The organism is Nonomuraea sp. NPDC049709, from assembly GCF_040674815.1.
Classification (GTDB): domain Bacteria; phylum Actinomycetota; class Actinomycetes; order Streptosporangiales; family Streptosporangiaceae; genus Nonomuraea.
Genome location: NZ_JBFANM010000067.1, coordinates 1 through 57,105 on the forward strand (window position 1 = coordinate 1; position 57,105 = coordinate 57,105).

Genomic DNA, 57,105 nt, shown 5'->3' on the forward strand with positions numbered 1-57,105 from the left:
ACCCCCGCCACACCAGCAGCCGCCTGCGCATGCCCGATATTCGACTTCACCGACCCCAGCCACACCGGACGATCAGCCGGACGCCCGCGCCCGTAGACGGCGGTGATGGCCTCGGCTTCGATGGGGTCGCCGAGCCGGGTGCCGGTGCCGTGGGCCTCGACCGCGTCGATGTCGGCGGCGGTGAGCCCGGCGTCGGCCAGGGCTCGCTGGATGACCTCCTGCTGGGCCTGCCCGCTGGGCGCGGTGAGGCCGTTGCTGGCGCCGTCCTGATTGACCGCGCCACCCTTGATCACGGCGAGGACGGGGTGGCCGTGGCGGCGGGCGTCGGAGAGCCGTTCGAGCAGCAGCACGCCCGCGCCCTCGGCCCATCCGGTGCCGTCGGCGGAGGCGGAGAACGCCTTGCACCGGCCGTCGGCGGACAGCCCGTTCTGCCTGCTGAACTCCACGAACATCCCCGGGCTGGACATCACGGTGACGCCGCCGGCCAGCGCCATGGAGCACTCCCCGCGCCGCAGCGACTGCGCCGCGAGCACGATCGAGACCAGCGAGGACGAGCAGGCCGTGTCCGTGGTGATGGCCGGTCCGCGCAGGCCCAGCGTGTACGAGATGCGCCCGGAGACGACGCTGAGCGCGGTGCCGGTGAGCAGGTGGCCGCCCGCGACGCCGGTGGCCTGGTGCAACCGGGGACCGTAGTCGGGGGCCATCGCGCCCACGAACACGCCGGTGGCCGAGCCGCGCAGCTGGGCGGGGTCGATCCCGGCCCGCTCCAGGGCCTCCCAGCAGACCTCCAGCAGCAGCCGCTGCTGCGGGTCCATGGCCGCCGCCTCGCGCGGGCTGATGCCGAAGAACGCGGCGTCGAACAGGTCGGCGTCGTAGACGAACCCGCCGTGCCTGGTGTCGCTGGTCCCCGTGCGGCCGGAGCCGTCGGCGAGGATCGCGTCGAGGTCCCACCCCCGGTTGGCGGGGAACTCGCCGATCGCGTCCGTGCCGCCGGCGACCAGCCGCCACAGGCCCTCCGGCGAGGTGACCTCTCCCGGGTACCGGCAGCCCATGCCGACCACCACGATCGGGTCGTCGTCCGATGCCGTGTCCGGGGCGGCGGGCGCCGCCGCGGTGTCGCCGCCGGTCAGCAGCGTGTGCAGGTGGGCGCTGAGCCGGTCGGGCGTCGGGTGGTCGTACAGCAGCCCGGTCGGCAGCCGCAGCCCGGTCGCCGTGCGCAGCCGGTCGCGCAGCTCGACGCCGGACGCCGACTCCAGCCCCAGGTCCTTGAACGTCCTGCCGGGCGCGACCTCCGCCGCATCGTCGTAGCCGAGCAGCCGCGCGGTGGTGGACAGCACCAGCTCGCGAAGCTCCTCCCTGGAACGCGGCGCGGCCGGCACGTCGGGCTCCACCTCGGCCGGGGCTGCCACCTGCGAGGGGCTCCTCCGTCCGGCGGTGAGCGGCGGGGTGTGGCTGCGGCGCTGGAACGGGTAGGTGGGCAGGTCGACGATCCGGGCCCCGTCCGTCTCGCAGAGGCCGGCCCAGTCCACCGGGGCTCCCCACGCGTACGCCTGGGCGAGCGAGCGCACCACCCGCTCGCGCCCGCCCTCGCCGCGGCGCAGCGTGCCGACCGCGGCCACGTCGTGCCCGGCCGCCTCGGCGGTCTCCTCCACCCCGGTCACCAGCACGGGGTGCGGGCTGCACTCGACGAACAGCTCGCAGCGCGCGTCGAGCGCCACCCGCACGGCCTGCGCGAAGCGTACGGGCCGGCGCAGGCTGCGGTACCAGTAGCCGGCGTCGAGACCGGCGGTGTCCATCGGCTCGCCGGTGAGGGTGGAGACGAACGTGGTGGCGCTGCTCACCGGCCTGATCGGGGCGAGCGCGGCCAGGACCTCGTCGCGTACCTGCTCGACCTCGGGCGAGTGGGAGGCGTAGCTGACCGGGATGATCTTGGTGGGGTGGTCGCCCAGCCGTGCCGCCAGCTCCGCCAGCGCCTCGCGCGGGCCGGAGACCACGACGGAGCGCGGCCCGTTGAAGGCGGCGACGGAGATGGGCGCGGCCAGGTCCGCGATGGCCCGCTCCACCAGGTCGAGGGGGGCGGCGACGGACATCATGCCGCCGCTGCCGGCGATGCCCGCGATGGCGCGGCTGCGCAGGGCCACGACCCTGGCGGCGTCGGACAGGGTCAGGGCGCCGATGACGGTGGCCGCGGCGATCTCGCCCTGGGAGTGGCCGACGACCACGCCGGGCTCGACGCCGTGGGCGCGCCACAGCTCGGCGAGACCGACCATGACCGCCCAGAGCGCGGGCTGGACGACGTCCACACGGTCCAGGCCGGGGGCGCCGGGGCGTTCGTGGAGCACGTCCAGGAGGGAGAAGTCGGTGAAGGGCGCGAGCGCGTCGGCGCACGCGGCCAGGCGCCCGGCGAACACCGGCGAGGCGGCCGCCAGGTCGCGGGCCATTCCCGGCCACTGCGACCCCTGCCCGGGGAAGACGAAGGCCCGTCCGCTGCCGCCGGTCTCGTGACCGGCACCGCCGCCGGGGGCGGTCCCGGTCACCAGTGCGTCGTGCGGCCGGCCCGCGGCCAGCGCGTCGAGTGCCGCCAGGCGCGTGTCACGGTCGCCGGCGAGGATCACCGCGCGCCGGTCGAGGGCGGCCCGGGTGCGCACCAGGCTCAGCGCCACGTCGCCCGGTTCCACCGCCGGATCGCCGGCCGGCGCGGAGAGCCGCGCGGCCTGCGCCCGCAACGCCCCTTCCGCCCGCGCCGACACCACCCACGGCGCCACCTCTCCCGGGTCGGCGACACGCGCCCAGGGCGCTGCCTGCCTGGAGCCGGGAACGAGGGCGGAGGACGCGGCCTGCGCGTGCGACGCCCCCTCCGGCACCGTCCGGGGGGTCTCCTCCACCGAGCCGGTGGCGAGGCCGGAGGGGGACGCCGGCGTGGGAGGCGCGGGGAGGTCCGTGGGGGGCGCGGTGAGGATGAGGTGGCAGTTGGTGCCCCCCATGCCGAAGGAGCTGACGCCGGCCACCGGCGACCCGTCGCCGTCCGGCCAGTCCCGCGGGCTGCGGACGACGCGCAGGCGCAGCTCCTCCAGCGGGATCTCCGGCGGTGGCGACTCGAAGTGCAGGCTGGGGGGCAGCTCGCGGTGCTTGAGCGCCAGGACCACCTTCAGCAGCCCCGCGATGCCCGCGGCGCCCTCCAGGTGGCCGATGTTGGTCTTGACCGAGCCCACCAGCAGCGGCTCGGTGCCGGGGCGGGCGGCGCCGTACGTGGCGCCGAGCGCCGCGGCCTCCACCGGATCGCCCACCTTGGTGCCGGTCCCGTGCAGCTCCACGTACTGGACCTGCGCGGGCGTCACCCCGGCCGTGGCGCAGGCGAGCGTGATGACCTCCTGCTGGGCCTTCCCGCTGGGCACGGTCAGCCCGTCGCCGCCGCCGTCGTTGTTGATCGCCCCGCCCAGGATCACCGCGTGCACCGGGTCGCCGTCCGCCAGCGCGTCCGGGAGCCGCTTGAGCACCACCAGCGCGCCGCCCTCGCCCCGCACGTAGCCGTTGGCCCGGCGGTCGAAGACGTGGCAGCGGCCGTCGGGCGACAGCGCGCCGAAGTTGCCGATGGCGGTGGTGGTCTCGGCCAGCAGGTTCAGGTTCACCCCGCCGGCCAGGGCGAGCTCGCTCTCGCCCCGGCGCAGGCTCTCGGCGGCCATCCAGACGGCCACGAGCGAGGACGACTGGCCGGTGTCGAGGGTCAGGCTGGGGCCGCGCAGGCCGAGGACGTACGAGACGCGGTTGGCGATCATGGCCCGGTTCGCGCCGGTGTAGGCGTGCCGGCCGAGGTCGCCGACCCCGAGCCGGTCCTGCAGCGCGGCGTAGTCGTTGGAGATGGAGCCCAGGAAGACCCCGGCGGCGCGCCCGCGCAGCGCCGTGGGCACCGCGCGCGCGTTCTCCAGCGCCTCCCAGGCCAGCTCGAGCGCCAGGCGCTGGTGCGGGTCCATGACCGCGGCCTCGTTGGGCGAGATGCCGAAGAAGGCCGCGTCGAACCCGTCGACGTCCTCCAGGAACCCCCCGCGCCGGTACGCGGCGCCGGCCGGCCGCCGCCCCTCGGGCGCGTCGGTGACCGCGTCCACGCCCTCGCGCAGCAGCCGCCAGAACCGCCCGGGATCGGCGGCCCGCGGCAGCCGGCAGGCCATGCCGACAACGGCGACGGCCACGGGGACATCGTTCACGGTCCGCTGTGTCGACTCGCCAGTCATCAAAGCGCCACCTCAGCCTCGGGGATCGTCGAATATGACGCCGACGGTTTTTCCGGACGACTGCGCAGAATTACTCGACAGCCGTGCGATTTCGCGGCTATGACTTAGTTGCTGCGACCATAAGGTTCTTTTCCGCCCCGGCACACGCCCCGCCCGCCGTCATATAGTTGCCACCTTTTGTGGCCACCGCCGACCACCGGCCGTGCCCTTGACCCGAGGCGTTCCGGTCCGCGATGAATGACGGACGGAGAAAGCTGCGGAGGGGGTCACATGTCCGTCGAGGCGCCGCTCAGCAACGGCCAGCTCTTCAGCTGGCGCGAAATCGAGCGCTATCCGGACGACTGGCTGGCGGAGGCCAACCTGCCGGTCACCTGGGACGCGCGCGGCCTCTCCGCGGGCCGGGTGACGGAGCTGCTGCGGCGGCTCATGGACCGGCACGAGGTGTTGCGCACCACCTACCACGTACGCGACGGCCGGCCGGTCCAGCACGTCCACGACGCGATGGCACCGCCGGTCGAACACGACGACGCCCGCGTGGTCACCGACCCCAACGAGTTCGAGCTGACCAAGGCGGAGCTGGTGGCGAAGCCGTTCTCCATGATCGGCGACCCCAACTGGCGCGGGCGGCTGGTCAGCTCGGAGGGCACGCCGCTCTACCTGTCGCTGACGTTCTCGCACCTGATCGTCGACCTGTGGTCCATCCACCACCTCCAGGACCAGTTCAAGGCGCTGGCGGCCGATCCCCGGGCGACGGCGGCCGTGGGCCCGCCGCCGCGCGAGCTGGCGCGCCGGCAGCGGGAGGAGTCCTGGCGGCCCCGCCAGGAGGGCTCGGAGCGCTACTGGCGGGCGGTGCTGGACAAGGGCCTGATGGACGGGCTGCCCACGCTGCCGGCCAAGGTCAAGCGCAACCGGCTGGAGCTGACGCTGCGCTCGCGGAGCCTGGGCGGCCTGGCGGCGGAGGCGGGGAAGCGGCACGGGGTGACCGCCCCGGCCGTGGTGATGGCGTTCGTGGCCGCGGGGCTGGCCCGCCACCTGGACACCGACCGGGTAACGATGAGCCTGATGTCCTCCAACCGGTTCGACCCGGAGGACCAGCACAACGTGGGCACGATGAACCAGCTCATCCCGTTCGTCACGGCCGTGGACCTGCGTGCCACGCTGGCCGACCACCTCAAGCGCCTGCACTGGGCCAGCGCCAAGGCCTACCGGCACTCCTGCTACGACTTCGACCGGATCGCCGCCCTGGCGGCCGAGCTGGGCGAGCGGCCGGAGCACGGCTGCTGGGTCAACCACCTGTTCCGCGCCTGGTTCAACTACATCCAGGTGGACCGCCGCCCCAGCGACCCCCACGACCCCAGCCCGGCCGAGCTGGCCTGGACCCCGGTGGCCCAGCAGTACGGTCAGGCGTTCCGGGTGCGGGTGGAGGTGCGCGGCGGGTGCACCAGCGTGCTGATGCTGGCCGACCCGGAGGTGCTGCCGGCCGAGGCGATGACCGACATCATGCGGACGCTCGTGGCCGGCGTGCGGCTGGCGGTGACCGACCCGCAGCACGCGCTGAAGGACCTGTGGAACGTGGGCGCCGCGATGCCGCCGTCGCTGTTCCCGCCCGAGTTGCCCGAGCCGCCGCGCTAGCGGCCGCCGTCGCCGCTCGGCGCCCGACCTGCCCGAGCCGCCGCTCACCCTTGTGGAGAGGCCATGGAACGCACCCTTTACCAGTGGTTCGCCGACTCCGCCGCCCGCCACGGCGAGCGGGTCGCGTTGGAGGTGGGCGGGGCCCGTCACTCCTACGCCGAGCTCGACGCGCTCTCCCGGCGGCTGGCCGCCGAGATCGTCGGCGCGTGCGGCGAGCCGCCGGCCCGCGTCGGCCTGTACGCGGCGCGCAGCGTCCTCGCCTACGCCGGTTACCTGGCGATCCAGCGGCTCGGCGCGACCGCCGTCCCGCTGAACCCCGCCGCGCCCGCCGCGCGCAACCGGGCGGTGGCCGGGGCCGCCGGGCTCGACCTCGTCCTGGCCGACGCCGCCCTGCGCCCGCCCGTGCTGCCCGCCGCCACGCTGTCGCTGCGCCTGGACCGGCTGGACGCCCCGCCGCGCGGCCTGCCCGACACGCTCCGGGCCGGGGTGGACGACCTGGCGTACCTCCTGTTCACCTCGGGCTCCACCGGCGTGCCGAAGGGCGTGCCGCTGCGCCACAGCAGCGTGGACGCGTACCTGACCCACGTGGTCCCCCGCTACGAGCTCGCCCCCGGCTGCCGCGTGTCGCAGACCTTCGACCTGACCTTCGACCTGTCGGTGTTCGACATGTTCGCCGCCTGGGGCGGCGGGGCCACGCTGGTCGTGCCGGGCCCGTACGACCTGCTCAAGCCGGTCGCCTTCGTCTCCCGCGAGCGGCTGACCCACTGGTTCAGCGTGCCGTCGGTGGTGTCGATGGCCATGCGGCTGCGCCGGCTGGCGCCCGGGGCGATGCCGTCGCTGCGCTGGAGCCTGTTCTGCGGGGAGCCGCTGACCGTGCGGCAGGCGGACGCGTGGCGGGTGGCCGCGCCGGGCAGCGTCCTGGAGAACCTGTACGGCCCGACGGAGCTGACCATCAGCTGCACCGAGTACCGCCTGCCGGCCGACCGGTCGCGCTGGCCGGAGCCGGCCAACGGGACGGTGCCGATCGGCCTGCCGTACCCGGGGGTGGAGCGGCTCGTGCTGGACGGTGCGGGCCGGCCCGCCGCCGAGGGCGAGCTGTGCCTGCGCGGCGTGCAGCGCTTCCCCGGCTACCACGACCCCGAGGTGAACGCGGGGCGCTTCGTGGCTTTCGACGGCGTACGGGCGACCCCGGCGGAGCCGGCGGGGTCCACGGTGGCGCCGGAGCTGTGGTACCGGACCGGGGACCGGGTGGCCTGGCGTGACGGGCTGCTGGTGCACCTGGGCCGGTTGGACCAGCAGGTCAAGATCTCGGGGCATCGGGTGGAGCTGGGCGAGGTCGAGGCCGCCCTGCGGGACCAGCCGGGCGTGCACGAGGCGGTCGTGCTGGCGGTGCCGGACGCGGACGGCGAGCCGGCGCTGGAGGCCGCCTGCACCGGCGTGGACCTGGATCCGGTGGCTCTGGTCAAGGGGGTCGCGGCGGTGCTGCCCGGTTACATGGTGCCGCGCTCGGTCACCCTGCTGGACGAGCTCCCCCTGAACGCCAACGGCAAGGTGGACCGCCGCGCCACGGCGGCGGCGCTGAACGGCTGACCGGCCGCGCGGCGCGATCGGCCGCGGGCCGGTGACAGGTGATCAGCAGTGGGCAGCGGTGGTCAGCGGAGTGGCGGCCACCACGAGGCCAGCGTCTGCCAGAGCGAGCCGACCGTGGCGAACGTCGCCTCGTTCAGCAGCTCGTCGGGCAGCTCGACCCCGTACGCGTTCTCGACGTCGACCAGCAGCCGCACGACCCCCATCGAGTCGAGCCCGAGCGCGCCCAGCTCGTCGTGAGCCGCCAGAGCCCCGGCATCCGCGTACGGCAGATGCGTCCGCAAAAGGCTCTGGAAACCATCCGGTATTTCCAGCATGGCGATGCCCCCATCTCACGGATTCATCACTTTGTGAGAAGAGGCTGCCGAAAATCCCGGGGCCCGGTCAAGAGCGGCCTGGCTGGCAGCTTGTCCCGCGCCGAACCGGCCATTGCGCACCCATTGCCCCGCGGCCGGGAAAGACCAATTCTCATTGTATTCGGGTGTTGCGTAATCCGTAGAGGTGAATGCCTGATGAAATCAGCGAGCCTGTGCTGGGGGCAGCGTTACATGTGGCTGCGCGTCCATCAGCTGCCGCCGGAGCACCAGCACGAGACGCACGTGGTGCTGCGCTTCCGGGTGCCCGACGGGCTCACGACCGCCCGCTGCCGGGCGCTGCTCACCCATCTCACCCGCCGGCACGAGGTCCTGCGGACGACGTACCATCTCGGACCCGAGCCCGAGCAGCGGGTCGATCCGCCGCGCGCGCTGCCGGTGACCGAGGTCTCCACGGAGCGGGACGGCACCGCCACCCCCGCGGACGTGATCGACGAGCTCACCCGGCGGCCGTTCGACCTGGCCGGCGAGTGGCCGATCCGCGCCTGCCTGATCACCACGGGAGGCGCCCCGAAGCAGTGCGTGCTGGTGCTCAACCACCTGGCCGTGGACGTCTGGACGCTGGGGGAGATCAAACGGGAGCTGCGGACGCAGTCTGCCGCCTCCGCCGCCCGCCGCCAGGTCGCGCTGGCCCCGGTCCGGCACCAGCCGTCCGACCTGGCCCGCCACGAGGCGTCCGCGGACGCGGCCATCGTGGCGGCGCGCGCCATGGCGCACTGGCAGGAGGAGGTGGCGCGGCTGCCCCTCGATCCGTTCGCGGGCCGGCGCGGGCCGGCGGAGGGGCCCGTGGCCAGACACGCGACGCTGATCTCGCCCGCGCTGCTGGCGGCCGGGCAGCGCATCGCGGGCAGGCACGGGGTGTGGCCGTCGCTGGTGCACCTGGCCGCGTACACGGCCATGATGGCGCTCTACACCGGCCAGGAGTCGGTGGGGTTCCTGTCGTTCGTCAGCAACCGGCAGACGCATCCGTACCCGGACGTGATGACCTGCATGTTCTCCCCGATGCTGGTCAGGGTGGACTGCTCCGGCGACCCGGGGTTCGGGGAGCTGCTGCGGCGGGTGTCGGAGAGCTTCGGGCGGGCCGGGGAGCACGCGTACGTGCCCTACGACAAGGTCGTCGAGATGGTGTCGCGCGAGGGGTCCGCACGTGGCGGGGAGGTGCGGCTGGGGTCGGAGGTCAACTTCATCAAGCAGCGCACCAAGGAGTACGGCGGCCGGCGCAGCGCCTTCACCTGGAACCCGGAGCCGGAGTCGTGGGCGCACTGCGGCCTGGACACGTACCTGCGCGTCGACCAGTGGTGTGACGCCGTCTCCCTGTCGCTCCACGCCATGTCCTCGGTCATGGACGCCGCCTCCGTCGAGCGGTTCCTGCGCGGCCTGGAGGCCCTGGTGCTCGCGCACGACGACCCCGCGGCCGACCTGCGGATCAGTGAGGCGGCCGGGCAGGCCGCGTTCGCGCCGCCCCGGCCCGCCGTCCGGAGCCGGGACGCTGCCGCGACCGGAGAGCCGCCGCCCGCGGCCGTACAGGCGCTGGCCGAGGCCGTGCGGGACGCGCACGGCCTGGCCCACATCGACCCTTCCCACAGCTACACGCTCGCCGGAGGCCAGGCCCTGCGCATCCCGCAGGTGCTGGCCGACCTGGGCAGGCGCGGCTGGGAGGGCCTGTCCCTCCAGCAGCTCGCCGGTCCCGCACCGTTGGCCGCGCTGGCGGGGCGGTTGGCCGCCCGCCGGCGGACACCGTCCAGCCAGATCCCTAGCAACTCGGAGTGAACGCATCATGAACCAAGCTCTTACCGGCCAGGTGGTCAAAAGCCGCCGGTTGGTCGCCTCGGAGCAGGAGCTGCGCCAGGCGATCTCCCGCGAACTGCCCGGCGGCGACCTCGGCGACCTGGTCATCATGGGTGGCCATTTCATGCTGTTCGAGGACCCCGCGTCCGGGCGGCTGACGCCCGGCGTCATCGAGGAGCACCAGGACGAGACCATGCGCCGCCGGATCGCCGGCCGCGTGGGCATCTTCCCCGGCTACACCTGGCGGATGTCGGTGGACCTGCTCCAGGAGTACGCCGAGACCGGCGCGGACGTCCGGCTGCTGCTGCTCATCAACGACTGGCAGTACGTGCCGAACGCCGGCCGCCCGGCGAGCGAGCTGCGCGCGGAGTTCCTGGCGAACCTCGCCGCGCTGCCCGCCTCCTACGAGAAGGCGCTGTGCGAGGCCGGGCTGACGCAGGAGAGCGTCCTGCCGAGCCGGAAGCACCCGCTCGCCTTCCCTGAGACCTGGCTGAAGTACCGCTTCCAGAAGGCCGCCGACCGGTTCGTCAAGCAGGGACGGCTGGAGAAGCGCTTCCTCGACTCGGGCTCCCGGGACACCGAGGTGGCCTTCCTGGACGCCGACGGCAACTACCGGACGCTGATCAGCTGCGGCATCACGGGGTGCGCCGGCGAGATCACCGAGATGGTCTCCGAGGTGTACCGCGCCGGGCACCGCAACCTGCTGATCTTCGCGCCCGGCGAGTGCCTGATGCCGGTGGAGACCGGCGTGGACATCGCGCTCAGCCTGTACGACCTGCCCGGCATGCGGGTGGTCGTCGCCGACCCCGGCGGCAGCGGCGAGATGTCCCAGGAGGAGATCTACGGCAACCTCGTCACCGTCAGCACGTTCCGGCGGTGACCCCGATGAAGGTCATCTACCTGGACGGCTGCGCCACCACGCGGGTGGACGACGAGGTGCTCGACGCCATGCTGCCGTTCCTGCGGGAGGAGTACGGCAACCCCTCCTCCCCGCACGTCATGGGCAAGCGGGCCAGACGGGCGGTGGACGCGGCCACCGAGTCCGCGGCCCGGCTGATCGGGGCCGACCCCGGCGAGATCGTGTTCACCTCGGGCGCGACCGAGAGCAACAACATCGCGCTGCTCGGCATGTTCGCCCACCACGACACCGCCCCGGTCAACGGCGTCTTCTGCCCGACCGACCACAAGTCCTCGCTGGCCGTGGGGCAGGCGCTGGCCGCCCGCGGCGTCGAGACCAGGACCATGCGGGTGCTGCCGAGCGGCCGGGTGGACCTGGACCACCTCGCCGGGCAGATCGACCTGAACACCCGGGTGGCCACGGCCGCGTGGGTCAACAGCGAGATCGGCGTCGTGCAGCCGGTGGCGGCGATGGCCGCGCTCTGCCACGCGGCCGGCGCCCTGCTGCACGTGGACGCCGCCCAGGCCGCCGGGCGCATCCCGATCGAGGTGCGGGAGGCGGAGGCCGACACCCTGTCGATCTCGGCCCACAAGATCCACGGCCCGAAGGGCGTCGGCGCCCTGTACGTACGGCAGGAGATCCGCCACCGGCTGCGGCCGGTGATGTACGGCGGCGGCCAGCACGCGCTGCGCAGCGGCACGATCCCCACCCACCTCGTGGTCGGGCTGGGCAAGGCGTGCGAGCTGGCCGCGGACCGGCTGGACGCCGAGTGGCGGCGGGTCCGCCGGCTGCGCGCCACGGCGCTGGACATCCTCAGGGCCGGGATCCCGGGCGTGCGGGTCAACGGGGACCCGGACGCGGGCGTGCCACACGTGCTGAGCGTGGTGCTGCCCGGCGTGCGCGGCGAGAGCCTGGTCTCCAGCCTGCGGTCGGTGGCCCTGTCGACCGGGTCGGCGTGCAACTCCGGCTCCCAGGAGCCCTCCTACGTGCTGACCGCCATCGGCGTCGACGCCGAGGACGCCAACTGCTCGGTCCGGATGTGCCTGGACCCCCGGATGCCGTTCGAGGACCTGGTGCTCGGCGTCGAGCTGGTCGTCGAGCGCGCCCGGGCCCTGGCCGGCGTGGCGGTCGCCACACCCGGCCAGGGCTGAGGCACCGGGGGTCAGCCGGTCTGGAGGAACTTCCTGGCCGCCTGGACCCCCGCCTGGAACCGGCTGGTCGCGTCGAGGTCCCGCATCATCGTGGCGATGTGCCGGCGGCAGCTCCGCACCGACATGCCCAGCTTCCTGGCCACCACCTCGTCGGTGTAGCCCTTGGCCATCAGGGCCGCGATGGACTGCTGGAGGTCGTCGGCCACGTCCGCGTAGCCGAACTCGATGCCCACCAGCGGGGTGGCCGTCTCCCACAGGTGGTTGAACAGGTCCAGGAAGAACTGGGCGATCCCCTGGTTGTGCACGCGGGCGACGTTGGCCTCGATGACGTCGGACTCACCGGGCTCCGCGTCGTCCACGCCGAACAGCACGACCAGCGACCGGTCGAAGACGATGGCCGACCTCGGCACGTGGCTGACGGTGTAGATCGCCGCGCCCGCGTCGGTCAGCCGCTTCATCCGCATCCGGGTGCCCACGTCGGCCCGGTTGCGGTGCTGGCAGATGATGCGCACGGTGACTCCCCTGGCCACCAGGGTCAGGAAGGTCTCCGCCAGGTCCTCGACCACACCGCCCGCCTGTAACACCAGCACCTCGTCGCGGCAGGCGTCGCCGGCCGTCTTCAGGAAGCCGCGCACCTCCATGGTCCCCACCAGGTACTCCACCGTGCTCGGGGCCGAGCCCCTGGCGTCGTCCGGCCGGACCTCGAACAGCCCGATCCGCTCGCGGATCTGGTCGATCAACTCCCTGCGCCGGTAGATCTCCCGCTCCACGGTGGACACGAGAGAGGCGGCGGCCAGCTCGGGATCGACCGGTACGTACCGCTCGCCCCCTTCCTCGTCCGGGCGCAGCAGGCGGCTCTCGACCAGATGCCGCACCGCCTCCATCAGCTCCCCCGTCCCGATCCCCAGATCCGCGGCCGCCACCTCGAACGCCTCTATGGCGCCCTTGCGCGCCGCATAGCGGTACACGTCCGTCACGTGGGCCCCGCCGGCCGGCGGCCTGCCCGTGAACGACGTCATCAACGTCATGGTCCTGCCTCCCCTTATTTCTTCCCGAACTGCTCCGCCACCGAGAGCACGTACTGGCCGTAGCCGGAATTACCGAGTGCGGCGCCGAGCCGGTGGCATTCCCCGGCGTCGATGTAGCCCATGCGCAGGGCTATCTCCTCCAGGCAGGCGATCCGGACGCCCTGCCGTTGCTCCAGGAGCTGGACGTACTGCCCGGCCTGCAGGAGGGACTCCGGCGTCCCCGCGTCGATCCAGGCGAAGCCACGGCCGAGATTGACCAGCTTCGCCTTGCCACGCTCCAGATAGGCCCGGTTGACGTCGCTGATCTCCAGCTCGCCACGGGCGGAGGGGCTGAGGTTCTTGGCGATGTCGACGGCCTCGCCGTCGTAGAGGTAGAGGCCGACGACGGCCTGGTTGGACCGGGGCGCGGCCGGCTTCTCCTCGATGGACAGCAGCCTGCCGGCGGCGTCGGCCTCGGCGATGCCGTACCGGTGGGGGTCGCTGACCGGGTAGCCGAACAGCACGCAGCCGTCCACGTCGCGGCACTCCTGCCGGAGCAGCTCCTGGAAGGAGTAGCCGTGGAAGACGTTGTCGCCGAGGATGAGCGCGACCGGGCCGCCGCCGATGTGCTCGGCCCCGATCACCAGCGCCTCGGCGATGCCGTTGGGTTCGGGCTGCTCGGCGTACGCGATGCGCAGGCCGAGGTGGGAGCCGTCGCCTAGGAGCCGGTGCAGCTGGGGCAGGTCCTCCGGCGTGGTGATCAGCAGGATGTCCCTGATGCCCGCCAGCATCAGCACCGACAGCGGGAAGTACACCAGCGGCTTGTCGTTGACCGGCAGGAGTTGCTTGGAGACCGCCAGCGTGGTGGGCAGCAGCCGGGTGCCCCTCCCTCCGGCGAGCAGGATGCCCTTCATCGCGACCCGTCCTTTCTAGATGCCGGTCAGTGCACGGCGGCTGAACAGGGCCAGCGCGGCACCCAGCAGCAGCGCGGCCATCCCGGCCAGCACGGCGACCTGGGGCAGCACGGCGGTGAGGCCGGTGCCGGGCTGGGCGAGGGTCAGCAGCGCGTCCATCCCCCAGGCGTGCGGGAAGAGGTGGCCGATGGCGTTGATCACCTCGCCCGACGACTCGCGCGGCCACAGGCAGCCGCCGAGCATGCCGAGGACCACGCCGAGCGGGGGGCCGATCGCGGGGGCCTGGTCGGGCGAGCGCAGCAGGGTGCCGACCAGGAGCGCCGCGCCCGTGGCCACCAGCGAGAACGCGACCACGACGGCCGCCACGCCGAGCGGGTCGCCCCACGAGATGCCGAACGCCAGCGCGCTGACCACGACGATCAGCACGGCCTGGGCGAGCGCCACGATGAACCGGCTCAGCGCCTCGCCGAGCAGCACCGACCGGCGCCGGACGGGGGCGGTGAGCGCGCGCTGGATCATGCCGAGCCGGCGGCTCTCGACCAGGGCCGCGGCCACGGCCATGGAGTTGATGAAGGTGAACAGCAGCAGGTTGGCCGGGGCCGTGTAGGCGAAGCCGCGCGGGTCGGCGGAGGTGGCGGCGCGGTCCGGGGCGGCGCGGTCCGGGGCGGCGCGGTCCGGGGCGGCGCCGCTCACGGCGACCCGGCCCGACTCCGCCTGCGCCTGCCGGACGTACGCGGCGGCCCGGTCCGGGGTGGCGCCGGCCGCCATGGCCGCCCTGGTGGCCTCCTGGACGGCGGCCACCCTGCCCACCGCGACGTCGATGGCGCTGCGGGCGGCCAGGCCGCTGCCGTTGGTCTGGGTCACGACGAGTTCGAGGCGGGCGGGGTCCCGCGGGATCACCAGCCCGGCGGCCAGCGAGCCCGCGCGCACGCCGGAGCGCAGCTCCGCCGCCGAACCCGCCACGCTGATCTCCAGGTCGGGGCGGCCGCGCAGCTCGGCCAGCAGGGCGGTGGTGACGGGGTCGGAGCCGTGGGCGACCACGCCGACGGGCAGCCGGTCCGTACCGCCCCCGATGGCCATCCCGACGAAGACGATGGACACGAACGGCATGACCACCATGAAGAACAGGCCGACCCGGTCGCGGGCGTGCCGCCGCAGGTTGGCGGACACCAGCGCCAGGACGGGCCGGGGGCTCGCGGTCACAGCAGCATTCCCTTCTTCAGCCCGATCACGGCCAGGACGCCCGCGACCAGCGCGATCGCGCACAGGACGGCGACGGGCCCGGCCACGGCGGCCGGCCCCGAGCCGGAGCCGGCCAGCTCGGTGAGCGCCCGGGACGTCCACCCGTTCGGGGTGAGCAGGGCGGCGCCCTGCAGCACGCCGGGGAGGTTGTGCGTCGGCACGAGGCTGCCCCCGAGGAAGGCCATCACGAACGAGACCACCATGAGCACGCCGTCGGCCTGCGCGTCGGTCCTGACCCGGCTGGCCACCAGCATGGTGATCGCCGCGGCGGCCAGCACGTGCGCCAGCAGCACCACGAACACGGCCGCCGGATCGCCCCAGGTCGCGCCGGAGACGAGCACCGAGGCCGCCCAGGTGACGCAGACGCTGACCAGGGCCAGGGTGAATCCCACGGCGGCCTTGCCGGCGAACGGCACCCACACGGCCAGCGGCCCGGCGCGCATCCGGTCGAGCGTGCCGAGCTTGCGCTCGGTGAGCAGGCCGCGGAAGGAGGCTCCGACCACGAAGAAGGCGAACAGCGCCGCCATGCCGGAGCCGTAGTAGACCGACAGGTCCACCTTGCCGCCGGACAGCGGGTCGCCGGCCAGGGTCAGGGCGGGTCCGGCGGCGCCGTTGCGCTCCACCAGCTCCTTGACCTCGTCGCCGGGCACTCCGGCCAGCAGTGCGGCGCGTACCGCGAGCGTCCTGGCGTCCACCAGGGCGGAGATGCGGTCGACGATGGCGCCGGCCACCACGCCGGCCAGGGGCGACTTCGGAGAGGTCAGGACGGCCACGTCGCCGCCCTCCCCGGCGCCCACGCTCCGGCTGAACCCGGCGGGGAAGACGATGGCCGAGCCGATCTCGTCGGCGTCCAGGGCCTGCTGCGCCTGCTGCCGGCCGGGCAGGTCGCGCAGGGTCACGCTGCCCCGCAGCTCCTCCGAGGCCAGCACCTCGCGGCGTACGCTCGCGGGGAACTCGCCGCCGTCCAGGTCCACGAACCCCACCGTCGCCCGCAGCGGCGGGTCGTCTCCGCCGAGGACCAGGCTGAACAGCGTGGCCAGGGTCACCGGGACGATCAGCGCGATGACCAGGGCGGTGCCGTCGCGCAGCCGGGTGCGGAGTTCCAGCGCGCTCACCGCGACGAGTGCTCTCCACATGGTCAGTCCCTGAGGGTGCTGCCGGTGAGGTGGAGGAACGTGGCCTCCAGGTCCGGTTCGATCACCTGGGTGGCCGTCACGGTGGCGCAGCCGTCCACGGCGGTGATGAGCGAGGGGAGCAGGTACCTGCCGCCCTCGGTGATCAGCCGGATGGACGTGGCGCCGGTCCTGACCGCCTCGATGACGCCCTCGACCGTGCGGAGCTTGGCCAGGGCGGTCTCCACGTCGCCGTCCAGCGACAGCTCCACCTTGTCGGCGCTGCCGACCAGGGAGATCAGCTCCTGGCGGGTGCCCTCGGCGATGATCCGGCCGTGGTCGATGATCGCCACGCGGTCGCACACGCGCTCGACCTCCTCCATGTAGTGGGAGGTGTACAGCAGCGACATGCCGTCCTCCACCAGCTGCTCGACGCCGTCGAGGATGGCCTTGCGGCTCTGCGGGTCCACGCCCACGGTCGGCTCGTCCAGGATCAGCACCTCCGGCCGGTGCAGGAGCGCGGCGCCGATGTTGATGCGCCGCTTCATCCCGCCGGAGTACGTGGCGAGCTTGCTGTCGGCCCGGACGGCGAGCCCGACCAGGTCGAGCACCTCGTCGATCCGCCCGGCCAGCTCGCGGCGCGGCAGGCCGAACAGGCGGCCGAAGAAGCGCAGGTTCTCGCGACCGGTCAGCTCCGGGTAGAGGGCGATCTCCTGGGGGACGTAGCCGATCTTGGCCTTGGCGCGCATCGGTTCGGCGGCCAGGTCCACGCCGCCCACCCGAACGCCGCCGGCGTCGGGGCGCAGCAGGCCCACGAGCATGGAGATCGTGGTGGTCTTGCCCGCGCCGTTGGGGCCGAGCAGCCCGTACGCCTCGCCGGGGGCGATGGCGAAGCCGACGTCCTCGACCGCGGTGACGTCGCCGTACCGCTTGCTCAGGCCGTGGCAGGAGAGGGTGTCCGTCATCGCCGCCACCCCGGCGCGTCGGGCGGGTCGCCCTTGTCGGCGGTGTTCGCGGCGAAGGCCTGGCGGGCCAGGTCCGCCCCGAGCTGGTAGTCCAGCGGGGTGTTGCCGTGCACGCGGTTCCACAGCACGTGGCTGTCGAGGACGTCGTCGCCGCCCCAGCCGCGCGAGGAGCCCAGGACGAAGGCGGCGCCCATGACCGACTCGCCGCTGGGGTGGTTGTCGTGGATGTGGTTGTCCACGACGCTGACCCGGTGGGTGCCGATCAGCGCGAGGCCGACACCCGAGATCGGCGGCCCCGCCGCGCCCAGCCCGTCGGGCCCGGCGCCCGCGGCCAGGCCGTTGCCGTGCAGCTCGTTGCCCGCCACCAGGCAGTCGGTGACCCCGCCGGGCGGCTCGCCCTCGTAGACCTGGTTGATCATGAGTATGCCGATCGCGTTGCCGTGGCAGGTGTTGTTCAGCACCCGGGCGCCGGAGGAGTTGTCGACGAAGAGGCCGAACGCGTTGGCGCGGGTCTCGTTGCCGGCGATCTCGTGATCGGACAGGGGGCAGAAGCTCAAGGCGGCGCCGGCGTACTGGCTGCCCGAGGCGCGGCAGCCGGTCACCCGGCAGGCGGTGGATTCGCGCAGGTAGACGCCCCAGACGGCGTTGTCCTCCGCGTCCACCTGGTGGACGGTGACGCCGGTGACCGAGTGCGCGTACACGCCCGCGCCGGAGAAGCCGCGCACGGTCAGCCCCTCGACGCGCACGCCGGCGACGTCCTGGCCGTAGACGGTGACGCCGCTGACCACGTCCGCCGCGGCGTCGTGCAGGCGGGGCACGTCGGGGGGCGCGCCGTCGCCCGGGACCAGGACGGTCCGGCCGGGGCCCGCGCCGACCAGGGTCACGCCGGAGTGCCTGATCCACACGCTTTCCGCATGGATGCCCTCGGCCAGCTCGATCCGCGCTCCGGGGCCGGACTCGTCCAGCACCCGCTGGATCGACTCGCCCGGCCGGACCGTTCTGCTCATGACGGGACCCCCTCTTCCTCGACGTAGACGACCGCCAGCGACACGAACAACCCGTCGCCCCGCCCCCACCGGGCGACCCCCACCGGGACGCCGTCGGCCGGGCGGAGGCGTTCGAGGGCGGCTCGGGCGCTGGCGCCGCGGACGGCGTAGGACGCGCCCCCAGTCAGCGGCACGCCTGTGGTGACGGCCAGTTCGGCGGCCGCCTCCTCCAGCAGCCGGGCGGCCCAGCCGGGGGGCGGTGCCGTCACGGCCTCGAAGTCGTGCCAGGTGAAGCCGGGCGGCCGGACGCCGACCGCCTTGATCAGGCTCTCCTTGACGGAGAACGCCGCCACGCCCGGCCCCAGAGCCCGCTCGGCCGGGGTGGAGACGTGCCGGGTGAACACCTCGCCGCCACGGGCCGCCGCCCTGGCCAGCCGGTCGGACTCCACGATGTCCACGCCCATGAGGACCGCCGGCGCGTCCACGCGCGTGAGGGCGGCGGCGGCGCTCACGCGAGGGCCCCGGCGAAGCGGGAGACGAAGGACTCCAGGGCTCCGGTGTACCGCTCGGCGCACTCGACCATCGGGATGTGGCCGCTGTCCTCGACGACCAGCACCTCGTTCGCGGGGTACGCGGCCAGCACGTCCAGCCAGGGCGCGACCGGGGTCATGCGGTCGTGCCGTCCCCAGACGTACAGGGAGGGGCAGCGCACCCGGTCCAGCGCCGGCCTGACCTGGTACCGGCGGGTGGCCTTGATACTGCGGGCCATGCTGACCATGGACTCCGGGCGCTGCAGCAGGGCACCGGCCTCGGCCATGCGCTCGGGGGCGAAGTGGCTGCGCCCGCTGTGGAACAGGGCCGCCACCATCCGCTCGCCGAACTCCTCGCCGAACGGGCGCACGCTCCCCCGCCGGTCGAAGCTCAGGCCGACGTCGGGGTCGGGGGTCAGGCCGGGGGCGCCGCTCACGACGATCCCGCGCACCCGGTCGGCGTGGCGGCCCGCCAGATCGATGGCCACCAGCCCGCCGAGCGAGTTGGCGCACACGACGGCCTCCGCCACCCCGGCGTCGTCGCAGGCCCGCAGCAGCGCGTCGCCGAGCCGTTCGATCGACCCGGCCACCTGGCGGTCCAGCGCGCAGATCGCCTCGTTCGTGCGCAGCACCGGCCACCCGCCCGCGGCCAGCCGGTGGAAGGGGTGGTCCCAGATCCAGCCACCGGCGAACAGCGCGGACATGAACACCACGGCCGGCCTGCCGTCGCCGGGCACGTGCTCGGCGGTGAATTCCAACATCGAGTTCTCCAGGTCGCTCGGTGGGGGCGGGAGGGCGGAAGGTCACAGGGTCGAGGCCTCGTCAGGGGTCCAGCCGCAGTCGCAGGTCGCGCCCGTGCCCGCCGCGACGACCGCCGAGCAGCCAGGGCAGCGGGCGTAGTCACGTGCGTGGACGGGCCGCCAGACACTGGTGTGGACGCGGGTGCACAGGCCGCTCTTGAAGAAGCGGCGCATGGCCCGCTGGTGCGGCCGGGCGTGGATGGCGCGCACCGACTCGGGGCGGTCGAAGGCGCTGAGGGTGAACTTGCGGTTGCCGATGTCGAAGGTGCTCACGCCGAGGAAGCCGCGGGCGGCCCGCAGTGACTTGACGATCTCCACGCTGAGCAGGTCCACGTCGGCGGCCTCGGCGTCGTCGCGCACCTCCAGCCAGGTCAGCACGAGCGCGCCGGGCCGTTCGGTACGGACGGTGGCGGCCCTGGCGCTCACCCCGAACTCGCGCGTCCCGTCGGTCCCGGGCACGAACCTGGCCGCGTAGCCGAGGGACTCGGCCAGCGCCAGCCGGTCGAAGTCCCGCCGCACGCGCGCGCCGTCCTCGTGGGCGGTCACCAGGTCGGTGCCGCGCACGGTGACCGCGCCGCCGGTGGCGGGGATGCCCAGGTAGGAGTCGCGGTGGTCGGCCGTGAGCGTCCAGGAGACGACGGCCGCGTCCGCGTCGCCGGTCACGCGGTCCACCTCGAAGCGAAGGCTCCGGAACCGGGCCAGCACCGCGGTCGCGTGCTCGGCCAGCGCGGGCCCGGCCAGCACGCCGCCGGAGTCCGGATCGGCGTAGGAGGCGACCGCTTCGGCGACCGCTTCGGGGTCGCCGTCGCACCACGCCCGCAGGTGCGCCTCGGCGAGCTTCCTGGCGTCCATCGTCACGTCACCCTCCCCGTCTTCCGCGCCGGGACTTCCGGCGGGCCCGCCGCAGGGCCCGCCGCCGGAACTGCCGCCTCCGGAAGGCGCGCCGGGTCCTCCGGCAGCCGGGCGGAGCGGAGCGCTACGGCGAGGGCGCGTCCGGCGGTGTGGCTGAGCGAGATCCGGATGTGCTCGCCGGCGCCCGCCAGGCCCGCCAGCTCGCCCGTCAGCCGTACGGCCGGCGGGTGGCCGTCGAGGCAGGCCGCGTCCGCCCGGCAGGCCGGGGTGGGCCGGGGCAGCACCTCCACCTGGCTGAGGCGTGCGGCGGTGGGCCGCACGGCGAGCAGGCGCAGCACCGCGTGCTTGCCCGCCAGCCGCCCCGCCCAGTGCTGGAGGGTGCGCCCGCGCGCGGACCTGACCCGCTCGGCGGGCGTGAAGACCGCCTCCAGGGGCAGCCCGCCGACGAGGTCCTGCGGCCGGCCGAGCCCCGCATAGCCGACCACGGCGCTGCCCCAGCGGCGCACCGGAGCCGCGTCCCCGCCGGCCGCCGCGGCGGCGACCCGGTCCACGCGGTTCACGCCGCCACCCCCCTGGCCAGGCGGCGCAGGGTCGTGGGGTCGGCCATGCTCAGGCAGCGGGCCTCGGCGCGGCGGGACAGGCCGGTGAGGACCTTGCTGTCCCCCACCTCCACACCGGGCACGCTTCCCTCGATCGCGGCAACGGTACGGGTCCACAGCACCCGCCCGGTGAGCTGGGCGATCAGGGCCTCGCGCAGGAGGCCGAGGTCGGTGGTGGGCTCGCCCGTGACGTTGGGCACGACGGGTACGCGCGGCTCCCGCATCGGCGCGGCCCGCACCGCCTCCGCCCACCCCGGCACGGCCGCGGCCATCAGCGGCGAGTGGAAGGCGTTGCCGACCCGGAGCGGCACGATCTTGCTGGCGTCGGTGGCCAGCTCCGTCAGCCGGTCGAGCGCGGGCAGCGCCCCCGAGACCACCACGTGCCCGGGCGCGTTCTCCAGCCCCACCACGACCGGCTCGCCGGGCGCGGAGGCGGCCTCGGCCAGCTCCTCCACCCGCGCGACGGGCAGGCCCATCACGGCCCGCATCCCGCCGGTGACGCCGACCTCGGCCATCAGCCGCGAGCGCGTCTCGACCAGCCGGACCGTCTGCGCCAGGTCCAGCACCCCGGCGGCGTGCAGGGCGCTCAGCTCTCCCACGCTGTGCCCGGCCACCACGGCGGCCTCGTAGCCCTCCTCCTCCAGTACGGCCAGCGCCGCCAGGTTGCAGGCCGTCACCGCCACCTGGGCGTGCTCGGTGGCGACCAGCCGCTCCATCGGCCCACGCGCGCACAGCGGCGAGATCGGCCGCGCCAGCAGCACGTCGACCAGGTCCAGCCGCTCCCGTGCCACGGCCCGGCGGCGCAGCCACGCGCCCATCCCGACGCGGACGGTCCCCTGTCCTGGAAAGAGAAAGCCGAGCATCAACGTCCACTCCCTTCGCGGCGGCCGGCTACAACCGGCGCCGCGGTCGCCGTTCCTCGTGCGCGGGCCGCTCGGTGCCGAGGAAGCCGAGCAGCAGCTTGTTGACCTGGTCGGGGGCGTCGAGGGGGAGCCAGTGACCGGCGTCCTCGATCCGCTCGTACCGCCAGGGGCCCTTGACGAACTTGCCGGAGCCGGCCATGCCCTCCTCCAGCAGCGCCTTGTCCCCCGCGCCCCAGATGCCGAGCGTCGGCGCGAGCACGGGAGGGAAGGGCCGCGCCGGGCGCAGCTCGGCGGCGGGCGAGCGGTTGGCGCGGTACCAGTTGAGCCCGGCGGTCAGCGCGCCGGGCCTGGCCAGGTCGCGCAGGTAGCGGTCGTGGTCGCCGTCGCGCCCCATGATCTCTTTGAACAGCCGCCAGCCGTTGCGCCGCAGCAGCTCCTCGCTCACCCCGGGGAACTGGTAGAAGAGCATGTACCACGAGGCCGCCCGCTGCTCCAGCGAGGGCGTGGCGAACACGCCGGGGTGGCCGACCGACAGCACGGCCAGGTGGTCGATCCGGCGCGGCATCAGGAAGGCGTACATCCAGGCGATGGCCGCTCCCCAGTCGTGACCCACGAGATGCGGCCGCCTGACGCCGAGCTTGATGCTGAGGGCCACGATGTCGTTGACGATGGTCTGCATGCCGTACGCCTCGGCCTCCTGCGGCTTGCTGGAGTCGCCGAAGCCGCGCAGGTCGGGCGCGATGACGCGGAAACCGCCCTCGACCAGGGCGGGAATCTGGTTCCGCCACAGGTAGGAGGAGTCGGGGAAGCCGTGGAGCAGGATGACGGGGTCGCCCTCGCCCTCGTCCACGTAGGCCAGGTCGACGTCGTTGACGCGTACGGTCTTCTTCTCCATCATGCCGTCTCCCTGAACAGGCGCTCCGCGAAGAACTCGCTGAAGCCGAACTCCGGTACGTCCTCGGGGGCGACCATGTTGAGCAGCCCGGTCACCTGGGCGGCGAAGTTCTTCGCCATCAGCCTGCGCACCCGGCGCCGGCGCTCGACGGCCGCGGGGCCGAACTCCACGTGCAGCCTGCTGATGATCGAGGCACCGAAGGCCAGCCGCTCCAGGCGGAACTCCCGCTCCGCCACGTACGGGGTGAACGCCGCGGGCGACCAGTCGCCGGAGGACAGGAGGATGTCGCAGACGGTCCTGGAGTCGCGCATCGCGCAGGACAGGCCGGTGCCGAGCACGGTGTCGGCGTTGCCCGCCTCGTCACCGATCAGCACCACGCCCTCGGTCAGCGGCGGCCCCTCCGGGACGCTGGACACCGACGGCCACACCGACAGCGGCCCGCAGGGGACGGCCTCGGTCACCGCCTTGCCCCGGTCGGGCAGGCATTCGAGCTCGAACGCGGCCAGGAAACGCTCCACGCCGCCCGGCCCGCGATAGCGGTGCTTGTTCACGGTGGGGAAGTTCAGGTAGAGGCGGGCGCGGCCGTACCCCTGGGGGAAGACCATGAACATCACGTCGCCCTCGGTGCCCATGGCCTGCACGTCGGGCGGCCAGGAGTCCATGCCCTCGACCATCATGCCGCCGCCCCAGTGGTGCATGGAGTTGCGCATGGTGACGCCGATCTGGCGGCCGATCGTGTTGCCGCGGCCGGTCGCGCCGAGCACGATGCGGGGCCGCAGCTCGTGCACGCCCTCGGGGCTCCGGTACGTCACGACCGGCTCGCGGCCGGGGGTGACCTCGATCTTGGCCGCGTCCATCACCAGCCGGGCCCCGGTCGCCACGGCCTGCTCGGACATCAGCTCGCACACGCTGTGGTGCGGGAAGGAGAACGGGCCGCCGATGCCGGGGATGAACCGGGTCATGTCGACGGCCTCGACCTCGTCCTCGGAGACGGCCTCGTCCCAGGTCATCCATTCGCGGATCTCCCAGCCGCCGCCGGCGGAGAAGCAGTCGTAGACGCCCAGCCGCTGGGCCTCCCTGATCCCCCAGGGCGCCAGCCACTCGCCGCGGACCAGATCCCGGTAGGCGTCCTGTTTCTCCAGCAGCACCACCGAGAGCCCGCCGGCGGCGAGCCTGCAGGCCGCCGACGCGCCCGAGATGCCGCCGCCGACGATGACGACGTCGGGCTGTTCCGGTCGTTGGGTCACGTCCCCCACCTCTCCCAGTAGGTGCGTTCTTTGGCGCTGTAGCGGTCGGCGGGACGGAAGTCGGTGCCCACCGTGTACGCGACCGGGATCATGCACACCTGCGTGACCCCGGAGGGGATGCCGAGCAGCCGCCCCACCTCGCGCTCGTGGGGCACGTGCAGGCAGGTGATGGTGCTGCCGAGACCCCGGCTGCGCAGGGCGAGCTGGAAGGACCAGACGGCCGGGAAGATCGAGCCGTAGAAGATGCTGGCCCGCGTCTCGCCGTGCCGGACCAGGTGACCGGGGTCCTCCGACACCTTGTCGGACATCCGCTCGCGCCAGGCGTCGTTGATGGCCGCGATGTCCGGCGGGCGCCCGAGGACGCACGGGATCACCAGGACGGGGACCGCCGCGATCGTCTCGGTGAGCGCCTGCGCCGAGGCGTGGTTGCGGCGGGCCTGCGCGTCGTTGCGCCGCCGTCCCGCCCTGGTCCAGATGTCGTTGAGGTGGAACTGCCACGACGAGCGGATCATCTCGGCCAGCCGCGCCTTGACGGCGGGGTCGGTGATCACCAGCCAGCGCCAGTTCTGGTGGTTGTTGGCGGTCGGCGCCTGGACGGCGACCTCCAGGGCCTCCTGGACGATCTCCCGGGGGACGGGCCGCTCCAGGTCGAGGCGGCGGCGTACGGACCGGGTGGTGGTCAGCAGGCGGTCGGTCTCGGCGACGTCGAACGGGGTCCCGCTCATACCGCCTCCAGCAGCACGGCCCCGCGTACGGATCCGGACGCGGCGGTCAGCACCAGCGCCCGGCCGACGGGGCCGGACAGGTCCGGCTTGGTCACGTAGGAGGCGAGTTCGCCGGCGAGCGGGGTGGTGAGGCCGGTCAGCGCGGGGGCGATCCGCTCCCGTACGGCCAGCGCGCCCAGGGCGATGTTCATGGCCCCGGTCGCCGCCTGGCAGTCGCCGGTCAGCGCGGCGGAGCTGGTGAGCAGCGTCCCGGGGGCGGCCCCGAGCACGGCGGCGGCCTCGTCGCCGTCCTCCGGCAGCCCGGTGCCCGCGCCGATCACGAGCCCCGGTGTGCCCGCCCCGATCAGGGCGAGGCTGCGCCTGACCGGTCCGGCTCCCTCGCCGCTCGCGTGCGCCGTCCCGGCCACCCGCGCGTACGGCCGGCCGCCCCGCTCCGCGCAGTGCTCGGCCGACTCGACCACGAAGGCCACGGCCGCCGATCCCGGGACGGGCCCGGCCGATCCCGCGCCGTACGGCACGAAGGCCTCGGCGGCGGACTGCGGGGCGGCGGTTTCGTCCGCCGCCACGACCATGACCACCTCGGCCTTGCCCGCTCTGATCATCTCCAGCGCGCAGTCGAGGGCGATCGAGGCCGACGCCCCGCCGTTGCAGATCGTGGTGGTCGGGCCGCGCAGGCCCAGCGTCTGGCAGACCGCGCCGCCGGTGGCGTTGAGCACGACGTTGGAGAAGCTGAGCACGGCCGGTTTGTTCGGGTTGAGCGCGATGCTCTCGTCGAACCCGCTGGTGCTCTCGGCCGACCCGGCGCCGGTGGCGAACACCAGCCCGACGTCGTCCAGCGCCTTCCTGGGCAGCTTCAGCCCGGCGTCCTCCCAGGCCAGCCGGGAGGCCGCGATGGCCATGCGGGACAGGTGGTTCATGTGCCGCCACAGCGAGCGCGGCGCGTACGTCCGCCCCTCCAGGGACGGCGGCCGGCCGGGCTCTTGGCGGCCCTCGGCGACGGCCTCGGTCACCTCGGCGATCCCGGCGCCGACGCCGGTCACCGGACCCAGCCCGGTGATCACGGCGTCGCGCCGGGGCAGCTCCTCGTGCTCGCGCGGGCCTCGGGGCCGGGTCAGCACGAGCGAGACGTTGTTGCCGCCGAAGGCGTAGTTGTTGGAGACCACGGTGTCGATGGGCAGGGTCCGGGCCCGGTTCGGCACGAAGTCCAGGCCGGTGTTCGTCACGGCGTCCGTCACGGCGTCGTCGTCGAAGCCGATCGTGGGCGGAGCCGTGCCGTGCCGCAGGGCCAGCACGCTGGCCACCGCCTCCACCGCACCGGCCGCGCCCAGCGTGTGGCCGAGGAAGGACTTGATGCTGCTGGTGGGCACCTGGCCGGCGCGGTCGCCGAAGACCACGCGCATGACCTTGGCCTCCATGGCGTCGTTGGCCGGGGTGCCGGTGCCGTGGCCGCTGACGTAGTGCACGTCGCCGGGGGTGAGGCCGGCGTCGGCGAGGGCCCGCCGCATCGCGCCGGCCCCGCCGCGGCCGGTGGGGTCGGGGGCGGTGGCGTGGTAGGCGTCGGCGGAGAGCCCGTAGCCCGCCACCTCGGCCAGCGGGGTGGCGCCCCGGGCCAGGGCCAGGTCCAGCGGCTCCAGCAGCAGGAAGGCCGCGCCCTCGCCGAGGTTGAGCCCGTCGGAGTGGCTGTAGGGGCGGCAGGGGCCGGTGCTCAGCGCCTGCAGGCCCGCGAAGCCCGCGTACGTGCCGAACAGCAGCGGGTCCACGCCGCCCGCCAGGACCGCGTCCGCCTCGCCGGTGAGGATCTTGTCCTTGGCCAGGCCGACGGCGTTGCCGCCGGCGGCGCACGCGGTGGAGACCAGGATGCGCGGGCCGCGCAGGCCCAGCCGCCCCGCCACCACGTCGCCCGTGCGGTGCATGGGCTGGTAGCGGCCCGCCGCGTCGGGGGTCGCCTGGCACTTGCCGAGGATGATCCCGAACCGCTCCGGGTCGGGCCCGCCGTCCGTCAGCCCCGCCTGCTCGATCGCCTGGCGGGCGGCGACGAGCGCGAGCCTGGCCGTACGGTCGTGGCCGGTGTCGGAGCCGGGAAGCTGCTCGTCGATCCACTCGTCGGGCACCTGGCCCGCGTGCCTCGCCGTGAACACGGCGAAGGCCTCGTCCTCGATCGGGGTGAGTCCGCCCTGGCCGGTGGTGAGCCGCCTCCAGAACTCGGCGGGGTCGCGGCCGGCCGCGCAGATGATGCCCAGGCCGGTGACCACGACGGGCCGCAGCGCCATGCTTGTCTCCTTCTCCGCGCCGCCCGATCAGATGATCGGGATGCTCCAGCTCTTGGGCACGATGTAGGGGCTGGTCAGCGTGGTCACGGGCAGGCCGCCGACGGCCAGGTCCAGCCCGGCCGCCGCCAGTTCGCCGTCCACCCTGGCCAGGCCGAGAGTGGCGCCGAGTCCGACGCTGTGCACGGCGTACACGACCTCGCCGATGTCCTGGCCGCCCGCCTGCACGCGGGTGCCGGGGACGGGCACGCCGGTGCAGCCGGTGAAGCCGACCGTGCGCCGCCCGCCGCCGGACTCGAACGCCTCGACCACGGCGTCCCTGCCGACGAACTCGTCCTTGGTGATGTCCACCAGCCAGTTGGCGCCGATCTCGATCACCGACGCGCCGGGGGTGGCCTCGTGGCGGGGGATCGGCTGGCGTACCTCCAGCATGGCCAGCTCCAGCGCCTCCAGCCCGGCCGGCTGCGCGTGCTTCAGCGATTGGCTCCACAGGCCGGCGGCGGACTCGATGGGGACGATCATCTGGTAGCCGTACTCGCCGGTGAGCCCGGTCCGGGCGAAGACGATGTCCACGCCGTCCCAGGTGGTGTCCACCACCGACTCGAACGGGAGCGAGGCGAGCTCGCCGTCGATCAACCGGCCCACCACGCCCCAGGCGTAGGGGCCCTCCAGGCCCAGGATGGTCAGATCGCCCGAACGGTCGGTGATCTCGACGTCCTCCTCCTTGCGCGCCAGCAGGTGCTCCAGCAGCCGGGTGCCCGCGCCGCAGGAGCTCTCCAGCAGGATCCCGTCGTCCCGGCCGAAGGCGAGGACCTGGTCCACGATCTGCCCGGACTCGTCCAGGACGAGGCTCATCATGCAGCGGTCGGAGGTCAGGTACTCCACGTCGCGGGCCAGCAGCCGCTGGGCGAAGTCGACGGCGCCGGAGCCGGTGATCTCGATGAGCCGGTGCCCGCTGAGGTCCAGGACGGCGGCGCGCTCCCTCAGCACGCCGTACTCGTCCGACAACGAGGAGAAGCGCAGCGGCACGGTGGCGTCGCCCACGTGGCCGTACGCCGTGTCCTCCGGATGCGTGGACGCGAGGACGCTTGCCATGTTCACACCTTTCGCACGGAACGTTGAGACGCCGGATCGGCGATCGTGAGGTTTCCTTCTGCGGCGACCTGTCCCTCGACCCGCGCCGAGACCCGGAACTCGGCGAGCCCGCCGCCGCCGGAGGTGCGCTCGGCCGTCAGGGTGACCTGGTCGCCGGGGACGATCGGGCGGCGGAACCGCATCGACCTGATCCCCGCCAGATAGCTGATCTCGCTGGCTCCCGCCAGGGCGTAGACCACCCCGGCGAGCTGGGCCATGGCCTCGACGACCACGACTCCCGGCAGCACCGCCTCGTTGGGGAAGTGCCCCTGGAACCACAGCTCGGTCCCGGCGACGTTCTTGGTGGCGGTGCCCTTGACGCCCGGCACCACCGAGCCGACCCGGTCGAGCAGCAGCATCGGCCACCGGTGCGGGAGCACCTGGCGGATCTGGTCGTGCGTGAGCCCAGTGATCGGGCCAGTGATCGGGCCGGCGGTCGGGCCGGCGGTCGGGCCGGCGGTCGGGCCGGTGGTCGGGCCGGCGGTCGGGCCGGCGGTCGGGCCGGTGGTCGGCGGCGCCTCGGCGGCCGGGGCCGCCTGGTCGGCGACCGTCATGCCGACGCCCGCAGCGCCGGGTTGACCTCGTCCGCGAGCCGCGACACCGAGCCGAACACCGCCATCTCGCTGTCGTAGAGCGCGACGCCGAACTCGGCCTCGATGGCCACGTAGAGTTCGAGCACGTCGAGGCTGTCGAGTTCGAGGCCGCGGCCGAACAGCGGCTGGTCGTCGGTGATCCAGTCCGGCTCGATCTCCAGGTCGAGCCGGGACACGATCATCTTCTTGATCTGGGCACAGGTCTGCTGCCGCTCGGCTGCCCTGGCGCGGAGTTCGTCGATGGTCATGCTTCTCCTTGTGACATGTGGGCGGGAGGGGTGCTCAGCCGAGGCCGCCGCCGTGAGCGACCACCACGGAGCCGGACATGTACGAGGCCTTGTCCGAGGCCAGGAAGCTCACGATGGACGCGATCTCCTCGGGCCGGCCCATCCGGCCGAGGCGGATGCGGGACTCGTACTGCCTCTTGAGGTCAGCCGGGACCTTGCGCGTCATGTCGGTGGCCACGAACCCGGGGCACACCACGTTGGCCCGCACCCCGTGCGGGGCCGCCTCGTTGGACAGCGCGTGGGTGAAGGCGATGATCGCGCCCTTGGAGGCCACGTAGTTGGTCTGGCCGGGGAAGCCCCCGTCGAGCCCGCTGGAGGAGGAGAGCGTCACGATCGCCCCGCTGCGCTGGTGCTGCATCAGCTTGAGCCCCTCCCGGCAGGCCAGGAAGGTGCCGATGAGGTTGGTCTCGACCGGGGCGCGGAACTGCTCCACGCTCATGGCGATGAGGTAGCGGTCGAACGTGATGCCGGCGCTGGTCACCAGCACGTCGAGGCGCCCGTGGTCGCTCCGCACACCGCGGAACATCCCGCGTACCGCCTCCTCGTCGGTGACGTCCGCCTGCACGGCCGTCGCGCTGCCGCCCTCCTCCTCGATCAGCGCGACGACCTCCTTGGCGTCCTGCTCGGACCGCGCGTAGTTCACGATGACGTGGGCGCCCTCCCGGGCCAGGTCGAGCGCGACGGCCCGGCCGATCCCGCGCGACCCGCCGGTCACCAGCGCCACGGCGCCCTGAGCAAACAGCATCATGGTCTCCAGGAATTCGACAATCGCCGATTGACTTATCTGGATCTTCACCGCTTAAGCTACTAAGCCGCTGTATCACGCCTGTATCACTCGGTTATCCGTGCATTGACCCGAACAATGGCGATATATGACTCTGGACGGCATGAAGGAGCTCGATGTCGAAGTTTTAGTGATCGGCGGCGGACCGGTGGGGCTTTGCGCCGCGCTTGAGCTCTCCCGCCACGGAATATCGACGCTGCTGGTGGAACGCCACTCCGGAACGTCCATTTTCCCGAAGGCCCGGCTCATCACCACCAGGACAATGGAGCTCTTTCGCGCCTGGGGCATCCAGGACGAGGTGGAGCGGGCGGGCATGCCGCGCGAGGAGTACCTCGCGGTCGGCGTCGGGAGCTCGCTGACGGCCGACGACTTCGTCAGGGCGGCCGCGGAGCTGAGCCGGGACGCCCCCCAGAGCCCCACCTACACCTTCCTGTGCGCGCAGGACGTGCTCGAGGTGATCCTGCGCCGGCACGCCGGGGCCGTGGCCGACGTCAGGTTCGGCGCCACCGTGACCCGCGTGACCCCCGCCGCGGACGGCGTCGAGGCCGTCGTGTCGGCCGCGGACGGCGAGACCCTGGTGCACTGCCGCTACCTCGTCGCCGCCGACGGCAGCCGCAGCCAGGTGCGGGAGTCCCTCGGCATCGGCACCGAGGGCCCGCCGCCGATCGGCCACATGATCAGCATCATGTTCGAGGCCGACCTCGGCTTCCTGCCCGCCGACCGGCGGGCCGCCCTGGCCTTCCTGCGCGACCCGCCCTGCGCCGTCGAGGCCGTGGACCACGAGCGGCGCTGGATGGTGCAGACGGGCTACGAGCCGGCGGAGGGCGGCAGCCCCGCGGACTTCACCGAGGAGGTGTGCCTGCGCGCGGTCCGCGACGCCGTCGGCGTGCCCGACCTGCCGGTCACCCTCCTGGGCGTCATGCCGTGGCTGCAGCAGGTCATGGTCGCCACCGCCTTCCGCGCGGGCCCGGTCTTCCTGGCCGGGGACGCCGCCCACGTGGCGACGCCGCAGGGCGGTTTCGGGATGAACTGCGGCATCCAGGATGCCCACAACCTGGCCTGGAAGCTGGCCGCCGTGCTGCGCGGGCGGGCCGGGGAGGGTCTGCTGGACACGTACGAGGCCGAGCGCCGGCCGATCGCGGGCCGCACGGTGGACGAGAGCCTGACCAACGCCCTGATCACCTTCCGGATGATGGAGGGGCGGCTGTCGATGGCCGAGGCGATCCGGCGGCAGGCGGATCGGCGCAGCTCCGAAGGGCTCGTGCTGGGCTTCCACTACACCTCCGCCGCCGTGCTCCCGGACGGCACCCCGCCCCCGGCGCCGGAGGACCCCTACCGCACCTACGTCCCGGTGGCCCGGCCCGGCCACCGTGCCCCGCACGTCTGGCTGACCGGCCGCGACGGCCAGGTCTCCACGCTCGACCTGCTCGGCCCGCACTTCACGCTGATGACCCCGGCGGGCAGCGGCTGGCTGCGGGCGGCCGGGGAAACGGAGCTCCCCCTCACCGCACTGGAGATCGCCGAGGCGGACACCACCGCCCCCCTCACCTCGCCGACCTGGGCCAAGGAGTACGGTCTCGGCCCCCGGGGCGCGGTCCTCATCCGCCCCGACGGCCACGTCGCCTGGCGCACCCACGAGGACACCCCCTCGGCGGCCACGCTGGCGACCGCCCTCCACGCCGTCCTGTCCCGCCCCTGAGGGGGTGCGGGCAGGGGTGTCAGGCGGCGGGCTGTCCGGCGGGGCTCGCGCGGCGGGAGCGTAATCGGGCCGCGGCCAGGCGCAGGGAGAGGGGGTTGCCGCAGGAGGTGGCGACGAGGTCGCGGACCGCCTGGGCCCGGGCCGGGGACGCGCCCACCAGCAGGCCCGCCAGCTCCCTGGCCGCCTCCTCCGGCAGCGGCGCCAGGAACGCGCGGTGCGCCCCCTGCCGCGCCACCAGGTCGTCCAGCGGGTCCTCGGCGGTGACGACGACCCGGCAGTGGGCGCCGCCGGGCAGCAGGGGCCGTACCTGGTCGCTGTCCCTGGCGTTGTCCAGCACCACCAGCACCCTCCCCCGGGCCGTGCAGCTCCGGTAGAGGGCGAGCTTCTCGGCGGGGTCGCCGGGCAGGTCGCAGGCGGGCACGCCGAGCGCGCGCAGGAAGCGGTCGAGGACGGCGCCGGGGTCGGCGTCCGTCATGTCCGCGTAGAGCTGCCCGTCGGGGAAGGCGTCGATCTGGCCGTGCGCCCACCGCAGCGCCAGCGTGGACTTGCCGACCCCGACCGGGCCGCTGATGACCACGGTGGCGGGCCCCGAGTCGTCCTGGAGCAGGGCGGCGTCCAGCGCGGCCAGTTCTTCGGCCCGCCCCACGAACGGCAGGACCTGCGGCGGGAGCTGGCAGGGCACGACGCCCGCCGCCCGGTGCGCCGACGCGGACTCGCCCATCGGCCGCATCAGGGCGGACTCGTCCCTGAGGATCTGCTCGTGCAGCCGCCGCAACGCGGGCCCCGGCTCCAGGCCGATCTGCTCCAGCAGGTAGCGGCGGGTCTCCTGGTACGTGCGCAGCGCCTCGGCCCGCCGGCCGGCGCGGTACTGGGCCAGCATGAGCTGGGCGCGCACCCGCTCGCGGAACGGCGACTCCGCCACGAGGGCCAGCAGCTCGGGGATCACCTGGTGGTGGCGGCCGAGCTCGATCTCCAGCTCCAGGCAGGTCTCCAGCGCCTCCAGCCGGGACTCCTCCATCCGCGCCACGTCGTAGCGCAACCCCCGGATGTCCTCGAACGGCCGCCCCTGCCAGAGCGCGAGCGCCTCGCGCAGCAGCAGCACCGCCGCCTCCGCCGAGCCGGCGGCGGCCAGCGTGCGCGAGCGCGCCACCATGGAGGTGAACCTGAGCCAGTCGATGCTGCCGGGCGCGGCCCTGAGCAGGTAGCCGGGGCTGGAGGTCTCGATCAGCCCGGCCCCCAGCGTACGGCGCAGCCGCGAGACGCAGATCGCGACCTGCCGCCACGCGCTGGGCGGCGCCGAACCCGCCCACACGGCCTCGATCAGCCGCTCCACGCTCATCACCCGGTTGGCGTTCAGCAGCAGGCTGGCCAGGATGACCAGCTCCCTGTTGGCGCTCATGGGCAGCTCGACGCCGTCCTTGACCACCGTGAGCGGGCCCAGCACGCGGAACTCGAAGGCGGGCCCCGGCTTCGCCGTCTCCATCACACCGCCGCCTTGACCAGCCGGCGTTCGAGCTCGTCGGCGGCTCGCACGGCGCCGCCCGCGGCCCTGATCTCCGCGCGCATCGCGGCGGTGGCCCGGCGTACGCGCTCGTCATCCGCGACGGCGAGCACCTGCTCGGCCAGCTTGCCCGGGGTCAGCCCGGCGGGATCCAGGGTGCGGCCGAGGCCCAGCTCCCCGATGCGCCGCGCGGGCGGCCGGTCCAGGGCCGTGGTGGGGACGACGACCAGCGGGCAGCCCCAGGACAGGGCTTCCATGGCGGTGCCGATCCCGCCGTGGGTGACCGCCACCGAGGCGTGGCGGAGCACGCTCATGTGCGACACCCACCGGCGCGCCTCGACGGTGGGCGGCAGCGGGCCGAGGTCGGCGGCGTCCATGCCGCCGGCCAGCGTGACCACCGTGCGCCAGGGCAGCTCGGCGAGGGCCTGGACGCAGGTGCGCAGCAGCTCGGGCCGGGTGGTGGCCACGGTGCCGAAGGACAGCAGCGCGACCGGCAGGCCGTCGCCCGGCGGCTCCCACTCGCTCAGGAACCGCCGTTCCCCCAGGCAGGGGCCGACGAAGGTGAAGCGTTCGTCGAAGGTCTCGCCGGCGAACTGGAACGAGCGCGGGATGGTCACCAGGTTGGCGTCCTGGATCTCCCACCACAGCTCGGCGGGGTCGTCGTGGACCCCGTGGGCCCGGGCCAGCGTGCCGATCCTGGCCAGCATGCCGTCCACCCAGCCCGGCAGCGCCCGGTCTAGCCCGCCGCCGTCCTCGCCCTCGTAGGTGGAGGCGAGCAGGGAGTAGTGGGCGTTGGAGGCGAAGATCGGGATGAGCTGGGTCGCCGGCAGGCCCGTCTTCCTGGCCAGGATGCGGCCGGCGTGCAGGATCGAGAAGTCGTACACGATCGCGTCGAGCCCGCCGGGCAGGCGCCCGGCCGCGCCGAGCATCGCCTCGCTGTCGTCCAGCAGGACCGAGAGCAGGCGCAGGGGGTCGTCCTCCAGCTCGCGCGTGTCCACCCGCTCGTACGGCGAGTCGTAGGTGACGGGCGTGGCCCCCGCCTCCGCCACCAGGGGGGCCGTGCTCTCGGCGGTGAGATAGGTGACGCGGTTTCCCCGTCGCGTCAATTCTGCGACCACGGCGAGCGTAGGAATTACATGACCGTGATCCGGATGACACATGAAAAGATAATGCCCCGTCATATGACAGTCTTTCGTTCAACCGCATGATGAAGTGCCACTGCCCACGGTAGATATGGCGGCGATCGAGCGTCACCCCCTACCCCTCCCCTCAAACACGGCCTCTTTTCTAGGGGTTCCGCCGGTCGCCGGAGAAGGCGTTTACTCGGGGCCGGGAGTCTCTAGGAGGACGACTATGCCCACCCGCGTCTGGGACTATCTGCCGGAATACGAAACCGAGCGCGCCGACATCATGGACGCCGTCGAGACCGTGTTCCGCTCCGGCCAGCTCATCCTCGGCCGGAGCGTGCGCGCCTTCGAGGAGGAGTTCGCCGCCTACCACGGCGTGCGCCACTGCACGGGAGTGGACAACGGCACCAACGCCATCAAACTCGCCCTCCAGGCGCTGGGCGTCGGGCCGGGCGACGAGGTGATCACCGTCTCCAACACGGCCGCGCCGACCGTGGTCGCCATTGACGCCGTGGGCGCGACGCCGGTCTTCACCGACGTCGACCCCGTCACGTACCTGATGGACGTGTCGCAGGTGGAGGCCGCGATCACGCCGCGGACGCGCTGCCTGCTGCCGGTCCACCTCTACGGCCAGTGCGTGGACATGGCCCCGCTGGAACGGCTGGCCGCGGCGCACGACCTGGTGATCCTCGAGGACTGCGCGCAGGCCCACGGCGCCCGCCACCACGGCCGGGCGGCCGGCTCGATGGGCCACGCCGCGGCCTTCTCCTTCTACCCGACCAAGGTGCTGGGCGCGTACGGCGACGGCGGCGCGGTCATCACGCCGGACGACGGGGTGGACGCCGCGCTGCGGCGGCTGCGTTACTACGGGATGGAGCGGACGTACTACGTCGTGGAGACGCCCGGGCACAACGCGCGTCTGGACGAGGTGCAGGCCGAGATCCTGCGCCGCAAGCTGACCCGCCTCGACCGGTACGTCGCCGGCCGCCGCGCGGTGGCCGGCCGCTACGCCGAGGGCCTGGCCGGCACCGACCTCGTCCTCCCGGCCACCGCGGACGGCAACGAGCACGCCTACTACCTCTACGTGGTGCGGCACCCGCGCCGGGACGCGATCATCGAGGCCCTGCGCGCCTACGACATCCATCTCAACATCAGCTATCCCTGGCCGGTGCACACCATGTCGGGCTTCGCCCACCTGGGCCACTCCCCCGGCAGCCTGCCGGTGACCGAGGCGCTGGCGCAGGAGATCTTCTCGCTGCCGATGTACCCGTCGCTCCCCGTCGAGCTCCAGGAGAAGGTCATCGCCGCCCTGCGCGAGGTGCTGTAGAACCCGGGGTGAGGTCCCGCGGGACCTCACCCGTCGTATCGGGGCAGTTGCCCGAGAGCGGCCACCTCGGCCAGCGTGGGCGCCTGCCGGTCGCGCTCCGACAGCAGCACCGGCAACCCGGGCGGCAGGCGCAGCCCGATCTCCTCGTCGAAGACCGACACCGCCAGCTCGTGCTCCTTGCGGTATTCCTCGGACAGCAGGTAGCAGACCACCGTGTCGTCCTCCAGCGCGGCGAACGCGTGGCCCACCCCCGGCGGCAGGTACACGGCGGTCCCGTCGCCGGCGGCCAGCTCGATCGCCTCCCACCGCGCGAACGTCGGCGAGCCCGCCCGCAGGTCGACCACCATGTCCAGCGCCCGTCCGCCGGCGCAGTAGACGTATTTGGCGGTGCCGGGCGGCACCAGCGTGTAGTGCACGCCCCGCACCACCCCGCGCCGGGACACGCTCCGGCTGGCCTGCGCCACGGGGAACAGCGGCCGCCCGACCGCCGCGACGAACGCGCGCTCCTGGTAGGGGGAGGCGAAGTCGCCGCGGGCGTCGGGGAAGACCTCGGGGAAGAACGCGTACGCGCCGGCCACCGCCAGCTCGCGATGCTCCATCGTTCCGGACTCCGTCGCCCTCAGGACCGCACGAGATGGACTTCGGGCACGTAGCGGATCCAGGTGCCGCCCGCGCGGGCGAACTCCGTCTCCTTGGCCATGATCTCCTCGGCGTGGTTCCAGGCGAGGAGCAGCGCGTAGTCGGGGTAGGGGTCGGCGAACGCCTCGGGGCCGCGCACGGGGATGTGCGAGCCGGGAGTGAGCCTGCCCTGCTTGGCCGGGGTCGTGTCGCAGACGAACGAGACCAGCTCGGGGCCGATGCCGCAGTAGTTGAGCACGGTCGCGCTCTTGGCCGTGGCGCCGTAGCCGTACACGCGGGCGCCCTGCTCGCGCAGGCCGGTGAGGAGGGTCACCAGACGCTCGCGGGTGTCGGCCACGCGGGCGGCGAAGCGGTGCAGCGTGGCCGGTTCGGCGAGCGCCGCGGCCTCCTCGGCCGCCAGCAGCTCCGCCACGGCCGGGGCCGGCGTCCTGGCGCCCCGCCGGGCCAGCGTGTAGCGGACCTCGCCGCCGTGCACGGGCAGCCGCTCCACGTCCACGAGCTCGAAGCCGTGCCGCCGGGCCAGGCCGCTCACGGAGGTGGCGCTGAAGAAGTAGAAGTGCTCGTCGTAGATCTGGTCGAAGGAGGCCCGCTCCACGATGTCGCCCAGGTAGGGGTCCTCGAAGACGAACACGCCGCCGGGCCGCAGCAGCGTGTCCACGCCCTCCATGATCGAGTCGAGGTAGGGGATGTGGCACAGGGTGTTGGCCGCGTAGACGACGTCGGCGGGCCCGTCGGCGGCCAGGATGCCCGCCGCGGTGCCGGCCTCGAAGAAGTCCTTGCGCACCCGTACGCCCCTGGCGGCCGCCAGGTCGGCGACCCCGCCGGACGGCTCGACGCCCAGGTGCCGCACGCCCGCGTCGGCGACGACCGACAGCATGGTGCCGTCGTTGCAGCCCAGCTCCACCACGAAGGGGTCGGGCCCGGTCAGCTCGGTGGTCAGCAGCCGCTTGGCCAGGCTCTGGAAGTGCTCGCGCATCACCGACGAGCCGGACGACAGGTACGGGTAGCCCTCGTGGAACATGCGCTCGCGAGGCACCTCCTCCAGCAGCTGCACCGTCGAGCAGGCCACGCAGAGGCCCACGGCCAGGTGGAAGAAGAACTCCTCGCGCGGGTCGCCCGGGATGACGAAGGCGTCGGAGAGCGGCTGTCTCCCGAAGTCGGCGAACGGATGGAGACGGCCCGAACAGATCCGGCACGCCATGCGATCCTCCTCAGGTTGCTGCCCGGCGGTATTTCACCCAGACGTCACCGGTCTGCACGTAACCGGTGAGGCGCACGGTGACGCCCTCGGGCGCGAGCGGCTCGGGCGGGTGGTTGTGGACGCTGCCCATCCACCGGCGTACGACGTCCTCGTCGCGGACCCGCCAGCCACGGGGGACCAGCACGGTGATGTCACCGAACCAGGAGGTGATCTCGACGTCGAGCAGGACCTCGCGGTGCGGGCAGTCCGCCCGGGTGAAATCGATGCGCACCTTGCCCCACCGGCCGGCCTTGGCGCTGACGCGCTGCGGGACCTGCCAGCGGCCCACCTGCTCGACCCGGCCGCTGCCGGTGTGCAGCTCCAGGTCGGCCGCACCGGATAACGGGACGAGCGAGGCGGCGGAACCGGCCGGGACCAGCACGCCGGAGCGCGGCAGGTCGGCGATCACGTCGTCGAGCTCGCCCAGCGTGCGGGCCGTGTAGGCACCGGTCACCCGCTCGTCGAGCTCCTCCAGCGTGATGCGCCCCTCGGTGACCGCGACGCGCAGCATCTCGGCCACCCTCTCGCGGTCGTGGTCACTCGCCCGTACTTCCCGATGATCGGTCATGGCGTCCACACTAGAAGGCTAAGGAGGCCCGGCCCACCAGCAGTACCCCTATCAAGGAAACAGGGGTCGGGGCCTTCCGAGCAGGGGTTGAGGGCTCCGGCGGCCCATGGCAGCTTCGGCGGCATCGGACCGCGGTAAGGAGTCTGCCATCGACGTTCACGACTGGCTCCGGGAGGTCGCCGGGCACACGTACATGCGGGTGACCCGGCTGCCGCTGGAGGAACTGGACGGCTGGCGCGAGGACCCGGCCACGGGCAACATCCACCACGCGAGCGGCAGGTTCTTCACCGTCGAGGGGCTCGACGTGCGCCGCCCGGACTGGGCGGTGCCCGCGTGGAGCCAGCCGATCATCAACCAGCCCGAGGCGGGCATCCTCGGCATCCTGCTGCGGCGGGTGGAGGGCGTGCCGTACCTGCTGATGCAGGCCAAGAACGAGCCGGGCAACCCCGGCGGGCCGCAGCTGTCGCCCACCGTGCAGGCCACCCGGAGCAACTACACGCGCGTGCACCAGGGGCGGGCGGTGCCGTACCTGGACTTCTTCCGCGAGCCGCGGGGGCGGGTGCTGGCCGACGTGCGGCAGTCGGAGCAGGGCGCGTGGTTCTACCGCAAGCGCAACAGGAACATGGTCGTGGAGGTGACCGAGGAGGTCGAGACCCCCGAGGGCTTCCGCTGGCTGTCGCTGCGGCGGGTGCGCGAGCTGCTGTCCGTCCCCGACCTGGTGAACATGGACGCCAGGACCGTGCTGGCGTGCCTGCCGGTGCAGGAGGGCGCCGACGAGGGCGAGGAGGAGTTCGGAGCGGCGGTGGCGCGCTCCAGGGACCCCCGCTGGGGGGCCGCGCACGGCACGGCCGAGATCCTGAGCTGGCTCAGCGCCATCCGGTCCACCACCGACGTCCAGGCCAGCCCGGTGCCGCTCAACCGGCTCAGCCGGTGGCGGCGGGCCGGCGGCCGGATCTCGCACGAGAGCGGCCGGTTCTTCGACGTGATCGGCGTACGCGTGGAGGCCGGCGGCCGCGAGGTGGGCGCGTGGGCCCAGCCGATGATCGAGCCCGTCGGCACGGGCGTGGTCGGCTTCCTGATCCGGCGCATCGACGGCGTGGTGCACGCGCTGGCGCACGCCCGCGTGGAGCCCGGCTACACCGACGTGGTGGAGCTGGCGCCGACCGTGCAGTGCACGCCGGGCAACTACGACCACCTGCCGCCCGGGGCCCGCCCGGCGCTGCTGGCCGAGGTGCTGGAGGCGCCGCCGGAGCGGGTGCACTTCGACACGGTGCTGTCGGAGGAGGGCGGGCGCTTCTACCACGCGCGCAACCGCTATCTGGTGGTCGAGGTGGACGACGACCCGGTGCCCCGCCATCCGGACTTCCGCTGGCTCGCCCTGCACCAGCTCGACGAACTGCTGCGCCACAGCTATTACCTGAACGTGCAGGCCCGCACGCTGAACGCCTGCCTGCACGGCCTGGCGCACGCGCCGGCCGGGCAGCCGGTCAGCGGAGGAGTTCGATGACCTTCCCGAAGTCCTCCATGGCGGAGTCCATCACCGTGACGTAGGAGAACCCGAAGCGCTCCTCGTCCCGGCGGACCTGCTCGGCGATCTGCTCCGGCGTGCCGACGAACAGCGTCGGCACCTCCAGGAGCTCCTCGCAGGTCAGGTCGGGGGCGTAGCGCCGCAGGCCGGCCACGCCCGCGCGCCGGTTCCGGGTCAGCACGGTGGCCTTGGACAGCACGTTGAGCTCCGGACCACCGGCCTGCCTGGTCCCGGCCTCGGCGCGGACGAGCTCCACCCGCCCCAGCAGGTCGCCGGCGGTGACCAGGGCGGTCCTGCCGTACTCGGGCCGGTAGGGGGCGCCGGTGAAGCTGACGATCTCGGCCCGGCGGGCGGCCAGCCGCAGCACCCGGTCGCCGTGGCCGCCGATCATCAGCGGCGGGCCCTTGTGCCCGAGCAGCGTGTCCAGCTCGCCCACCAGCTCCGCCAGCCGGCCGACCCGGGTGGCCGCGTCGAAGGGCAGGCCGGCGGCGGCGAACTCGGCCTCGACGTAGCCCGTGCCGAGGCCCAGCTCCAGCCGCTCACCGATGAGCGCGGCGGTGGTCCGGACGTCCCTGGCCAGCAGCGCGGGCCGGTGGAAGCTGGCGTTGAGCACGTACGTGCCGATCACCGCGCGCTCGGTCGCCTCCGCGGCCAGCACGGCGGTCGGGAACGGCGAGAGCAGGTTCAGATGGTCGGGCACCGCGATCACGTCGTAGCCGAGCGCCTCCGCGCGGCGGCACCTGGCCACCCACTCGGCTCCCGTGCTGTCCTCGGAGATGAGGACCACGCCGAATCTTGTCACTTCCAGGGCCTTCCCGCCGGCGAGCGGCACGGTGATGGCGATGCGTCATGACGCTGCGGTCATGGCGATCGCGGTGAGGACGAGTCCGTTGCCGGTCATCCACCGGCCGGTGAAGCCGCTCACCCGCGTCCCCTGCCACGACGGCCCGGCGACCAGGAGGCGGGCGTCGAACGTGCCGCTCAGGGGGTCGAGGATGATCACGGCGTCCTGGAAGTCCAGCCAGCGCAGGGCGAGCGGATACCACGCCTTGTAGACCGACTCCTTGGCGCTGAACAGGATCCGGTCCCAGCTCGTGCCCGGGTGCTCGGCCTCCAGGCGGCGCAGCAGCCTGCGCTCCTGGGGGACGGAGATGGCCTCCAGGACGCCGGGCGGGAGCGGCCCGTGGGGCTCGGCGTCGATGCCGATCGTTCCGGGCGCGGTGCCGACGGCGGCCCCGCGGTAGCCGGCGCAGTGCGTGATGCTGCCGACCACGCCCGCGGGCCAGGCGGGCTCGCCGTGGGCTCCGGACAGCACCGGGACGGGGGGCACGCCCAGCCGTTCCAGTGCCTGGTGGACGCAGTGGCGGGCGGTGGTGAACTCCCTGCGCCGTTTGTCGGCGGCCTGCCGCACCAGGTCGGCCTCCTCAGGGAAGAGCACCGCGTCGGGCGGGTCGGTGAAGGTGTCGAAGGTCATGACGGTGGCAGGCAGGATCTCCTCGATCACCCCGACCTCCTCACATTTCATCCGCCTCCCGGCACAGTAGCCATACGCGCCAATTCCCGAAAAGGAGTTGCGTGGAGTTCTGTGGGCGCCGGGCCGGAAATAGGGGTTCGGATAGGGGCAAAGCCTTCGCCGCCCCGCTCGGCGGTGATCCGCTGTCGGCCTACCATCGCGTAAGGGTGCGTTGTGATATTCCACCCCTTTTATCCCTAGAACGGGTTGACATCGAATTTGTCCGTCCCTTGACTGGTTCTGTTGATGAGGAAACGGCGTCGTGAAGGGGATTTCGTGCGTTACACGAGGTTGGGCGGTACGGGGCCGCTGGTCTCCGCCATCGGGCTGGGCACGCTCGCCCTGAGCGGGGCGTACGGGCGGGTCGACCCCGGCGAGGCCGCCCGGCTGGTGCACAAGGCGCTCGACTCCGGCGTGACGCTGCTCGACACGGCGGACTTCTACGCAGGAGGGCAGGTCGAGAGCCTGATCGGGCGCGTGGTCTCCGAGCGGGCGGACGACGTGGTGGTGAGCACGCGGGGCGGCGTCGGTGCCGGCGGCCCCGATGGCCCGGCGGTGTTCGACGGGCGGCCCGGCCTGCTCCGGCGGTCCTGCGAGTCCTCGCTCAGGCGCCTGCGTACCGACTGCATCGACCTGTACTTCCTGCACTGCCAGGACGAGCGGGTGCCGCTGGAGGAGAGCGTGACGTGCCTGGCCGAGCTGGTGCGGGCCGGGAAGATCCGCCGGCTGGGGGTGTCCGGCGGCACGCCGGAGCAGGTCCGGCGGGCGCACGCCGTCCACCCGGTGAGCGCGGTCGGTGTCGAGTTCTCCCTGTGGGGGCCGCTCCCGTCGCCCGAGCTGCTGGCCACCACGTACGAGCTGGGCATCACCGTGGTGGCCGCGCGCCCGCTCGGCCGGGGCTTCCTGACCGGGCGGATCAAGCCGGCGGCCGGCTTCGGCGCGGACGACTGGCGGTGCGGGGACCCCCGGTTCGGTGCCGAGCACCGGCGCCACAGCCTCCGGCGGCTGCGGGCGCTCGACGCCGAGGCCGCGCAGCTCGACCTGGGCACGGGACGGCTCGCGCTGAGCTGGCTGCTCTCACAGGGCGAGCACGTCGTCCCCGTGCCGAGCACCCGCGACCTGGTGCACCTGGAGATGAACCTGATGGCCTCCTCGGTGGAGCTGCCGCCCGAGACCCTCGGCAAGCTGGCCGGCCTGTTCGTCGCCGGCCACTACGCTCAGTCGCCCTCGCCCCTGCTCTGAGGCGAGATCAGGGCCGCGGCCAGCGCCTTGTTGACCGCGTCGATGCGCGAGACCGCGTTGAGCTTGACGAAGATGTTGCGCATGTGCCGCTTCACGGTGGCCTCGGCCAGGCTCAGGCGGCGCGCGATCTGCACGTTGCTCAGCGCCTGCGCCGCCAGCTGCAGCACCTCCAGCTCCTTCTCCGACAGCACCGCGGCGCTGGGCTCCTCCACCCGGGCCAGGCTGTGGCGGGAGACGGCGAGCACGACCCTGGAGGAGTCCTCATGGACGCTGTGCACCGCCGCGATCAGCTCGTGCCGGTGCACGCTCTTGAGCAGGTAGCCGCGGATGCCCGCGGTCAGCAGCCGGGTGAGCAGCTGGGGCCCGTCGTACATGCTCAGGATGATGATCCGGCTCTCCGGCGACACCTTCCTGATCCGGGCGACGGTCTCGGTGACCTCGTCACCGGGGATCTCGACGTCGAGCAGCACCACGGCCGGCAGGGTCGCGGCGACCACGGACACGGCCGACTCGGAGTCGCCCGCCTCCCCCACGATGCTGATGCCGGCGTCGGCCTCCAGGATCTCCCGCACTCCCTCCCGGAACAGCGCATGGTCGTCCACCAGCACCACCGAGATCGCGCCGCTAGGCGTCGCGCCGGCCACGGGACTGCCTCTTGAACGGTACGAAGAGCTCCACGAGGCAGCCCTGCTCCGGCTCGCTGGAGACGACGACCCGGCCGTCGAGCAGCTCGGCGCGCTCGCGCATGGACGTCATGCCCACCCCGCGGCCGCGCACGGCCGCCGGGTCGAACCCCCTCCCGTTGTCCTGCACCGACGCCGACAGCTCGTGCGGGGCGATGTTCACCCGCACCAGGACGATCCGCGGCGACCCGTGCGTGAGCGCGTTGCGCACCGCCTCGCGCAGGATGAGGAACGACTCGTCGAGCACATGCGGCTCGGCCCACGTCTCATCTCCGCTGACGTCGAGGGCGACGGAGACCTCGTCGGTCTCGACCGCCTCCAGGAAGCTCATCAGCGACTTCTCCAGGCTTCTGACCGGTGTCTGGGGATGCAGCTCCGACGTCAGCTGCCGCAGGTTCTCCATCGTCTCCAGGATGGCCTGCTGCACCACGGTGATCTTGGCCGAGGCGCGGGCCGCGTCGGACGCCCGGTACGCCTCCGAGAGTGCCAGCTGCTGGTGGGCCACGCTGATGCCGTGCCCGATGCGATCGTGCAGCTCGCGGGCGATGCGGCGGCGTTCCTCCTCCTGGGCCTCGTGCACCAGGTCGAGCAGGAAGCCGTGGTAACTGTCGGCAGCCTCACGGATGCGCCGCGACAGGCTCGCCTCCATGCCGGAGACGGCGAGTGTGAACAACTCCGCAGGCGAATCGGACTCTGCCGCTATTCTCCGGGCGAGATGGCGCAGTGCTGCGCTGAAAAAAAGTGAGCCCGCCTCAAGTGAGACCTTCGGGTGCACGCCGCCCGCCGCCCGCGCATTTCCAACTTCCCATGCGTGAAATTTGTACAGCTCACTAATCTGTACCTTTCCAGCGCGTAGCGTAGCCGCCACGTCGTCCAGGACGTACCTCGCGGTGGAAAGTGCCTGGTCCCTGGCGCGCTGATCAGCGAAAACGGGACTGCCGATGGACCGCAGGGCAGACTCGAAGTCGGCAAGTATTTCGTTACGACACATTTCAACTAATCTCGCCGGATCCCCCGCCCCGTGAACCTCCAATGTCCCCCCTCCGCCTGCGCGGGACCAGTCTTTCGAGCGCCCCCCTAACTATCCCTTACCCAGGGGCACTAATGCAACATTTAGTGTCATATATGGCTCATTAGAGCGGTCAGGTGAACGAGATGTTGCGTTCCCATGAATGCCCCGTACGGGCGCCGCCGGGTCCGGCGCCCGGCCGGCCCGCCCGCCGTGGTGGCCGCGCACGCGAACGCCCCCGCCACGGTCACGGCGGCGACGCCCGCCACCATGGCCAGGAAGACACCTGTCAGCGGCACGTCCAGCAGCTGGATGGCCAGGCCGAAGGCCGCGCACAGCCCGGCCGCCGCCGCGACCATCACGCACCGCGACACGCGCTCGCCGACCCGTACGCCGAACGTCCGCCGGCCCGCCGCGGCGTCCCCCGCGATGTCCGAGAGATCCTTCGCGGGCACGCCGACGAGCACCATCCAGCCGGTCGCCGCGGCGGCGAACGCGATCAACGCGGCCGGCACGGGGACGCTCGCGCCCGCCGTCGCGACGACGAACCCGCCGAGGTAGGACAGCAGGCCCGACAGGCACAACACCGCGACCGTGCCCCCGGCGCTGCCCTTCAGCCGCAGCGGCGAGCCCGAGTAGAGGTAGCCCAGAGCCAGGTTGGCGGCGATGATCAGGAGCATCGGCAGCGGCAGCCCCACCGCGGCCACGAGCGCCAGGAAGGCCGCGGCGGCGGTCACGATCCCGGCCTCACGCGGATGCAGGTCCCCTCTGGCGATCGGCCGGCCGGCGCAGTTGATCCGGTCCTCGGTGACGTCGGCGATGCCGTTGAAGAGGTAGACCGCGAAGATCGAGAGCACCCAGGCCGCCGCTCCCCGCAGGATCGTCAGCGGGGCGGGGGCCATGGCCACCGGCAGGGCCAGGGCGACGCCGGTCATGAAGCGGAGCAGGGAGACCGCCAGCACCAGCGGGCGGGCTTCGACGACGCACAGGGCGAGGGTTCGTGGAACGGTTGCCATGACCGGGAGTCTGAGAGCGATAGCCGCCATGGCTGGAGTGTGAGCCGCGTCATGGGCCTTGGTAAGAGGTCTGATCCGAAAGGCGTAGCGGGGATACACCTTTCGATACCCCTGCCGTGCTCACAGGGGATATCCGGCCCGAACTCGTGGCCCGCTGTCTTGTCCCGGCCCCGGCGCCGTCTATAGCTTCGGCCATACTCAAGCAGATTTCCACCGGGAACGGACCACTATCACCGAGAAAGCAGCGGGCACCGTACCCCTACGCCGCGCGTCGCTCCCAAGAAAGGCCGCTGTCATCGCGGAATTCGGCGGACCGCCGCACGCCATCTGACGACGAGGTCATTCGGGAAAGGAAATCCGAGGATGCAGGGCGCCGAACGGTACACAGAATTCCGGCCTATCGATCTGACGGACCGCACCTGGCCCGGCAGACGCATCCGCACAGCCCCCCGCTGGCTGTCCACCGACCTGCGGGACGGCAACCAGTCGCTGGCCCGCCCGATGTCCCCCGCGCGCAAGCTCCAGATGTTCGAACTGCTGGTGCGCATGGGCTACAAGGAGATCGAGGTCGGCTTCCCCGTCGCGAGCCAGGATGACCGCGACTTCGTACGCTTACTCATCGAGCAGGACCGGATCCCGGACGACGTCCGGATCACCGTGCTCACCCAGGCCCGCGAGGAGCTCATCAGGAGCACCCTCGACACGCTCAAGGGCGCCCCCCGCGCGGTGATCCACATCTACAACGCCACGTCGCCGCTGTTCCGCCGGGTGGTCTTCGGCATCGACCGCGCCGGCTGCCGCGAGCTGGCCGTCCGCGCCACGCGCGTGATGATGGAGCACGCCGGCCGCGTGCTCGGCGACTGCGACCTGGCCTACCAGTACTCCCCCGAGCTGTTCAACGAGACCGAGCTGGACTTCTCGCTGGAGGTGTGCGAGGCGGTCATGGACGTCTGGCAGCCGGAGGCGGGCCGCGGCATCATCCTGAACTTCCCCACGACCGTCGAGCGCTCGCTGCCCAACGTCTTCGCCGACCAGATCGAGTGGCTGGACCGCAACCTGTCCCGTCGCGAGCACGTCTGCCTGTCCATCCACCCCCACAACGACCGGGGCACCGGAGTGGCCTCGGCCGAGCTGGCGCTGCTGGCGGGGGCCGAGCGGATCGAGGGCTGCCTGTTCGGCAACGGCGAGCGCGCGGGCAACGTCTGCCTGGTGACGCTGGGCATGAACCTGTACGCGCAGGGCGTCGACCCGGGCATCGACTTCTCCGACCTCAACGCCGTGCGCCACACCGTCGAGCTGTGCAACCAGCTCCCGGTCCACCCGCGCCACCCCTACGGCGGCGACCTGGTCTACACCGCCTTCTCCGGCTCCCACCAGGACGCCATCAAGAAGGGCTTCGACGAGCGGGAGCGGCAGGCCGCCGCGACCGGGACGCCCGTGGACGAGCTGGCCTGGAGCATGCCGTACCTGCCGGTCGACCCCAAGGACGTGGGGCGGACCTACGAGGCGGTGGTCCGGGTGAACAGCCAGTCGGGCAAGGGCGGCGTGGCGTACGTGATGAGCGCCTGGCACGGGCTCAGCCTGCCGCGCGCGCTCCAGGCCGACCTGTCCGCCCGGGTCCAGGAGCAGGCCGACACGGCGGGCGGCGAGCTGTCGCCGGGCCGGATCGGCGCGCTGTTCCAGGAGGAGTACCTCTACCGCGGGGACCTGTCCGGCCCGCTGTCGCTGGGCAGCGAGCCGATCGTGGTCACCCTTCACGTGGACGGCGGCGTCGATCTCGACGGGCCGCGGGCGCAGGCCGTCGAGGGCCTCGGCTCGGTGCTCAGCCCCTGGGGCATCCAGGTACTCGCGGTGCACAAGACCGCGCCGCCGCTGGACGACGACCAGATGCGGCCCGAGCGCACGGTGCTCGCGGGCCGCTCGCCGCACGCTGTCATGATCTACGCCGAGTGCGGCACGGGCGACGGCACGACCTGGGGGGCGGGCCTCGACGACGACGTCGCCGCCGCCGCCTTCATGGCCGTCCGCGCGGCGCTCGGCGCCCGCCCGGCGGACGGCGCGCAGCCGCGGCCGTCCCGCCGGCCCCTTCCCCAGCCCCGCCGCCTGGCGACCGCGGGCTGACGAGCGCGCGGCCGGTCCACGGCCGCCGGCACGAAAGGACGCTCCCATGTCACGGATCAGAGCTGTGCGGGACAAGCCGCGGCGCAGGCGGGTCACCGGACTCGACCTCCGCACCCCGTCGGGCCGAATCCTGCCCTACTGACCTTTCCGACCAGGCAACGAAGGAGGGCCGTCATGGCCGAGCACGATCAACGGCAGGGGATGGCCCTCCTGCGCGGGCTGCTGGACGAAGCGGTGGCCGGCCGGGGCCGCATCGCGGTGGTGACCGGCGCCATCGCCACCGGCAAGAGCCACCTGCTGTACGGGCTGACCGAGCACGCCTTCGACCACGGCGCCCTCCCGCTCACCGCGACGGGCTCCCTGGCGGAGCGCGACGTGCCCCTCGGCGTGCTCTCGCAGCTCGTGCACAACACGCCGATGATGGAGCAGCACCGTACGGTCACGCTCAGCCTGCTGCAGGAGGGCGCCCGCGCCCAGCTCGCCGGCGAGACCCTGGACCACGTGGACGTGCAGATCGTGGACGCGCTCTGCACGGTGCTGCTGGAGCTGTCGGAGCGCTGCCCGCTGCTGATCGTCGTGGACGACGCCCACCACGCCGACCGCGCCTCCCAGCTCTGCCTGTCCTACCTGGCCCGCCGGGTCAAGTACGCCAAGGTCATGCTGCTCTTCGGCACCCCCGACCACCACCCGAACCAGCACTTCCTGCTCCATTCCGACCTGCTGCGCCAGCCCCACTGCCGGCAGGTCCGGCTCACCCACCTGTCCGCCGAGGGCGTGGCCAGGCGGGTGGCCGAGCGGGCCGGCCGGGAGACGGCCGACCGGTACGCCGCCCGCTGCCACGAGCTGAGCGGCGGCAACCGCCTCCTGGTGGACGCCCTCGTGGAGGACTACCAGGCCGGCGGCGCCCCCGGCGACCGCTACGGCGACGCCGTGCTGACCTGCCTGCACCGCGCCGACCCGGACCTGCTGCTCGTCGCCCGCGGCCTCGCGGTGCTGGACGAGCCCGGCTCGGTCGCCCAGCTGCTCGGCGAGAACGAGACGGCCACCGCCCAGGCGGTCCAGGCGCTGACCCGTGCCGGGCTGCTCGCCGGAGGCCGTTTCCGCCACGAGAGCGCCAGGTCGGCGGTGCTGTCCACGCTCGACGCCCAGGACCGCGCCCACCTGCACCGCCGGGCCGCCGAGCTCACCTATCACGAGGGCGCCGCCGTGACGGTGGTGGCCGACCACCTGCTGCTGGGCGGCCGCGCGGACGACGCGTGGGCCCTGTCCATCCTGGAGGAGGCGGCCGGCCAGGCGCTGCGCGACGGCGCCGTGGAGCCCGCGATCGAGTACCTCAAGCTGGCCTGGCAGGGCTGCGGCGACGAGCGGCGCCGGGCCAGGATCGCCACCAAGCTCGTACGCGCCAAGTGGCGGATCAACCCGAGCACCCCCGCCGGGCACCTGGCCGAGCTGACCGAGGCGCTGCACAAGGGCCACCTCGGCGGCGGCGACGCCGTGGTGCTGGCCAAGGCGCTGCTGTGGCACGGCCACACGGATGACGCGAGAGACGTGCTGAACCACCTGAAGGAGCTGGGCGAGCTCGACCGGGAGGGCCTGGCGGAGCTGGCCGTGGCCCGCGCCTGGCTCCGGGGCGCCTGCCCGACCTTCCTGCCGCACCTGCCGGAGCTGAGCGAGGAGGAGGCCGGCGGCGCCGCGCACTCGCTCAGCGCGAGCCGCCGCATCGATTCGGCGAACGCGCTGGTCCGGGCGCTGGCGGAGGGACCGCGGCCGGAGACGGCGGCCACCGCCGAGCGCGTCCTGCGCGGCTCCCGGCTGGACGAGATGTCGATGGACACGGTCGAGAGCGCGCTGCTGACCCTGACCTACAGCGGCCGCGCCGACCGGGCCGCGCCCTGGTGCGACGCCTTCATCGAGGAGGCCGCCTCCCGTCACGCCCCGAGCAGGCAGGCCCGGCTCTCCGCCATCCGCGCGGAGATCGGCCTGCGCCGGGGCGAGCCGGCGGCGGCGGCCCGCGACGCCCGGCGGGCCCTGGAGCTCATCCCCCCGGCCAGCTGGGGTGTGGCCGTCGGCGGGCCGCTGGGTGCCCTGCTGCTGGCGGGCGCCGCCATGTCCCGTCACGACGACTACCTGCTGCACGTCTCCCAGCCCGTGCCGGAGGCCATGCTGGAGACCCGCTTCGGCCTGCTCTACCTCTACGGCAAGGCCCGCTTCACGCTCATGGCGGGACAGGCCGAGCAGGCCCTGCGCGACCTGCGGCTCTGCGGCGAGCTGACGGCCCGGTGGAAGCTGGACAGCCCGGAGTTCATCGCCTGGCGGGTGGACGCCGCCGAGGCCCTGGTCCGCCTCGGCGAGCCGGAGGAGGCTCGGCTGCTGGCCGAGGAGGAGATGGCGCGCTGCCACGGGCGGTCCAAGCGGGTGCACGGCATGGCCATGCGCGTGCTGGCCGCGACCGCCGAGAGCCGCCACCGGATCATGCTGCTGCGCCGGTCGGCCGAGCTGGTCCAGGCGGGCGGAGATGGGTACGAGCTGGCCAGGACGCTCTTCGACCTGGTCGCGGCCTACCACGCCAACGGGGAGTACCGCCGTGGCGGGATGCTGGCACGGCGGGCCCGCGCCCTGGCGGAGGAGTGCCACGCCGACGGGCTGAGCCAGGCGCTGTCACCCGGCGAACCCGCCGACGACGGCGTGACGGGCGTGCAGCCGATCCTCAGCGACGCCGAGCGGCGGGTGGCCGCGCTGGCCGCCGACGGCTACTCCAACCGGGACATCTCCGCCAAGCTGTACATCACGGTCAGCACCGTGGAGCAGCACCTGACGCGGGTCTACCGCAAGCTCAACGTCTCCCGGCGCGCCGACCTCCCGGCGAAGCTGGTGGGCGAGCGCCTGTAGGCAGGTTCTCGATGCCCACAGGCGCACAGGAGCGGCGGCTACTCCGCGATGGCGGTGTGCATGATCCACCGGAAGACGAGAGCCCGCTCGCCGTCGATCTCGGTGCTCTCGCCCTGGTGCCGGAAGTGCTCGTACCCGGCGCCGTGGGGCAGCTTGAGCGTGTCGGTGGCGGACCCCACGCTCTGGATCCGCCGGTCGGCGGCCAGGTGGTCCGGCCCTCCGACCAGGACCGCTGTGATCCGGGACGGGGCGATCTGGGACGGGGCGATCTGGGACGGGGCGATCTGGGACGGGGCGATCTGGGACGCGGTGATGTGGGACATGGTGCGCCTCCTGTTGACGGTTCCTCACAACGGGATGTTGGAATGGCGTCCGCGGGCGCGCGGGGCGCGGGCCAGCGCCTCCGCGATCCGCAGCCGGGAGGTCTCCGGCGCGATGACCTCGTCCACGACGCCGATGGCCACGGCCCGCTCGACCCCGCCGGCGACCCGGCGGTGCTCCTCGGCCAGGCGGGTGCGCAGCTCCTCGCGCTCCGCCTCGGGGGCGGCCGCGAGGGCCTTCCTGTGCAGGACGCCGACGGCCGACTCCGCGCCCATGACCGCGACCTCCGCGCCCGGCCAGGCGAACGTGGTGGTCGCGCCGAGCGAGCGGGAGTTCATCGCGATGTACGCGCCGCCGTACGCCTTGCGGGTGATCAGGGTGACGCGGGGCACGACCGACTCGGCGAAGGCGTGCAGGAGCTTGGCGCCCCGGCGTACGACGCCGCCCCATTCCTGCCCCACGCCCGGCAGGTAGCCGGGGACGTCCACCAGCACGACGAGCGGGATGCCCTGGGAGTCGCACATGCGGACGAAGCGGGCGCTCTTCTCGGCCGACAGCGAGTCGAGGCAGCCGCCCTTGTGCCGCGGGTTGTTGGCGAGCACCCCGACGGACCGGCCGCCGAGCCGCCCGAGTCCGACCAGGATGTTGGCGGCCCAGCGGGGCTGCAGCTCCTCGAAACCGCCGGCGTCCAGCAGCTCCCGCACCAGCGGGCGCACGTCGTAGGCGCGGCGCGGCGACTCCGGCAGCAGCGACCGCAGGTCCCGGGGCTCGCGGAGCGCGGCCAGGTCGGGCGTGCCGTGGTCGGCGAAGATCCCGGCCAGGCCGCGGGCGCGGCGCAGGGCGTCCGCCTCGTCGGCGGCCAGGATGTGCGCCACGCCCGACTTGCGGCCGTGCGCCTCTGGGCCGCCCAGTCCGGCCATGTCGATGGACTCGCCGGTGACGTTGCGGACGATGTCGGGCCCGGTCACGAAGACGCGGCCGGAGTCGGCCATGATGACGACGTCGGTGAGCGCGGGGCCGTAGGCCGCGGCGCCGGCCGCCGGCCCGAGGATGACCGAGATCTGCGGCACCACGCCGGAGGCCCAGGTCATGGCCGCGAACATGCGGCCCACGCCGTCCATGGACTCCACGCCGTCGGCGAGCCGGGCGCCGCCCGAGTGCCACAGGCCGATCACCGGGCAGCCCTGGCGCACGGCGGCCTCGATGCCGTCCACGATGTGCCGGGCACCGTCCGCGCCCAGCGCGCCGCCCATCCGGCGGGCGTCGGTGCAGAACGCGACGACCGGCGCGCCGCCGATCAGCCCGTGCACGGCCAGCACCCCGCTCTCGTCGTCGCCGTGGAGCGGGACGGCCGAACCCGGGTCGAGCAGCCGGGCGAGCCGGATCGACGGGTCCCGGGGATCGGCGGCGGGCCCGACGGCGGACTCGGCGGCGGACCCTACGGCGGACTCTGCGGGGCTTTCGACGGGAACCGTGGACACGACTGTCATCGCTGCTTTCCTCACGCCGGCTCGACACACGTACTCGCGAATGTGACAAAGCCGCCCTGACCAGCCAACCCCTATCCGTGGTGGCAGCTTCTGACCGCCCTTTCTGCTCGTTGACCCTGATCAGCCGATCTCGGTTGTGTGATACAGATCTCTCCCTTGGAGGACTGCCGTGTCTCAATGGTCCTTACCGGTCGTGGCCGCCCTGGTCGCGACGGCGATACTCCCACCCGGCTCCGTCGCCGCGTCCACCTCGCCGGACGTCGTCATGGAGCGCAACCCCGCCGCCCTGGTGAACGTCTTCCACGGCACCAAGGAGGCGGCCTCCGACTTCGGCCACGGCGGTGGCGGTGGCATGACCTTCCCCGGTGCCGTCCTGCCGTTCGGCATGATGCAGTGGAGCCCCGACACCGTGGCCAACGCCGGCGGCGGCTACCGGTGGGAGGACAACCGGCTGCGCGGATATTCCATGACCCACATCTCCGGGCCCGGCTGCACGGGCGCCCAGGACTTCCCCGTGCTGCCGTTCTCCGGCACGGTCGGCCGCTCGCCCGCCACCCACGGCGAGGACTACGTCCAGACCTTCAAACACGAGAAGGAGCAGGCCTCCCCCGGCTTCTACAGCAGCGTCCTGGACACCGGGATCAAGACGGAGCTCTCGGTGAGCATGCGGGCGGGCGTGGCCCGCTTCACCTTCCCGCAGGGCAAGCCCGGCACCGTGCTGCTGAACACCAGCGGCTCGGTCAACGGCGTCGACGACGGCGAGACCCGGATCAGCGGGAACACCGTCCAGGGCTGGGTGCAGACCGGCGGCTTCTGCGGCCCGCCGATGCGCTACAAGGTCTACTTCCACGCCACCTTCGACCAGCCCGTGACCGGCTTCGGCACGTGGAAGGACGACGAGGTGCTGCCGGGTGCCCAGACGGTCGAGAACGCCGGGGCGGCCAAGGTCCGGGGCGAGGTGGTCACCGCCGGTGACGTGACCGTCAACGGGCCCGGCTCGGGGGCGTACCTGCAGTTCGACCCCGCCCGGCCGGTCCAGATGCGGGTCGGGCTGTCGTACGTGAGCATCGACGGCGCCAGGAACAACCTCGCGACCGAGATCGCCGGCAAGGGCCTCGACCAGGTCAAGCAGGAGGCCGGCGCGGTCTGGTCCGAGCGCCTGGGCCGGGTGTCGGTCGGCGGCGGCACCCTGGACCAGCGGCGCACGTTCTACAGCAACCTCTACCACGCGCTGCTCCAGCCGTACGTGTTCGAGGACGCCGACGGCACCTACACTGGCATGGACGGCAAGCCGCGCACCGTCCGGCCCGGCCACCACCACTACGCGACCTTCTCCGGCTGGGACATCTACCGCAGCGAGGTGCAACTCCTGGCCCTGCTCGCGCCGGACGTCGCCAGTGACATCGCCCAGTCGATGTACGACAACGCGCAGTCCCTCGGCAACGTCTGGGACCGGTGGTCGCATCAGACCGCCGTCACCGGCGTCATGGTCGGCGACCCGTTCCACGTGATCCTGTCCACCATGTACGCCTTCGGCGCCCGCGACTTCGAGTACGCCGCCGCGCTGAAGGCCATGGCCGCCGCCGCCCGCCGCGTCGGCCCCGTGGACATCGGCCACCCGCTGATCGGCTACGACGAACGACCGGGCAACGCCGCCTTCATGAGCAAGGGTTACGTCCCCTCCGACTCCTCCACCACCCTCGAGTACGGCGTGGCCGACTTCGGCATCGCCCAGCTCGCCTCCCGGATCGGCGACTCGACCACGGCCGCCGAGTTCATGAAGCGGGCGCAGGCCTGGCAGAGCCTGTACAACCCGGCCAACGACTGGGTCCAGCCGCGCATGGGCGACGGCTCGTTCCTGGCCCCCTTCGACCCGGGCAGCCCCGGCACGTACATGGAGGGCAACGGCGCCCAGTACCACTGGATGGTGCCGCACAACGCGGGCGGCCTGTTCACCGCGATGGGCGGGCGGGACAAGGCGATCGCCAGGCTGGACGAGTACTTCACCGAGCTCAACGCCGGGCCGGCCCGGCCCTTCGCCTACATGGGCAACGAGCCCGCGCTGCCCGCGCCCTGGCTGTACGCGTGGGCGGGGCAGCCGTACAAGACCCAGGCGCTGGTGCGGCGGGTGCAGAAGGAGCTGTTCGGGCCGGGGCCGGACGGCCTGGTCGGCAACGACGACCTGGGCGCCATGGGCTCATGGTACGTGTGGTCGGCCATCGGCCTGTTCCCGGCGATCCCCGGCCGCGCCGAGCTGTTCGTGAACACGCCGCTGTTCGACCGGGTCACGATCGACCGTCCCGGCAGCGCGGACATCGTCGTCAACGCCCCCGGCGCGGCCAGCCCGTACATCCGATCCCTCCTGGTCAACGGCGTGGAGACCAGCAAGGCCTGGCTGCCGGAGACGTTCTCGACCGCGGGCGGGCGGCTCGACTTCGCGCTCAGCGCCTATCCCAACCGGGCGTTCGGCTCCACGCCGCGCGACCTGCCGCCCTCCTTCGGCCAGGGGTCGAAGCCGTACCTCACCGGTCTCGCCCCCGGCAGCGGCCCGGTGGAGCCCGGCGGCGTCTTCGCGACAGAGCTCGCGGCCCGCAGCCTCGGCCAGGCGGCCACCCTCACCTGGCGGGCCAACCCGCCGGCAGGCGTCACGGTGTCGCCGTCCAGCGGTGTGCTGAACGTGGCCGCGGGCGGCAAGGCCCAGGTCAAGCTGGCCATCTCGGTGTCCGGCAGCGTCCCGCGCGGCTTCCACACGGTGCCGATCACGGTCGGGGACACCGCGACCAGCGTGCGCCTCAACGTCGCCACCCGGGGCACCCCGCAGTGGCACCACAACAACGCGGGCATCGGCGACGCCACCGCGCCCGGAGAGGCCAACCTCGACGGCCCCGGCTTCAGCTACTCGGGCCAGGCCCTGGCGGAGGCGGGCCTCAGCCCCGGTGCGACGGTGACCTGGAAGGACTTCCGCTTCACCTGGCCCGACACCAAGAGGGGCGAGTGGGACAACCTCCAGCCCGGCACGCAGCCTCTCGAGGTCGCCGCCCCGGCCGGAGCCACCAAGCTCTCCTTCCTGGGCGCGGGCGTCGAGGAAGCGGAGTCGACGGTGACCATCACCTACACGGACGGCACGACGGGCACGGCCAAGCTGGGCTTCAGTGACTGGATCCTGGACTTCGGCGGGGACGATCCGGAGTTCGGCAACGAGATCGTGGCCACCACGCCGTACCGCCTGTTCTGGGGATCCTGGGAGCTGCAACCCATCAACGCGTACGTCTTCGCCTCCCAGCCCATCGCCCTGGACCCCGGAAAGACCGTCAAGAGCCTGACCTTCTCCCCTGCGGAGGAGGGCCAGCTCCACCTCTTCACCTGGTCCTTCGCCTGACCCATCGCCTGACCCATCGCCTGACCCATCGCCTGACCCATCGCCAACACGGAGCCCCGTCCCCGCCTCGCGGGGGTGGGGCTCCCCCATGACGGGCCCATGTCCGAGATCGAGAAACGGCCGGCGCCCTGGCGCGGGGACTCGGAGCGACGCCGCGCCCGCTGGGCTTCCACGGCTCCGGCGGGTGCCCCCTGTCACACATCGGGAAGCTGCCCTGTCTGAGTTGGTGCACGGCCGGATCGAGCCGGCCACCGTACCGTGAAGGAAGCCTGATGAGCACCGATCACGCAAACGCCCATAGCCTCGACAACCCCGACAAGAGCGGGCCGCCGCCGAAGATCGACGTGGTGGCCACCGTGCCGGGGGCGCCGCCCGCGCCGGAGGGGGCCGAGGCGATGACGCTCCTGGTCACGTTGCCGCCGAACAGCCCCGGCGCGCCGCCTCACCGGCACTCCGGGCCCGCGTACGGGTTCGTGGTCAAGGGGGCCATCAACTTCGAGATCGAGGGCGAGCCCGCGCGGGTGGTCCGGGCCGGTGAGGCGTTCTGGGAGCCCGGCGGGGACGTGATCCACTACCAGGACGGCAACCATCTCACCGACGAGGAGTCGGCGTTCACGGTGACGATGTTCTGCGCGCCGGGGCAGCCGATGCTGACCGTGGTCAGCCCGGAGGAGCTGGAAGCCCGGCGAGACCGCCGCGCGCCGCGGCCATGACCAAGGTCTCGCTGACCGCGCTGGCTCGCAATCTGCTCACGCGTGCCCGTGAGGCGAGCAGCGGCCGCAGTGCCACCACTGTCCACGGTGGGCACGAGCGTTCGTTGCGCCAGACCGTGATCGCCTTGCGGAAGGGCGAGCACATGCACGAGCACGAGCATCCCGGCGAGGTCACGGTGCACGTGCTGCACGGGCAGGTACGGCTCGTCGCCGGGCCCCTCTCGTGGGACGGGCTGCCGGGCGATCTGCTGGTCATGCCCGACCGCCGTCACCGCGTGGAGGCCGTACAGGACTGCGCGTTCCTGTTCAGCACGGCACGCTGAACGCGAAGGGGGCGGGAACCGGTTCCGGTTCCCGCCCCCTTCGCGTTGCCTCTGCGTCAGTAGTGTTACGCGAATCCGTTTCGCACTGGTGAAACGCAGTGTGATGTACGACACTCTTCCTAGAACTCCGGTCTAGAACCGTGTTCGGGGGGTTCCCACGTCCAGCGTGCCACTGGGGAGCACCTACCGCGGAGGAGAAAGCCATGGTGAAGACCGTCGCCCGCGAACGCCGCCGACTCGGATCCCCGCCACCGGGCGGCATCAGCGCGACCGATCCGAACCCCTTCGGGTGGGGGCCGTTCGTCGTACTGTTCGTCGTCGGCATGGTCGATCGCATCGAAGCCAACCTGATGTCCGGCGTGCTGCCGCTCATACAGGCCGAATGGGGCTTCAGTGACACCGCGGCCGGATCCATCCCGACCGCCGCCGCGCTGGCCGCCGCCCTCGTCGCGCTGCCCGCCGGATACCTCGCCGACCGTTACAGCCGTACCAGGATCATCGGGATCGTGGTCCTCTGCTGGGCCCTGGCCACTCTCGGCTCCGGCCTGGCCGCCGGGTTCGCCGTCTTCTACCTCATGCGGGTGCTGCTCGCCGCCGCCGAGAACATCGACAACCCCGCCGTCGGCAGCCTGCTCGCCGACTTCTACCCCGCCGCGACCCGCATGCAGGTGTACGGCTGGACCCGGATGACCACCTACCTCGGCGGCGTCGGCACCCTGCTCGGCGGCGTCATCGGCCAGGCGTTCGGCTGGCGGGCCGCGTTCCTGCTGATGGCGATCCCCGGAGCGCTGACCGCCATCCTCGTCTGGCGGCTGCGCGAGCCCCAGCGCGGCCAGATCGACAAGATCATGGCCACCGCCGCCGTGGTGCCCCAGCAGGCCCCACCCCCCGGCGCCCTCGAACCACCGCAGGCCGGCCCGCCCGAGGCCGACCCCGCCCCCACCCCCGGCGCCACCGTGAAGCCGCCCTTCTGGCCCCAGGTCCGCCAGGTCCTGGCCATCCGCACCCTGATCCTCGTCGCCCTCGGCGTGATGATCCTGACCCTGGGCCTCGGCGGCATCTACTTCTGGCTGCCGTCCCTCATGGTCCGCGTCTTCGGGATGACGACCGGCGTCGCCAGCAGCATCAGCGGCGGCGTCACCATCGTGGGCGTGCTGGCCGGCACCGTGCTCGGCTCCCACCTCGGCAAGCGGGTGCACGGCCGCGTCAAGGGCGGCCGGCTGCTCATCGGCGGCGCCGGCATCACGATCGGCTCGACCCTCCTCGGCGTCGCCCTGCTGATGAGCTCGCCGGTGGCGCTGGTGATCCTCGTGCTG

The 57,105-nt window shown here is 73.0% G+C and carries 48 protein-coding genes (1 of these 48 only partly in view); 15 read left to right on the forward strand and 33 right to left on the reverse strand.

From position 1 onward, the window contains the following. Positions 1-4,166, reverse strand: a 4,166-nt coding sequence (locus AB0J69_RS45820) for a beta-ketoacyl synthase N-terminal-like domain-containing protein (protein ID WP_364131917.1), incomplete at its 3' end; no start/stop codon positions are given. 333 nt (positions 4,167-4,499) lie between these two features. Between AB0J69_RS45820 and AB0J69_RS45825 the strand changes: the two genes are divergently transcribed. Then, a complete protein-coding gene (locus AB0J69_RS45825; RefSeq protein WP_364131836.1) occupies positions 4,500-5,861 on the forward strand; it encodes a condensation domain-containing protein in 1,362 nt (453 codons plus the stop codon). A 63-nt stretch (positions 5,862-5,924) separates the two neighbouring features. Beyond that, a complete protein-coding gene (locus tag AB0J69_RS45830; protein WP_364131838.1) occupies positions 5,925-7,451 on the forward strand; it encodes an amino acid adenylation domain-containing protein in 1,527 nt (508 codons plus the stop codon). A gap of 62 nt (positions 7,452-7,513) precedes the next feature. Here AB0J69_RS45830 and AB0J69_RS45835 read toward each other — a convergent pair whose 3' ends face one another. After that, positions 7,514-7,765 carry a phosphopantetheine-binding protein gene (locus tag AB0J69_RS45835; protein WP_364131840.1) on the reverse strand — a complete coding sequence of 84 codons (252 nt, stop codon included), beginning with the start codon at positions 7,763-7,765 and terminating at the stop codon, positions 7,514-7,516. Between the two features lie 195 nt (positions 7,766-7,960). Here AB0J69_RS45835 and AB0J69_RS45840 point away from each other — a divergent pair, with 195 nt between their 5' ends. From AB0J69_RS45840 to AB0J69_RS45850, 3 genes are read left to right on the forward strand one after another with little or no spacing between them, the layout of a single operon-like run. Further along, positions 7,961-9,592: a condensation domain-containing protein gene (locus AB0J69_RS45840; protein ID WP_364131841.1), complete on the forward strand. Its 1,632-nt coding sequence runs from the start codon at positions 7,961-7,963 to the stop codon at positions 9,590-9,592. A 7-nt stretch (positions 9,593-9,599) separates the two neighbouring features. Then, entirely contained in the window at positions 9,600-10,490 is an 891-nt protein-coding gene (locus AB0J69_RS45845) for a hypothetical protein (RefSeq protein ID WP_364131843.1), read from the forward strand. Between the two features lie 5 nt (positions 10,491-10,495). Continuing rightward, entirely contained in the window at positions 10,496-11,659 is a 1,164-nt protein-coding gene (locus AB0J69_RS45850; RefSeq protein ID WP_364131919.1) for a cysteine desulfurase family protein, read from the forward strand. Positions 11,660-11,670: 11 nt separating this feature from the next. Here the strand turns inward: AB0J69_RS45850 and AB0J69_RS45855 are convergent, their stop codons facing one another. The 19 genes from AB0J69_RS45855 to AB0J69_RS45945 are packed head-to-tail and all read right to left on the reverse strand — an operon-like array spanning position 11,671 to position 29,425. After that, the gene (locus AB0J69_RS45855) at positions 11,671-12,687 is read right to left on the reverse strand and encodes a hypothetical protein (RefSeq protein WP_364131845.1); all 1,017 of its coding nucleotides are present in this window, start codon (positions 12,685-12,687) and stop codon (positions 11,671-11,673) included. A gap of 14 nt (positions 12,688-12,701) precedes the next feature. Next, a complete protein-coding gene (gene rfbA / locus AB0J69_RS45860) occupies positions 12,702-13,580 on the reverse strand; it encodes a glucose-1-phosphate thymidylyltransferase RfbA (RefSeq protein ID WP_364131847.1) in 879 nt (292 codons plus the stop codon). 15 nt (positions 13,581-13,595) lie between these two features. Then, complete coding sequence (locus tag AB0J69_RS45865; RefSeq protein WP_364131849.1) at positions 13,596-14,783, reverse strand: ABC transporter permease; 1,188 nt, start codon at positions 14,781-14,783, stop codon at positions 13,596-13,598. Next, the gene (locus tag AB0J69_RS45870; protein ID WP_364131850.1) at positions 14,780-15,958 is read right to left on the reverse strand and encodes an ABC transporter permease; all 1,179 of its coding nucleotides are present in this window, start codon (positions 15,956-15,958) and stop codon (positions 14,780-14,782) included. Before AB0J69_RS45870 ends, AB0J69_RS45865 begins: the two co-directional genes overlap by 4 nt. Before the next feature lie 2 nt (positions 15,959-15,960). Continuing rightward, positions 15,961-16,899, reverse strand: coding sequence for an ABC transporter ATP-binding protein (locus AB0J69_RS45875; protein WP_364131852.1), 939 nt, complete (start codon positions 16,897-16,899; stop codon positions 15,961-15,963). Next, a complete protein-coding gene (locus AB0J69_RS45880) occupies positions 16,896-17,906 on the reverse strand; it encodes a right-handed parallel beta-helix repeat-containing protein (RefSeq protein WP_364131854.1) in 1,011 nt (336 codons plus the stop codon). Before AB0J69_RS45880 ends, AB0J69_RS45875 begins: the two co-directional genes overlap by 4 nt. Next, complete coding sequence (locus AB0J69_RS45885; protein ID WP_364131856.1) at positions 17,903-18,397, reverse strand: hypothetical protein; 495 nt, start codon at positions 18,395-18,397, stop codon at positions 17,903-17,905. Before AB0J69_RS45885 ends, AB0J69_RS45880 begins: the two co-directional genes overlap by 4 nt. Next, positions 18,394-19,176 carry an alpha/beta hydrolase gene (locus tag AB0J69_RS45890; protein WP_364131857.1) on the reverse strand — a complete coding sequence of 261 codons (783 nt, stop codon included), beginning with the start codon at positions 19,174-19,176 and terminating at the stop codon, positions 18,394-18,396. Before AB0J69_RS45890 ends, AB0J69_RS45885 begins: the two co-directional genes overlap by 4 nt. 42 nt (positions 19,177-19,218) lie before the next feature. After that, complete coding sequence (locus tag AB0J69_RS45895) at positions 19,219-20,067, reverse strand: ester cyclase (protein ID WP_364131920.1); 849 nt, start codon at positions 20,065-20,067, stop codon at positions 19,219-19,221. A gap of 2 nt (positions 20,068-20,069) precedes the next feature. Then, positions 20,070-20,627, reverse strand: a complete 558-nt coding sequence (locus AB0J69_RS45900) for a hypothetical protein (RefSeq protein ID WP_364131859.1) — start codon at positions 20,625-20,627, stop codon at positions 20,070-20,072. Beyond that, positions 20,624-21,529: an ACP S-malonyltransferase gene (locus tag AB0J69_RS45905; protein WP_364131861.1), complete on the reverse strand. Its 906-nt coding sequence runs from the start codon at positions 21,527-21,529 to the stop codon at positions 20,624-20,626. The genes AB0J69_RS45900 and AB0J69_RS45905 overlap by 4 nt, the downstream gene beginning before the upstream one ends. Positions 21,530-21,557: 28 nt before the next feature. After that, positions 21,558-22,427 (reverse strand): alpha/beta fold hydrolase, encoded by an 870-nt coding sequence (locus AB0J69_RS45910; protein WP_364131862.1) that lies wholly within the window; start codon positions 22,425-22,427, stop codon positions 21,558-21,560. Continuing rightward, positions 22,424-23,671, reverse strand: coding sequence for an FAD-dependent oxidoreductase (locus tag AB0J69_RS45915; protein ID WP_364131863.1), 1,248 nt, complete (start codon positions 23,669-23,671; stop codon positions 22,424-22,426). Before AB0J69_RS45915 ends, AB0J69_RS45910 begins: the two co-directional genes overlap by 4 nt. Beyond that, complete coding sequence (locus tag AB0J69_RS45920) at positions 23,668-24,396, reverse strand: nitroreductase family protein (RefSeq protein WP_364131864.1); 729 nt, start codon at positions 24,394-24,396, stop codon at positions 23,668-23,670. The genes AB0J69_RS45915 and AB0J69_RS45920 overlap by 4 nt, the downstream gene beginning before the upstream one ends. Next, entirely contained in the window at positions 24,393-26,666 is a 2,274-nt protein-coding gene (locus AB0J69_RS45925; protein WP_364131865.1) for a beta-ketoacyl-[acyl-carrier-protein] synthase family protein, read from the reverse strand. The genes AB0J69_RS45920 and AB0J69_RS45925 overlap by 4 nt, the downstream gene beginning before the upstream one ends. Positions 26,667-26,693: 27 nt before the next feature. Continuing rightward, the gene (locus tag AB0J69_RS45930; protein ID WP_364131866.1) at positions 26,694-27,758 is read right to left on the reverse strand and encodes an aminomethyl transferase family protein; all 1,065 of its coding nucleotides are present in this window, start codon (positions 27,756-27,758) and stop codon (positions 26,694-26,696) included. Between the two features lie 2 nt (positions 27,759-27,760). Beyond that, positions 27,761-28,351 carry a 3-hydroxyacyl-ACP dehydratase FabZ gene (gene fabZ / locus AB0J69_RS45935; RefSeq protein WP_364131867.1) on the reverse strand — a complete coding sequence of 197 codons (591 nt, stop codon included), beginning with the start codon at positions 28,349-28,351 and terminating at the stop codon, positions 27,761-27,763. Continuing rightward, a complete protein-coding gene (locus tag AB0J69_RS45940) occupies positions 28,348-28,638 on the reverse strand; it encodes a phosphopantetheine-binding protein (RefSeq protein ID WP_364131869.1) in 291 nt (96 codons plus the stop codon). The genes fabZ and AB0J69_RS45940 overlap by 4 nt, the downstream gene beginning before the upstream one ends. 34 nt (positions 28,639-28,672) lie before the next feature. Continuing rightward, complete coding sequence (locus AB0J69_RS45945; protein ID WP_364131870.1) at positions 28,673-29,425, reverse strand: 3-oxoacyl-ACP reductase family protein; 753 nt, start codon at positions 29,423-29,425, stop codon at positions 28,673-28,675. A 139-nt stretch (positions 29,426-29,564) separates the two neighbouring features. Between AB0J69_RS45945 and AB0J69_RS45950 the strand changes: the two genes are divergently transcribed. Beyond that, positions 29,565-31,160 carry an FAD-dependent oxidoreductase gene (locus AB0J69_RS45950; RefSeq protein WP_364131872.1) on the forward strand — a complete coding sequence of 532 codons (1,596 nt, stop codon included), beginning with the start codon at positions 29,565-29,567 and terminating at the stop codon, positions 31,158-31,160. Positions 31,161-31,179: 19 nt separating this feature from the next. On the opposite strand, the gene AB0J69_RS45955 is transcribed toward AB0J69_RS45950, so the two are convergent. Both AB0J69_RS45955 and AB0J69_RS45960 read right to left on the reverse strand, forming a co-directional pair. Next, positions 31,180-32,643 carry an AfsR/SARP family transcriptional regulator gene (locus tag AB0J69_RS45955; protein ID WP_364131873.1) on the reverse strand — a complete coding sequence of 488 codons (1,464 nt, stop codon included), beginning with the start codon at positions 32,641-32,643 and terminating at the stop codon, positions 31,180-31,182. Then, complete coding sequence (locus AB0J69_RS45960) at positions 32,643-33,842, reverse strand: macrolide family glycosyltransferase (RefSeq protein WP_364131874.1); 1,200 nt, start codon at positions 33,840-33,842, stop codon at positions 32,643-32,645. Before AB0J69_RS45960 ends, AB0J69_RS45955 begins: the two co-directional genes overlap by 1 nt. Before the next feature lie 172 nt (positions 33,843-34,014). Between AB0J69_RS45960 and AB0J69_RS45965 the strand changes: the two genes are divergently transcribed. Further along, positions 34,015-35,115: a DegT/DnrJ/EryC1/StrS family aminotransferase gene (locus AB0J69_RS45965; RefSeq protein WP_364131875.1), complete on the forward strand. Its 1,101-nt coding sequence runs from the start codon at positions 34,015-34,017 to the stop codon at positions 35,113-35,115. A gap of 26 nt (positions 35,116-35,141) precedes the next feature. Here AB0J69_RS45965 and rfbC read toward each other — a convergent pair whose 3' ends face one another. From rfbC to AB0J69_RS45980, 3 genes are read right to left on the reverse strand one after another with little or no spacing between them, the layout of a single operon-like run. Beyond that, positions 35,142-35,714, reverse strand: coding sequence for a dTDP-4-dehydrorhamnose 3,5-epimerase (gene rfbC, locus AB0J69_RS45970; RefSeq protein ID WP_364131876.1), 573 nt, complete (start codon positions 35,712-35,714; stop codon positions 35,142-35,144). A gap of 20 nt (positions 35,715-35,734) precedes the next feature. After that, positions 35,735-36,955 carry a class I SAM-dependent methyltransferase gene (locus tag AB0J69_RS45975; RefSeq protein ID WP_364131877.1) on the reverse strand — a complete coding sequence of 407 codons (1,221 nt, stop codon included), beginning with the start codon at positions 36,953-36,955 and terminating at the stop codon, positions 35,735-35,737. A 10-nt stretch (positions 36,956-36,965) separates the two neighbouring features. Beyond that, entirely contained in the window at positions 36,966-37,562 is a 597-nt protein-coding gene (locus tag AB0J69_RS45980) for a DUF1707 domain-containing protein (RefSeq protein ID WP_364131878.1), read from the reverse strand. Positions 37,563-37,668: 106 nt separating this feature from the next. On the opposite strand from AB0J69_RS45980, the gene AB0J69_RS45985 reads away from it, so the two are divergent. Then, positions 37,669-39,069, forward strand: a complete 1,401-nt coding sequence (locus AB0J69_RS45985) for an NDP-hexose 2,3-dehydratase family protein (protein ID WP_364131880.1) — start codon at positions 37,669-37,671, stop codon at positions 39,067-39,069. Here AB0J69_RS45985 and AB0J69_RS45990 read toward each other — a convergent pair. Together AB0J69_RS45990 and AB0J69_RS45995 are read right to left on the reverse strand one after the other, a co-directional pair. Next, a complete protein-coding gene (locus AB0J69_RS45990; protein ID WP_364131882.1) occupies positions 39,050-39,892 on the reverse strand; it encodes a TIGR03621 family F420-dependent LLM class oxidoreductase in 843 nt (280 codons plus the stop codon). The two genes, AB0J69_RS45985 and AB0J69_RS45990, sit on opposite strands and share 20 nt — an antisense overlap. Before the next feature lie 45 nt (positions 39,893-39,937). Then, complete coding sequence (locus tag AB0J69_RS45995) at positions 39,938-40,615, reverse strand: 4'-phosphopantetheinyl transferase superfamily protein (protein WP_364131883.1); 678 nt, start codon at positions 40,613-40,615, stop codon at positions 39,938-39,940. A gap of 264 nt (positions 40,616-40,879) precedes the next feature. On the opposite strand from AB0J69_RS45995, the gene AB0J69_RS46000 reads away from it, so the two are divergent. Continuing rightward, on the forward strand, positions 40,880-41,845 hold the full coding sequence (locus AB0J69_RS46000; RefSeq protein ID WP_364131884.1) for an aldo/keto reductase: 966 nt from the start codon (positions 40,880-40,882) through the stop codon (positions 41,843-41,845). On the opposite strand, the gene AB0J69_RS46005 is transcribed toward AB0J69_RS46000, so the two are convergent. The 3 genes from AB0J69_RS46005 to AB0J69_RS46015 all read right to left on the reverse strand — a co-directional run bounded on the left by AB0J69_RS46005 (position 41,821) and on the right by AB0J69_RS46015 (position 44,553). Beyond that, positions 41,821-42,489, reverse strand: a complete 669-nt coding sequence (locus tag AB0J69_RS46005) for a response regulator transcription factor (protein WP_364131886.1) — start codon at positions 42,487-42,489, stop codon at positions 41,821-41,823. The genes AB0J69_RS46000 and AB0J69_RS46005 overlap by 25 nt on opposite strands. Then, positions 42,470-43,201: an ATP-binding protein gene (locus AB0J69_RS46010; RefSeq protein ID WP_364131887.1), complete on the reverse strand. Its 732-nt coding sequence runs from the start codon at positions 43,199-43,201 to the stop codon at positions 42,470-42,472. The genes AB0J69_RS46005 and AB0J69_RS46010 overlap by 20 nt, the downstream gene beginning before the upstream one ends. A 446-nt stretch (positions 43,202-43,647) precedes the next feature. Then, the gene (locus AB0J69_RS46015) at positions 43,648-44,553 is read right to left on the reverse strand and encodes a UbiA family prenyltransferase (RefSeq protein ID WP_364131889.1); all 906 of its coding nucleotides are present in this window, start codon (positions 44,551-44,553) and stop codon (positions 43,648-43,650) included. Between the two features lie 363 nt (positions 44,554-44,916). Between AB0J69_RS46015 and AB0J69_RS46020 the strand changes: the two genes are divergently transcribed. Both AB0J69_RS46020 and AB0J69_RS46025 read left to right on the forward strand, forming a co-directional pair. Continuing rightward, the gene (locus AB0J69_RS46020) at positions 44,917-46,674 is read left to right on the forward strand and encodes a 2-isopropylmalate synthase (protein ID WP_364131891.1); all 1,758 of its coding nucleotides are present in this window, start codon (positions 44,917-44,919) and stop codon (positions 46,672-46,674) included. A gap of 174 nt (positions 46,675-46,848) precedes the next feature. Beyond that, positions 46,849-49,563, forward strand: coding sequence for an AAA family ATPase (locus AB0J69_RS46025; RefSeq protein WP_364131892.1), 2,715 nt, complete (start codon positions 46,849-46,851; stop codon positions 49,561-49,563). Between the two features lie 38 nt (positions 49,564-49,601). Here AB0J69_RS46025 and AB0J69_RS46030 read toward each other — a convergent pair whose 3' ends face one another. Both AB0J69_RS46030 and AB0J69_RS46035 read right to left on the reverse strand, forming a co-directional pair. Beyond that, positions 49,602-49,886 (reverse strand): DUF5988 family protein, encoded by a 285-nt coding sequence (locus AB0J69_RS46030; protein WP_364131893.1) that lies wholly within the window; start codon positions 49,884-49,886, stop codon positions 49,602-49,604. 24 nt (positions 49,887-49,910) lie between these two features. Beyond that, positions 49,911-51,374, reverse strand: a complete 1,464-nt coding sequence (locus tag AB0J69_RS46035; RefSeq protein WP_364131894.1) for a carboxyl transferase domain-containing protein — start codon at positions 51,372-51,374, stop codon at positions 49,911-49,913. 169 nt (positions 51,375-51,543) lie between these two features. On the opposite strand from AB0J69_RS46035, the gene AB0J69_RS46040 reads away from it, so the two are divergent. The 4 genes from AB0J69_RS46040 to AB0J69_RS46055 form a co-directional block, all read left to right on the forward strand. Beyond that, on the forward strand, positions 51,544-54,753 hold the full coding sequence (locus tag AB0J69_RS46040) for a GH92 family glycosyl hydrolase (RefSeq protein ID WP_364131896.1): 3,210 nt from the start codon (positions 51,544-51,546) through the stop codon (positions 54,751-54,753). A 272-nt stretch (positions 54,754-55,025) separates the two neighbouring features. After that, positions 55,026-55,466 (forward strand): cupin domain-containing protein, encoded by a 441-nt coding sequence (locus tag AB0J69_RS46045; protein ID WP_364131898.1) that lies wholly within the window; start codon positions 55,026-55,028, stop codon positions 55,464-55,466. Continuing rightward, complete coding sequence (locus AB0J69_RS46050; protein WP_364131900.1) at positions 55,463-55,789, forward strand: LuxR family transcriptional regulator; 327 nt, start codon at positions 55,463-55,465, stop codon at positions 55,787-55,789. The genes AB0J69_RS46045 and AB0J69_RS46050 overlap by 4 nt, the downstream gene beginning before the upstream one ends. 203 nt (positions 55,790-55,992) lie before the next feature. Continuing rightward, positions 55,993-57,105: the 5' portion of an MFS transporter gene (locus AB0J69_RS46055; RefSeq protein WP_364131901.1), read on the forward strand. It continues 294 nt past the right edge of the window; only the first 1,113 of its 1,407 coding nucleotides appear in the window; the start codon lies at positions 55,993-55,995; its stop codon lies off the right edge, out of view.

Bases quoted from the DNA above. Each gene is read 5' to 3' on its own strand.
- AB0J69_RS45895 (WP_364131920.1), bottom strand. From the start codon at position 20,067: ATGGACGCCAGGAAGCTCGCCGAGGCGCACCTGCGGGCGTGGTGCGAC.
- AB0J69_RS45910 (WP_364131862.1), bottom strand. From the start codon at position 22,427: ATGATGGAGAAGAAGACCGTACGCGTCAACGACGTCGACCTGGCCTAC.
- AB0J69_RS45855 (WP_364131845.1), bottom strand. From the start codon at position 12,687: ATGACGTTGATGACGTCGTTCACGGGCAGGCCGCCGGCCGGCGGGGCC.
- AB0J69_RS45870 (WP_364131850.1), bottom strand. From the start codon at position 15,958: ATGTGGAGAGCACTCGTCGCGGTGAGCGCGCTGGAACTCCGCACCCGG.
- AB0J69_RS45960 (WP_364131874.1), bottom strand. From the start codon at position 33,842: ATGACGGGGCATTATCTTTTCATGTGTCATCCGGATCACGGTCATGTA.
- AB0J69_RS45845 (WP_364131843.1), top strand. From the start codon at position 9,600: ATGAACCAAGCTCTTACCGGCCAGGTGGTCAAAAGCCGCCGGTTGGTC.
- rfbA (WP_364131847.1), bottom strand. From the start codon at position 13,580: ATGAAGGGCATCCTGCTCGCCGGAGGGAGGGGCACCCGGCTGCTGCCC.
- AB0J69_RS45925 (WP_364131865.1), bottom strand. From the start codon at position 26,666: ATGGCGCTGCGGCCCGTCGTGGTCACCGGCCTGGGCATCATCTGCGCG.
- AB0J69_RS45875 (WP_364131852.1), bottom strand. From the start codon at position 16,899: ATGACGGACACCCTCTCCTGCCACGGCCTGAGCAAGCGGTACGGCGAC.
- AB0J69_RS46050 (WP_364131900.1), top strand. From the start codon at position 55,463: ATGACCAAGGTCTCGCTGACCGCGCTGGCTCGCAATCTGCTCACGCGT.
- AB0J69_RS46045 (WP_364131898.1), top strand. From the start codon at position 55,026: ATGAGCACCGATCACGCAAACGCCCATAGCCTCGACAACCCCGACAAG.
- AB0J69_RS45940 (WP_364131869.1), bottom strand. From the start codon at position 28,638: ATGACCATCGACGAACTCCGCGCCAGGGCAGCCGAGCGGCAGCAGACC.
- AB0J69_RS45835 (WP_364131840.1), bottom strand. From the start codon at position 7,765: ATGCTGGAAATACCGGATGGTTTCCAGAGCCTTTTGCGGACGCATCTG.
- AB0J69_RS45850 (WP_364131919.1), top strand. From the start codon at position 10,496: ATGAAGGTCATCTACCTGGACGGCTGCGCCACCACGCGGGTGGACGAC.
- AB0J69_RS45985 (WP_364131880.1), top strand. From the start codon at position 37,669: ATGGCAGCTTCGGCGGCATCGGACCGCGGTAAGGAGTCTGCCATCGAC.
- AB0J69_RS45830 (WP_364131838.1), top strand. From the start codon at position 5,925: ATGGAACGCACCCTTTACCAGTGGTTCGCCGACTCCGCCGCCCGCCAC.
- AB0J69_RS46030 (WP_364131893.1), bottom strand. From the start codon at position 49,886: ATGTCCCACATCACCGCGTCCCAGATCGCCCCGTCCCAGATCGCCCCG.
- AB0J69_RS45975 (WP_364131877.1), bottom strand. From the start codon at position 36,955: ATGGCGTGCCGGATCTGTTCGGGCCGTCTCCATCCGTTCGCCGACTTC.
- AB0J69_RS45955 (WP_364131873.1), bottom strand. From the start codon at position 32,643: ATGGAGACGGCGAAGCCGGGGCCCGCCTTCGAGTTCCGCGTGCTGGGC.
- AB0J69_RS46020 (WP_364131891.1), top strand. From the start codon at position 44,917: ATGCAGGGCGCCGAACGGTACACAGAATTCCGGCCTATCGATCTGACG.
- AB0J69_RS45890 (WP_364131857.1), bottom strand. From the start codon at position 19,176: ATGTTGGAATTCACCGCCGAGCACGTGCCCGGCGACGGCAGGCCGGCC.
- AB0J69_RS45950 (WP_364131872.1), top strand. From the start codon at position 29,565: ATGAAGGAGCTCGATGTCGAAGTTTTAGTGATCGGCGGCGGACCGGTG.
- rfbC (WP_364131876.1), bottom strand. From the start codon at position 35,714: ATGGAGCATCGCGAGCTGGCGGTGGCCGGCGCGTACGCGTTCTTCCCC.
- AB0J69_RS46015 (WP_364131889.1), bottom strand. From the start codon at position 44,553: ATGGCAACCGTTCCACGAACCCTCGCCCTGTGCGTCGTCGAAGCCCGC.
- AB0J69_RS45880 (WP_364131854.1), bottom strand. From the start codon at position 17,906: ATGAGCAGAACGGTCCGGCCGGGCGAGTCGATCCAGCGGGTGCTGGAC.
- AB0J69_RS45840 (WP_364131841.1), top strand. From the start codon at position 7,961: ATGAAATCAGCGAGCCTGTGCTGGGGGCAGCGTTACATGTGGCTGCGC.
- AB0J69_RS45920 (WP_364131864.1), bottom strand. From the start codon at position 24,396: ATGAGCGGGACCCCGTTCGACGTCGCCGAGACCGACCGCCTGCTGACC.
- AB0J69_RS45905 (WP_364131861.1), bottom strand. From the start codon at position 21,529: ATGCTCGGCTTTCTCTTTCCAGGACAGGGGACCGTCCGCGTCGGGATG.
- AB0J69_RS45945 (WP_364131870.1), bottom strand. From the start codon at position 29,425: ATGATGCTGTTTGCTCAGGGCGCCGTGGCGCTGGTGACCGGCGGGTCG.
- AB0J69_RS45965 (WP_364131875.1), top strand. From the start codon at position 34,015: ATGCCCACCCGCGTCTGGGACTATCTGCCGGAATACGAAACCGAGCGC.
- AB0J69_RS45995 (WP_364131883.1), bottom strand. From the start codon at position 40,615: ATGAAATGTGAGGAGGTCGGGGTGATCGAGGAGATCCTGCCTGCCACC.
- AB0J69_RS45980 (WP_364131878.1), bottom strand. From the start codon at position 37,562: ATGACCGATCATCGGGAAGTACGGGCGAGTGACCACGACCGCGAGAGG.
- AB0J69_RS46035 (WP_364131894.1), bottom strand. From the start codon at position 51,374: ATGACAGTCGTGTCCACGGTTCCCGTCGAAAGCCCCGCAGAGTCCGCC.
- AB0J69_RS45930 (WP_364131866.1), bottom strand. From the start codon at position 27,758: ATGGCAAGCGTCCTCGCGTCCACGCATCCGGAGGACACGGCGTACGGC.
- AB0J69_RS46025 (WP_364131892.1), top strand. From the start codon at position 46,849: ATGGCCGAGCACGATCAACGGCAGGGGATGGCCCTCCTGCGCGGGCTG.
- fabZ (WP_364131867.1), bottom strand. From the start codon at position 28,351: ATGACGGTCGCCGACCAGGCGGCCCCGGCCGCCGAGGCGCCGCCGACC.
- AB0J69_RS45825 (WP_364131836.1), top strand. From the start codon at position 4,500: ATGTCCGTCGAGGCGCCGCTCAGCAACGGCCAGCTCTTCAGCTGGCGC.